This is a genomic window from Vibrio sp. vnigr-6D03, from assembly GCF_002835515.1.
In the GTDB taxonomy this organism is placed as follows: Bacteria; Pseudomonadota; Gammaproteobacteria; order Enterobacterales; family Vibrionaceae; genus Vibrio; species Vibrio penaeicida.
Genome location: NZ_PIZL01000022.1, coordinates 1 through 57671, shown reverse-complemented (window position 1 = coordinate 57671; position 57671 = coordinate 1). Strand labels below are relative to the sequence as shown.

At 42.0% G+C, this 57671-nt stretch carries 50 protein-coding genes, 2 tRNA genes and 2 pseudogenes; 26 read left to right on the top strand and 28 right to left on the bottom strand.

The genetic code is table 11. The features are described 5' to 3' along the window. Positions 1-61 precede the first annotated feature (61 nt). Together CW749_RS18800 and CW749_RS18795 are read right to left on the bottom strand one after the other, a co-directional pair. Positions 62-2098, bottom strand: coding sequence for a HAMP domain-containing sensor histidine kinase (locus CW749_RS18800; RefSeq protein WP_237322500.1), 2037 nt, complete (start codon positions 2096-2098; stop codon positions 62-64). Continuing rightward, positions 2088-3575, bottom strand: a complete 1488-nt coding sequence (locus tag CW749_RS18795; protein ID WP_180958443.1) for a sigma-54 dependent transcriptional regulator — start codon at positions 3573-3575, stop codon at positions 2088-2090. The genes CW749_RS18800 and CW749_RS18795 overlap by 11 nt, the downstream gene beginning before the upstream one ends. A 318-nt stretch (positions 3576-3893) precedes the next feature. On the opposite strand from CW749_RS18795, the pseudogene CW749_RS18790 reads away from it, so the two are divergent. From CW749_RS18790 to CW749_RS18765, 6 genes and pseudogenes are all read left to right on the top strand, one after another. Beyond that, positions 3894-4712: pseudogene (locus CW749_RS18790) on the top strand (substrate-binding domain-containing protein); the annotation flags it as partial. 71 nt (positions 4713-4783) lie between these two features. After that, a complete protein-coding gene (locus CW749_RS18785) occupies positions 4784-5482 on the top strand; it encodes an ABC transporter permease (RefSeq protein WP_101113808.1) in 699 nt (232 codons plus the stop codon). 11 nt (positions 5483-5493) lie between these two features. Continuing rightward, the gene (locus CW749_RS18780; protein WP_101113807.1) at positions 5494-6198 is read left to right on the top strand and encodes an energy-coupling factor ABC transporter ATP-binding protein; all 705 of its coding nucleotides are present in this window, start codon (positions 5494-5496) and stop codon (positions 6196-6198) included. Beyond that, complete coding sequence (gene mobA / locus CW749_RS18775) at positions 6176-6760, top strand: molybdenum cofactor guanylyltransferase MobA (RefSeq protein ID WP_101113806.1); 585 nt, start codon at positions 6176-6178, stop codon at positions 6758-6760. The genes CW749_RS18780 and mobA overlap by 23 nt, the downstream gene beginning before the upstream one ends. Then, a complete protein-coding gene (locus tag CW749_RS18770) occupies positions 6757-8571 on the top strand; it encodes a bifunctional molybdopterin-guanine dinucleotide biosynthesis adaptor protein MobB/molybdopterin molybdotransferase MoeA (protein WP_101113805.1) in 1815 nt (604 codons plus the stop codon). Before mobA ends, CW749_RS18770 begins: the two co-directional genes overlap by 4 nt. 91 nt (positions 8572-8662) lie before the next feature. Beyond that, the gene (locus CW749_RS18765) at positions 8663-8929 is read left to right on the top strand and encodes a DUF2960 domain-containing protein (RefSeq protein ID WP_101113804.1); all 267 of its coding nucleotides are present in this window, start codon (positions 8663-8665) and stop codon (positions 8927-8929) included. A gap of 129 nt (positions 8930-9058) precedes the next feature. Here the strand turns inward: CW749_RS18765 and nagK are convergent, their stop codons facing one another. Next, positions 9059-9967 (bottom strand): N-acetylglucosamine kinase, encoded by a 909-nt coding sequence (nagK, locus tag CW749_RS18760; RefSeq protein ID WP_101113902.1) that lies wholly within the window; start codon positions 9965-9967, stop codon positions 9059-9061. Positions 9968-10132: 165 nt separating this feature from the next. Beyond that, positions 10133-10951: a tRNA-uridine aminocarboxypropyltransferase gene (locus CW749_RS18755; protein WP_101113901.1), complete on the bottom strand. Its 819-nt coding sequence runs from the start codon at positions 10949-10951 to the stop codon at positions 10133-10135. Positions 10952-11062: 111 nt separating this feature from the next. On the opposite strand from CW749_RS18755, the gene CW749_RS18750 reads away from it, so the two are divergent. Beyond that, a complete protein-coding gene (locus CW749_RS18750) occupies positions 11063-11851 on the top strand; it encodes a sterol desaturase family protein (RefSeq protein ID WP_101113803.1) in 789 nt (262 codons plus the stop codon). Positions 11852-12143: 292 nt separating this feature from the next. Here the strand turns inward: CW749_RS18750 and CW749_RS18745 are convergent, their stop codons facing one another. Continuing rightward, positions 12144-14177, bottom strand: a complete 2034-nt coding sequence (locus CW749_RS18745) for a methyl-accepting chemotaxis protein (protein WP_101113802.1) — start codon at positions 14175-14177, stop codon at positions 12144-12146. 108 nt (positions 14178-14285) lie between these two features. Here CW749_RS18745 and CW749_RS18740 point away from each other — a divergent pair, with 108 nt between their 5' ends. Then, positions 14286-14774, top strand: a complete 489-nt coding sequence (locus CW749_RS18740; RefSeq protein ID WP_101113801.1) for an NlpC/P60 family protein — start codon at positions 14286-14288, stop codon at positions 14772-14774. A gap of 121 nt (positions 14775-14895) precedes the next feature. Here the strand turns inward: CW749_RS18740 and CW749_RS18735 are convergent, their stop codons facing one another. The 3 genes from CW749_RS18735 to CW749_RS18725 form a co-directional block, all read right to left on the bottom strand. After that, positions 14896-15240, bottom strand: a complete 345-nt coding sequence (locus CW749_RS18735) for a DUF3802 family protein (protein WP_101113800.1) — start codon at positions 15238-15240, stop codon at positions 14896-14898. 139 nt (positions 15241-15379) lie between these two features. Next, complete coding sequence (locus tag CW749_RS18730; RefSeq protein WP_101113799.1) at positions 15380-16336, bottom strand: diguanylate cyclase; 957 nt, start codon at positions 16334-16336, stop codon at positions 15380-15382. Further along, a complete protein-coding gene (locus tag CW749_RS18725) occupies positions 16336-17298 on the bottom strand; it encodes a response regulator (protein WP_101113798.1) in 963 nt (320 codons plus the stop codon). Before CW749_RS18725 ends, CW749_RS18730 begins: the two co-directional genes overlap by 1 nt. Positions 17299-17556: 258 nt before the next feature. Between CW749_RS18725 and CW749_RS18720 the strand changes: the two genes are divergently transcribed. Further along, the gene (locus CW749_RS18720; protein WP_101113797.1) at positions 17557-18417 is read left to right on the top strand and encodes a fructosamine kinase family protein; all 861 of its coding nucleotides are present in this window, start codon (positions 17557-17559) and stop codon (positions 18415-18417) included. A gap of 375 nt (positions 18418-18792) precedes the next feature. Further along, positions 18793-18996, top strand: coding sequence for a CPXCG motif-containing cysteine-rich protein (locus CW749_RS18715; protein WP_101113796.1), 204 nt, complete (start codon positions 18793-18795; stop codon positions 18994-18996). A 115-nt stretch (positions 18997-19111) separates the two neighbouring features. Here the strand turns inward: CW749_RS18715 and CW749_RS18710 are convergent, their stop codons facing one another. Beyond that, the gene (locus CW749_RS18710; protein ID WP_101113795.1) at positions 19112-19720 is read right to left on the bottom strand and encodes a riboflavin synthase subunit alpha; all 609 of its coding nucleotides are present in this window, start codon (positions 19718-19720) and stop codon (positions 19112-19114) included. 102 nt (positions 19721-19822) lie between these two features. On the opposite strand from CW749_RS18710, the gene CW749_RS18705 reads away from it, so the two are divergent. Then, positions 19823-21193, top strand: a complete 1371-nt coding sequence (locus CW749_RS18705) for an MATE family efflux transporter (RefSeq protein ID WP_101113794.1) — start codon at positions 19823-19825, stop codon at positions 21191-21193. Between the two features lie 122 nt (positions 21194-21315). Beyond that, positions 21316-22329, top strand: coding sequence for a DUF3080 domain-containing protein (locus CW749_RS18700; protein WP_101113793.1), 1014 nt, complete (start codon positions 21316-21318; stop codon positions 22327-22329). 14 nt (positions 22330-22343) lie between these two features. Here the strand turns inward: CW749_RS18700 and CW749_RS18695 are convergent, their stop codons facing one another. Then, positions 22344-23186, bottom strand: coding sequence for a DNA ligase (locus CW749_RS18695; protein WP_101113792.1), 843 nt, complete (start codon positions 23184-23186; stop codon positions 22344-22346). Positions 23187-23460: 274 nt separating this feature from the next. On the opposite strand from CW749_RS18695, the gene CW749_RS18690 reads away from it, so the two are divergent. Both CW749_RS18690 and CW749_RS18685 read left to right on the top strand, forming a co-directional pair. Further along, positions 23461-25263, top strand: a complete 1803-nt coding sequence (locus CW749_RS18690) for a hypothetical protein (RefSeq protein WP_145997865.1) — start codon at positions 23461-23463, stop codon at positions 25261-25263. 213 nt (positions 25264-25476) lie between these two features. Continuing rightward, complete coding sequence (locus CW749_RS18685; protein WP_101113790.1) at positions 25477-25716, top strand: RNA recognition motif containing protein; 240 nt, start codon at positions 25477-25479, stop codon at positions 25714-25716. An 84-nt stretch (positions 25717-25800) separates the two neighbouring features. On the opposite strand, the gene CW749_RS18680 is transcribed toward CW749_RS18685, so the two are convergent. The 3 genes from CW749_RS18680 to CW749_RS18670 form a co-directional block, all read right to left on the bottom strand. Next, the gene (locus tag CW749_RS18680; RefSeq protein ID WP_101113789.1) at positions 25801-26169 is read right to left on the bottom strand and encodes a hypothetical protein; all 369 of its coding nucleotides are present in this window, start codon (positions 26167-26169) and stop codon (positions 25801-25803) included. Between the two features lie 211 nt (positions 26170-26380). Then, positions 26381-26457 (bottom strand) — tRNA-Val (locus tag CW749_RS18675). Positions 26458-26510: 53 nt separating this feature from the next. Next, positions 26511-26587: transfer RNA gene (locus CW749_RS18670), tRNA-Val, on the bottom strand. A gap of 322 nt (positions 26588-26909) precedes the next feature. Between CW749_RS18670 and CW749_RS18665 the strand changes: the two genes are divergently transcribed. Together CW749_RS18665 and CW749_RS18660 are read left to right on the top strand one after the other, a co-directional pair. Then, positions 26910-29243, top strand: coding sequence for a GGDEF domain-containing phosphodiesterase (locus tag CW749_RS18665; protein ID WP_101113788.1), 2334 nt, complete (start codon positions 26910-26912; stop codon positions 29241-29243). After that, positions 29230-30243 carry a GGDEF domain-containing protein gene (locus CW749_RS18660; protein WP_101113787.1) on the top strand — a complete coding sequence of 338 codons (1014 nt, stop codon included), beginning with the start codon at positions 29230-29232 and terminating at the stop codon, positions 30241-30243. The genes CW749_RS18665 and CW749_RS18660 overlap by 14 nt, the downstream gene beginning before the upstream one ends. 102 nt (positions 30244-30345) lie before the next feature. On the opposite strand, the gene hppD is transcribed toward CW749_RS18660, so the two are convergent. Together hppD and CW749_RS18650 are read right to left on the bottom strand one after the other, a co-directional pair. Next, positions 30346-31419 (bottom strand): 4-hydroxyphenylpyruvate dioxygenase, encoded by a 1074-nt coding sequence (hppD, locus tag CW749_RS18655; protein ID WP_101113786.1) that lies wholly within the window; start codon positions 31417-31419, stop codon positions 30346-30348. A gap of 238 nt (positions 31420-31657) precedes the next feature. Continuing rightward, entirely contained in the window at positions 31658-32326 is a 669-nt protein-coding gene (locus tag CW749_RS18650) for an SH3 domain-containing protein (protein WP_101113785.1), read from the bottom strand. A gap of 232 nt (positions 32327-32558) precedes the next feature. Between CW749_RS18650 and CW749_RS18645 the strand changes: the two genes are divergently transcribed. Next, positions 32559-33665 carry a M20/M25/M40 family metallo-hydrolase gene (locus CW749_RS18645; RefSeq protein ID WP_101113784.1) on the top strand — a complete coding sequence of 369 codons (1107 nt, stop codon included), beginning with the start codon at positions 32559-32561 and terminating at the stop codon, positions 33663-33665. A gap of 132 nt (positions 33666-33797) precedes the next feature. On the opposite strand, the gene CW749_RS18640 is transcribed toward CW749_RS18645, so the two are convergent. After that, positions 33798-34169 carry an ATP-binding protein gene (locus CW749_RS18640; RefSeq protein ID WP_201797018.1) on the bottom strand — a complete coding sequence of 124 codons (372 nt, stop codon included), beginning with the start codon at positions 34167-34169 and terminating at the stop codon, positions 33798-33800. 165 nt (positions 34170-34334) lie between these two features. Next, positions 34335-36311, bottom strand: coding sequence for a diguanylate cyclase (locus tag CW749_RS18635; protein WP_101113782.1), 1977 nt, complete (start codon positions 36309-36311; stop codon positions 34335-34337). A gap of 455 nt (positions 36312-36766) precedes the next feature. Here CW749_RS18635 and CW749_RS18630 point away from each other — a divergent pair, with 455 nt between their 5' ends. Further along, positions 36767-37597 (top strand): DUF481 domain-containing protein, encoded by an 831-nt coding sequence (locus CW749_RS18630; RefSeq protein ID WP_101113781.1) that lies wholly within the window; start codon positions 36767-36769, stop codon positions 37595-37597. Between the two features lie 350 nt (positions 37598-37947). Here CW749_RS18630 and CW749_RS18625 read toward each other — a convergent pair whose 3' ends face one another. From CW749_RS18625 to CW749_RS18615, 3 genes are read right to left on the bottom strand one after another with little or no spacing between them, the layout of a single operon-like run. Beyond that, positions 37948-38310 carry a hypothetical protein gene (locus CW749_RS18625; protein ID WP_101113780.1) on the bottom strand — a complete coding sequence of 121 codons (363 nt, stop codon included), beginning with the start codon at positions 38308-38310 and terminating at the stop codon, positions 37948-37950. A gap of 54 nt (positions 38311-38364) precedes the next feature. Continuing rightward, the gene (locus CW749_RS18620) at positions 38365-39099 is read right to left on the bottom strand and encodes an MBL fold metallo-hydrolase (RefSeq protein WP_101113779.1); all 735 of its coding nucleotides are present in this window, start codon (positions 39097-39099) and stop codon (positions 38365-38367) included. Continuing rightward, positions 39077-39706, bottom strand: a complete 630-nt coding sequence (locus CW749_RS18615) for a chemotaxis protein (protein ID WP_101113778.1) — start codon at positions 39704-39706, stop codon at positions 39077-39079. Before CW749_RS18615 ends, CW749_RS18620 begins: the two co-directional genes overlap by 23 nt. 194 nt (positions 39707-39900) lie before the next feature. On the opposite strand from CW749_RS18615, the gene CW749_RS18610 reads away from it, so the two are divergent. After that, entirely contained in the window at positions 39901-40776 is an 876-nt protein-coding gene (locus tag CW749_RS18610) for a glycerol kinase (protein WP_101113777.1), read from the top strand. A gap of 50 nt (positions 40777-40826) precedes the next feature. Here the strand turns inward: CW749_RS18610 and CW749_RS18605 are convergent, their stop codons facing one another. Next, entirely contained in the window at positions 40827-41483 is a 657-nt protein-coding gene (locus tag CW749_RS18605) for a DUF2726 domain-containing protein (RefSeq protein WP_101113776.1), read from the bottom strand. A gap of 149 nt (positions 41484-41632) precedes the next feature. Between CW749_RS18605 and CW749_RS18600 the strand changes: the two genes are divergently transcribed. Then, positions 41633-42079: a prepilin peptidase gene (locus CW749_RS18600; protein WP_101113775.1), complete on the top strand. Its 447-nt coding sequence runs from the start codon at positions 41633-41635 to the stop codon at positions 42077-42079. A gap of 162 nt (positions 42080-42241) precedes the next feature. Here CW749_RS18600 and CW749_RS18595 read toward each other — a convergent pair whose 3' ends face one another. The 3 genes from CW749_RS18595 to CW749_RS18585 all read right to left on the bottom strand — a co-directional run bounded on the left by CW749_RS18595 (position 42242) and on the right by CW749_RS18585 (position 44725). Then, positions 42242-42970: an ABC transporter substrate-binding protein gene (locus tag CW749_RS18595; RefSeq protein WP_180958448.1), complete on the bottom strand. Its 729-nt coding sequence runs from the start codon at positions 42968-42970 to the stop codon at positions 42242-42244. Positions 42971-43024: 54 nt separating this feature from the next. After that, positions 43025-43825 carry a hypothetical protein gene (locus CW749_RS18590; protein ID WP_101113774.1) on the bottom strand — a complete coding sequence of 267 codons (801 nt, stop codon included), beginning with the start codon at positions 43823-43825 and terminating at the stop codon, positions 43025-43027. A 90-nt stretch (positions 43826-43915) separates the two neighbouring features. Next, a complete protein-coding gene (locus CW749_RS18585; protein ID WP_101113773.1) occupies positions 43916-44725 on the bottom strand; it encodes an EAL domain-containing protein in 810 nt (269 codons plus the stop codon). 469 nt (positions 44726-45194) lie between these two features. Here CW749_RS18585 and CW749_RS18580 point away from each other — a divergent pair, with 469 nt between their 5' ends. The 3 genes from CW749_RS18580 (at position 45195) to CW749_RS18570 (ending at position 49012) form a co-directional block, all read left to right on the top strand. Next, positions 45195-46160 (top strand): PhnD/SsuA/transferrin family substrate-binding protein, encoded by a 966-nt coding sequence (locus CW749_RS18580; protein ID WP_101113772.1) that lies wholly within the window; start codon positions 45195-45197, stop codon positions 46158-46160. Continuing rightward, on the top strand, positions 46157-48310 hold the full coding sequence (locus CW749_RS18575) for an EAL domain-containing protein (protein WP_101113771.1): 2154 nt from the start codon (positions 46157-46159) through the stop codon (positions 48308-48310). The genes CW749_RS18580 and CW749_RS18575 overlap by 4 nt, the downstream gene beginning before the upstream one ends. 192 nt (positions 48311-48502) lie before the next feature. Beyond that, a complete protein-coding gene (locus tag CW749_RS18570; protein ID WP_101113770.1) occupies positions 48503-49012 on the top strand; it encodes a DUF6795 domain-containing protein in 510 nt (169 codons plus the stop codon). A gap of 27 nt (positions 49013-49039) precedes the next feature. Here the strand turns inward: CW749_RS18570 and CW749_RS18565 are convergent, their stop codons facing one another. Beyond that, positions 49040-50596, bottom strand: coding sequence for a PAS domain-containing methyl-accepting chemotaxis protein (locus CW749_RS18565; protein ID WP_101113769.1), 1557 nt, complete (start codon positions 50594-50596; stop codon positions 49040-49042). A gap of 627 nt (positions 50597-51223) precedes the next feature. On the opposite strand from CW749_RS18565, the gene CW749_RS18560 reads away from it, so the two are divergent. Then, positions 51224-53194: an EAL domain-containing protein gene (locus tag CW749_RS18560; protein WP_101113768.1), complete on the top strand. Its 1971-nt coding sequence runs from the start codon at positions 51224-51226 to the stop codon at positions 53192-53194. A gap of 451 nt (positions 53195-53645) precedes the next feature. Next, on the top strand, positions 53646-54530 hold the full coding sequence (locus CW749_RS18555; RefSeq protein WP_101113767.1) for an AEC family transporter: 885 nt from the start codon (positions 53646-53648) through the stop codon (positions 54528-54530). Here CW749_RS18555 and rlmF read toward each other — a convergent pair. The 3 genes and pseudogenes from rlmF to CW749_RS18545 form a co-directional block, all read right to left on the bottom strand. After that, complete coding sequence (gene rlmF / locus CW749_RS18550; RefSeq protein ID WP_180958442.1) at positions 54522-55526, bottom strand: 23S rRNA (adenine(1618)-N(6))-methyltransferase RlmF; 1005 nt, start codon at positions 55524-55526, stop codon at positions 54522-54524. The two genes, CW749_RS18555 and rlmF, sit on opposite strands and share 9 nt — an antisense overlap. Positions 55527-55625: 99 nt before the next feature. Further along, positions 55626-56114: pseudogene (locus CW749_RS28240) on the bottom strand (M48 family metallopeptidase); the annotation flags it as partial. Between the two features lie 229 nt (positions 56115-56343). Continuing rightward, positions 56344-56958 carry a glutathione S-transferase gene (locus tag CW749_RS18545; protein WP_101113766.1) on the bottom strand — a complete coding sequence of 205 codons (615 nt, stop codon included), beginning with the start codon at positions 56956-56958 and terminating at the stop codon, positions 56344-56346. 125 nt (positions 56959-57083) lie between these two features. On the opposite strand from CW749_RS18545, the gene CW749_RS18540 reads away from it, so the two are divergent. Then, positions 57084-57671: a TetR/AcrR family transcriptional regulator gene (locus CW749_RS18540; RefSeq protein WP_101113765.1), complete on the top strand. Its 588-nt coding sequence runs from the start codon at positions 57084-57086 to the stop codon at positions 57669-57671.

Below are 57671 nucleotides of genomic sequence, written 5' to 3'. Positions count from 1 at the left end.
TAATTGGGCTCTAGAGCGTCAATCTTCGCTTGGTTAGGTGCAATGCTTGTTCAGTTAGAATCTAATTCATAACAACTAAATCAACGGCATTCGATTTCAACGGTAAGTAAATTGAAAATTGACTCCCTAAACCCACTTTAGACGTCACTTTTATTTCCCCGCCCGTTTGGCTTAAGATACTTTGCGAAACCGACAAACCAAGCCCAGTGCCATCGCGTTTTGTTGTATAAAAAGGGTCAAAGATACGTTTTATCTGCTCATCTGGGATACCACATCCTTGGTCTACGACATGAACGATTGCGCCTTTTGACTCTTCATCGTCATCCATCCAGTCTTCAGTGCGAATGGTGAGCACCCCTTCTCCGCTCATGGCATGAATGGCGTTCATTTCTAAGTTGACTAAAATTTGCAGCAAGTGGTGGCGATTTACTTCAACAACGGACTTGGCGTTGAGCTCTGTGACAAATTGAACGTCCCGCTTTTTAGCGCCTGTTTTGACTAAAGTGAGGCTCTCTTCCACGATAGGGTTAACGTGTTGCCAAGTGACTTCGTCTTGAACACCACCTTGGCGACTGTATTGCAGCAAACTGCGCGTGATGTTTCGGATGCGATCTATTTGGTCAAGGATGGTTTGAATTTCTTCTTCTATCGAGCCGGCCTTATCGCCAAGAGCAAACTTAAGAAGCTCAACATTCCCTAAGATGACCGCTGTTGGGTTGTTGATCTCATGCGCGATGCCCGCGGTAAGCTCCCCTAGCGCGGCAAGCTTTTCATTCACCACAAGCTTATCGCGAGTCTGATTGAGTAATTGGATGTGCAGTTCGAGTTGTTCCGTTTTTTCTCGCAATTTCGCCGTACGGTTTTGTACTTTTCCTTCGAGCTGATCAGCGGCCTGGCGAATTTCGGCATTTCGTTGCGCCAACAAATCGAGCATGTTGTCGAATTGCCGTGCCAGTTGGGTTAACTCGTGTTCATCATCCAAGCCTAGTTGGCCAATTCGCTTGTCTCGCCCTGCTTGGACGGATTTAACAACATGGTGAATCCGCTCGATTGGGTGAAACAAATCACGAGAGCCACGATAAACAATCATGCCTGAAATCAATAACAAAGCGAGAATAGTTAAGCTGATTTCACCGAGGTTGGTAATGTAAATTTTAATGAGAGGCCAAATGAGATAACCGGTATACAGCATCCCAATAACATCGTTGTATTGGTTATAAATGGGTTGATAAGCGGTTATGTACCAATCGTCATACACGTAGGCACGATCTATCCAGTTTTCTCCCCTTTCCAAAACAGCCTGTTTCACTTGAAGCGAAACCGTTGTGCCAATCGCTCTTCCTTTGTGGGCTTGGCTATCTAGCGGTACGTTGGTACTTATGCGTAAATCGTCCATAAACAGGGTTACGGTTCCGATTTGTGGCTGCAATTCAGTTGGTTTGGCGTAAATTAAGTCGCGAATCTGATCAACTAAACCAGTGCTGTTATTAAGCAGTAACCCGCCATCTAAGTAACCCAATACGTGTTGGTCTTCATCTCGTACTGGTAATACGCTACGGCTGATTAAACCGCGAGATTCGACGCCGTTTCCATTCAGCAATGGGATCTCCGCTCGAACAGCCAAATCGTCGTCGTACTCGTTCATTTGTTGAGTATTGAACACTTCAAAAAACGACGCTTTTTGTGCAAGCAGTTGATGGTTCGTCGCTTTGTCTATCGGCACCCAGCGTAGAAAATCGAGCTGATACTTGTTCTTTTGGGATCCGACCCATTCCTCAAGTTCTAACGCATCTCTGTAAACCGACATCAAACGAACTTGAAATGGGTATGAGTTGGATAAGGATTTAACACTTTGGAACTGACGTTCCTGAAGAATTTGAATGCTATTGTCTGCTACGGAGAGTTTTTCAGACACATTAACCAAGGCGTTTTGCCACGTATAATGCGTTGACCAATAGAAAGTGATGCCCACCAACGCGAGTAGTGTGAGTAGGATGGGCGCAGACGTTAAGAACAGCAACCGATAGCGCACCATCGATTTGAGTCGCAAGCGCCATAAGGTAAAAACGTTAGACGTTCCAGATTTGTTATTCCGCATCGTCTGATCCTTCTAATTCCCACTCTTTGTATTTTCTCTCTAACGTTTTCCTTGCAACGCCCAATTGACGTGAGGCAGCCGATTTATTTCCGTCATGATGGGAAACCACCTGTTTGATGTGACGCTTTTCGACTTCTTTTAAACTCCATTCATTGGGATAACCTAATATCTCGTCACTTCGGTAATCCGGTAGACTTGGTAACGCAGTTTCTAGTGACGTTGTCACATTTATGCTTGCTTGAGCGGGCTGCGAGTAGTCTGCGTTGAGCTCTCGCCAATGATGGGCAGGAGGTTTTCCGAGCAAAATGCAGCGCTCCATTAAGTTTTTTAATTCCCGAATATTACCTGGCCAATCGTAGTCGTGCATTGCCAGTATGTCTTCATGTGCCCATTTTGGTTCCGGCATACCTAACTCTTTGGCTAACGTTTTGGTAAAGAAAGGCACCAAATCGATTAAGTCTGTTTTTCTTTCTCTTAAAGGCGGCACGTCTATTTTTAAAACGTTTAGCCGATAATAGAGATCTTTTCGAAATGTCCCAGCATCCACTTCATCCTTTAAATTTCTATTGGTTGCTGCGACAACACGGACATCAACGCTGATTTCTTTTTCACTGCCGACAGGTCGAATGGTTCGTTGCTCTAACACACGTAAAAGTGAAGACTGCATGGCAATGGGCATTTCCCCAATTTCATCCAAAAACAGTGTGCCTCCACTGGCAACTCTGAATAGCCCTTCCCGGCTTTTCTTTGCTCCTGTAAACGCCCCTGCTGTATGACCAAACAATTCGCTTTCCAGAAGCTCTGGGGCAATAGCTCCGCAGTTGATAGGGACAAATGGCCCCGTTCGGCCACTGGCAAAATGAACACCACGCGCTACCAGTTCTTTCCCTGTTCCCGATTCCCCTTCCACTAATATGGACGCCCGAGATGGTGCAAACTGCCCCATTAACTGTTTGAGTGATTTGGTTTTTTCCGAATGACCAATCATTTCGCTGCTAATTAGGCGCTTAACATCTCGCGTTAATGCGTGGTGAAGCCGCTGCGATAAACGCTTATCCATACAGCGTTGAACGGATTGCAGCATTTGATCGAGATTAAATGGCTTGAGTATAAAATCGGTCGCGCCTAGTTTTAATGCACTGATGGCGGTTTCCAAATCGGCATACCCTGTCATGAAGATGACGTCACAGCGGCGGTCTTCGTCGTTAAAAGCTTCTGTCCATTCGATCCCAGATCGACCCGGTAAATTGATGTCCAAGATGATTAGATCGTAGTGGTTTTCTTGCCGCAATTTTTCCGCTTCTTCAATGCTGCCTTGGCAGTCCACTTTAGAAAACCACTTACCCAGTGCTTTCTTCAGTATCGTTTGCATTCCCACTTCATCATCTACCACCAAAACCGAGAACGCTTGATATTTTCCGACATGATTTGGGTTGGCATCTTTGTTCTGCATGAATGGATCCTGGGATACTGACATATATGGCTCATCTTTGGGTTCGGAAAAACTGGGACAGAGTGTACCAATCGAGATCAATTGGAAAACTAAGTATGTGCGACATTTTGTCCTAGCTCAAATTTTTCGGGTGCGGCGCGGTCACAAAACTGATGACTTACCTCACAAAAATAAGGGTTTTTGGCTCAAACCAACTTGGCACTGGGATTGCACTGTCTATTGGGTATCGGTTTATCGCGTCTATACGCCAAGGCTATCGATTCTTTGCCTTCGGCTTCGCTCAGTATAGAGCGGTCGATACAAACCAATGCATTCAAAAACTAAAATAAATGGAATTAAGTAATGAATTACACTGCGACTGCCCTCGCCGTTTCAGCGACTATTTTTGCAACAACTGTCAGTTCTCATGCATTTGCCGACCAAACAAAGCCTCATGTTCGCTTGGCCACAACAACCAGCACTTATCATTCTGGTCTTTTGGACTACCTACTTCCTGAATTTGAAAAAGATACCGGATACAAAGTGAATGTCATCGCCGCTGGGACGGGTAAGTCACTGCGAATGGGGCAAAATGGCGATGTCGACTTAGTGATGACACACGCCCCAAAAGCTGAAGCAAATTTTGTTGAAAAAGGTTACGGCATTTTACCTAGAGCCCTAATGTATAACGATTTTGTTGTCGTAGGGCCGAAAGATGATCCTGCACAGGTTTATGGTGGAGACGACGTAGCCAAAGCGTTCAAGAAAATCGCGAACACCGAATCAATGTTTGTTTCGCGTGGCGATGATTCTGGAACGCACAAAAAAGAACTCAACCTGTGGGCGCAGAGCTCGATAGAGCCGAATTTTGGCGGCTACCGATCCGTGGGGCAAGGAATGGGACCAACTTTGAATATGGCTTCTGAGATGCAAGGCTATACTTTAACGGATCGCGGTACGTGGTTGGCGTATCAAAATAAAGTTGAACTGGGTATAGCGATTGAAGGAGATAAACGCTTGTTCAACCCGTATCAAGTGATTCTTGTGAACCCAAAACGCTACCCAGACATTAATTATCAAGGCGCTAAGGTATTCAGCGATTGGTTGGTAAATAAAAAAGGACAAACACTCATCAATAATTTTAAGCGACAAGGCAAACAACTTTTTGTTGCAAATGCTAAGTCCGTTGCGAATGCCAAGACAGTTGCCAATACACAAGCAGTTGTGAAGAACAAGGCGGAGAGCAAGTAACCATGTCGCTTTGGCAAACCACTCTAGAAGCACTTCAACTGCTGATCAGCTTTGATCCACAATTATGGACGATTGTGACGGTTTCATTCAGTGTGTCGCTTTCTGCTTTGATGTTGGTTTTGGTCCCTTCTCTGCTGTTTGCTTTCATCCTCGCTTATTGTGACTTTCCAGGGCGTTGGTTGATTTTGTCTTTAGTAAATACGCTTCAGGCAGTGCCAACCGTAGTTATTGGTCTGCTTCTTTACATGATGTTATCACGAGCTGGACCACTGGGTGATTGGCAAATGCTGTTTACGCAAAAAGCCATGATTTTCGGGCAGATGCTGATTTGTTTCCCCATTTTAGTCTCGATGATGCATGGTGCATTACAAGCCAGTGACCGTCGGGCTTTGGAAACGTCCTTAACGTTAGGTGTTTCCATTCCTCACGTTACGTTTACTTTGCTATGGGAAAACCGGTTCCCGTTGATCGCCGCAACCATTACAGCATTTTCAAGAATCATTACGGAAGTCGGCTGCTCCATGATGGTCGGCGGAAATATTATGGGGGTCACGCGCAATATCCCCACCGCAATAGCAATGGAAAGCCAAAAAGGTGCGTTTGCTCAAGGCGTTGCTTTGGGTATTGTACTGCTTTGTTTGGCGCTGCTATTAAACTTCTCTCTTTCCTCAGTGCGTGGGAAAGGGTATTTGCGGACATAGGAGGCACACGGATGACGCTTAAACTGTCTGCTCGCAATCTCTCAATGAGATTTAAAGATCGAGTACTGTTTTACATTCCTGAACTCAAAATTGGACCCAATGAAGCGGTTTATCTTCAGGGAGATAATGGTGTAGGGAAAACCACGCTACTTAAGATCATGGCGGGCTTAATTGAGCCAACCAGCGGAGATATCGATTTCCCCTTACCTTCCCTGTTAAAAAGAATGTTGGGCGCGCGAACTCGCTCCGATATCATTTATTTGCATCAGTCACCCTATCTGTTTGATGGCTCTGTGTTTCAAAATGTTGCGTATGGCGTAAAATACACATCAGAGAGCAAACAAGAAAAACGCAATAAAGTCATTAAAGCCTTGAGAATGGTTGGGCTGGAAACGCTCGCGGATGAGCATGTCTCTTTACTCTCCGGTGGAGAAAGACAACGTGTCGCGATGGCAAGAGCGTGGATTCTTAACCCATCGATTTTGTTAATGGATGAGCCAAGTGCCAGTCTGGATCAAGAATCGATTGAGCGATTGGTGTTAATGTCAAAAGACTTATTAAGTCGAGGTGCCAGTTTGGTGATCACCAGTCACCAAAGTAATTCGTTAACTCGGCTATGCCAAAAGCAGTGGTGTATTGAAGATAAGTCTTTGACAGAAAAACCACTATTACAATTAATACAAGAGAAACAATATGCAATTTCCAACGCCAATTAGTTGGGTTATTTTAGCTGGCGGTAAAGCAACACGTATGGGCGGGCAAGACAAAGGATTAATTACCCTAAATGGTCGCCCTTTGATTGAACATGTTCATTCCATTTTAAGTGCTCAAACGCACGATTTGTTGATCAATGCCAATCGCAACATTGAGGCCTATCATGAATATGCACCAGTTGTTGGTGATGAATTTCAAGATTTCCCCGGTCCCCTTGGTGGTATTCACACGGGTTTAAAACACGCGAATTGTGATTGGGTTGGCTTTGTACCTTGCGACAGCCCATGTATATCATCCGATCTGGTCGCACGTTTTCAAAATGCCATTCAAGCTGATTCTGATATTTTAGTCGCGCACGATGGCGATCATTTACAACCTGTGTTCACCCTTTTCCATAAGCGCGTCTTGCCTAAGCTTGAAGCATTTCTAAAACGTGGCGATCGTAAAATCATTCTTCTTTATCAGGAGTGTGTGACACATCGAGTCGATTTCTCTGATGCTGCACAATGCTTTATCAACCTGAATACGCCTGAAGAGCTGGAACAATTTGGTACCGTACTATGACAAAAAAACTCCCTACTTCATTACCAGTTCTCGGCTTTGCAGCGTACAGCGGTACAGGAAAAACGACCCTGCTTGAAGCGCTTCTACCGAAATTGACTGAAAAAGGGTTGCGGATCGGGGTTCTGAAACACGCTCACCATAACTTCGATGTCGATAAACCCGGGAAAGACAGCTACCGATTGCGCAAAGCTGGAGCAAGTCAAATGCTGATAAGCTCGCGCTACCGCCATGCTTTGATGATAGAGACTCCAGAAAATGAAGCCAATTTTGAGTATTTAATTTCTAGGTTTGATGATACTCAGCTCGATTTGATATTGGTTGAAGGATGTAAAAACATCGCTTTCCCTAAAATTGAATTAAACCGAGAAGAAGTAGGAAAACCTTGGCTTCACCCAAGCGATGAAAACATCATCGCGATTGCAGCGGACAGATCTGTTGGTGCGCGCCTCCCTCAAATGAACATCAATGATCTCGATGCCATTGCGAGCTTCGTGGTGGATTATGCGAATGGCAAGGTAGATGTGAAAGACGTACATGCAGCTCAACCATCATGCTCCTCCGCGCCATCAGAAGCATCAAGTTGCTGCGACATTGTGTCGCCTGCTTTCTTATCAGTAGAACAAGGGCGTGACGCCATTTTATCTGCGGTGACGCCCATTTCAGACACAACCCACATTCATGTTGAAAAGTCGTTTGGAAATGTACTTGCACAAGCAGTGTCTTCTCCTATCAATGTTCCGGCATACACCAATTCGGCTATGGACGGTTATGCGATTCGCAGCGAAGACATTGGGAACAAGGCATTTAAAGTCGTTGCTGAAGTCATGGCTGGCAATGCCTACACACAGCCGTTACAAGAAGGCGAAGCGGTAAAGATCATGACGGGAGCACCTACTCCCCAGAGCGCTGATACCGTTATCATGCGTGAACAAGCCAATCAAAAAGGTGACATTGTCACATTCTCCACTTCTAATATTAAGGCGGAGCAAAACGTACGCCAAGCGGGTGAAGATTTGTCTGAAGGACAGCAAGTATTTGAAGCAGGAAAACGCATTGGCTCGGCTGAAATGGGAATGATAGCGTCACTCGGTATTGACCGTTGCCACGTCATACGCCCTGTTCGTGTTGCCCTTTTCTCTACTGGCGATGAAGTTCAAGCGCCGGGAAACCAATTGAAAGACAATTGCATCTACGATTCCAACCGCTACACATTGAAAGGGCTTCTAGAGCAACTAGGTTGCGAAGTGATGGACCTAGGCATTTTAGAAGACGACCAACAGGTCATCATGCAAGCTTTGAAAGATGCTGGGGAAACTGCCGATGCCATCATTACATCGGGTGGTGTATCGGTTGGCGATGCGGATTACATAAAGCTCGCTCTAGACGCGCTTGGTCAGATCGATTTTTGGCGTATCAGCATGCGACCGGGTCGCCCTCTCGCATTCGGAAAAATTTCTGATAAACCTTTCTTCGGATTACCCGGCAACCCCGTTGCTGTTATGGTTTCGTTTATTAATTTTGTGGAGCCTGCCATTCGTAAACTCCAAGGAGAGAAGAATTGGACGCCGCTAAAAGTGCCGGCCATTGCCAGTGAAAACTTGCGATCTCGCCAAGGAAGAACAGAATTCAGCCGTGGAATTTACAATGTAAACTCAAATGGGCAATTAGAGGTAAAAACCACAGGCAAGCAAGGTTCAGGGATACTCCGCTCCATGAGTGAAGCCAATTGCTTGATAGAAATTACGCCAGAAGTCGACACAGTAAAAGCAGGCGAAAGCGTCACCATTATTCCATTGCAAGGTCGAGTCTAGGAGATATCAATAAAAAGGGTTTGGCATCGCTCTACCCAATTGATAGAGTGTGCCCAAATTATTCAGGTTAAACCCTAGCAGGCAGAAATTTATGGCTCGTACCATTATTTATACCTATAAAGACGAAGAAAAAACGCTTCTATTTTCTTACGAGAAATTTCGTTCAATTCATGAAGCCGTCGCGGACGCAGAAGGTATCGACATTTCCAACTATTTGAAAATGGAACAACAAGTTGAAGCCGTGTCCGACACGAAAGCAGTGCGTGATTACCGAGATAACCATTTTAGAAAGCTTGGTTTTGGCAAGATCACACTGGCACAGAAAGAAAACCTAGGTGTTGGTAAAAAGAAAAGTTAAAACCTGCTTCCTCGTTGAGAAAATACATCGTTTTAAACAAAAAAGTGAGCTTCTAAAATTAGAAGCTCACTTTTTTCATTTAACCTAAGCAGCACTGCCATTCAGTACTTTTGAAGTATAGCGCTGAGATTATTTAATGTTCAAAAATGCTGCGCCGCGTACGCCACCAGAATCGCCGTGTTTCGCTTTGATGATCTTTGGTGGTTTCGCAACAGAAAGTAGATATTTAGGTATGCGCTTTGGCATCTCTTCATAAATCAGTTCAAAGTTCGACAGCCCCCCCCCCAATGCAACAACATTAGGATCAAAAGATGTGAACAAGTTGCCAAGACAGATCGCCAACAACTCCATGAAGCGCTCTACATGTTCAACCGCTTTGGCTTCGCCTTCAGCGTGAAGTTTGATCAATTCAACCGCTTTAATTCGCTCGCCGTAGTAGTGCTCGTAGAGTTGTTCGAAACCACGACCAGACAAGTAATTATCTAAGCAGCCTTTCTTATCGCAACCACAACCAAACAAAGGCGCATTTTCACCCAGATGGAACCAAGCATCGATCGGCAGGCGTGCATGCCCTACCTCACCCGCTACGTGATTGCGACCAGAGAACACTTTACCATCGAACACAAAACCGCCACCAAAGCCAGTACCGAGAATCAAGCCCATAACGGCAGGCTCATCTTTCAACTCATCGTCCCAAGCTTCCGACAATGCAAAGCAGTTTGCATCGTTGTCGATTTTCACTTTACGGCCAATTTTCGCTTCCAGATCTTTACGTAGAGGCTTTCCTTTTGCCGCAGGAACGTTTGTTGTTAGGACTGTTCCGTCATCGGCGTCTTCCATTCCTGGAATGCCGATACCAATGGTGCCTTCTACGCCCAGTTCAGCATCATATTTGGCAACCAGACCCGCTATGGTTTCAACCAACTTTTCATAGTCGTCACCTGGAGTAGGTACACGTTCTGTTGCTTTACGATCTAACTTCTCATTAAACGCGCCAAATTCAATTTTGGTGCCACCGACATCAAAGCCGTAGTACATGTTTCTCTCCTGAATCCCAAAAATCAATGCATGCTCAATGTAAGCAGAAATTGCCCAACGGACAGTACGATCTGATGAAAAGAGCATAAAATTATCTAGCTACGCATTATCCATAAACTGGCTGAGCAGTCCGTGATACAACACAAATTAACGTTGTCAGTAAGGCTAAGTGGTGACTCTGTGCTCAATGTTTTTAGTAAATTGAACGTATTTTGCCAGCATTGGCTTTGAAAGGTCATGTTTTAGGCGCGTTTTACTCAGAAGGTAACCTTCTTTAAAAGTATCAAACCAAAGTGAAAGCATTTGAGCGGTATTTGAGTCACCCAGCATATTGATCACCAAGCTAGCAACTTCTGCAGTCGCAAGGTGCTTTTCATTATCTGACTTTCTCATCATATAATTTGATACGGTGTCTGGATTAACAGACAAAACAGGTAAATTAACAAGGTAATCGGACTTTCTGAACATTTTTCGCGCTTCTCGCCAACTTCCGTCTAGAAATATGAGAAGAGGTTTTTTACTTGGAATACTGTTCGCATCTTTTGGTAGACCCTGTTCTTTTGGTAAGGCTTGCTCTGTAAGTTTTTCTTGCTTAACAAGGTCTTCTACTTGAATGAGCCTTGATTTTTCATCGACATAGTCTTCAGGGAAGATTATAACGGGTTGGTATTTGTTATCTTTTAGTAGAGCTAACAATGCCTGTTCAGGTTCAGTGCGTGACCATTGAAAAGCATGTGTGTCTTTAAGGATGTCCGCTATCAGCCTACCAGTGTTACTGGGCTTGAGGATTTCGTTATCTGACATGATGATCAGCGCCGAAATATCTGATTGAATATTGGGCTGGTGTGAACAAATACAGTGCTTCTCTGTTACTTGGCAGAATTGACACCGTACAACTTTAGAACCGCGAGCATTAAAGGGTTTGGTCGCTCTGTCGAGCCGAGATTGATATAGGCTGTGAACCTGATGTATGCGCATGGTAATAGTGTCAGTAATACAGGAAATTTGGCAGATTATACCCAAACAGTATCAAGATGCTAGATTCCGTAAGTGACCGGAACTCGGGATAAGTAAGAAATACAAAGGTAGGAATGAATGGAAGATCCAGCGATTATTCGGTTGAGCTTTTTTATTGGCGGATTGATACTTTTTGCTTGTTGGGAGTATTACGCACCTAGAAAATCGCTGACTCAAAGTAAGTTAACCCGTTGGGGAAACAATTTGGGGTTAGTTGGGCTCAACAGTATCTGCTTAGCGGTTATTATGCCGATCGTAGCGTTTGATAGCGCCTTGCAAGCACAGCAATTTGGATTCGGACTATTCCATTTCTTCGAGGTTCCGGCGCTAGCCAACATTCTTCTTTCTGTGTTAATTCTTGATTTTGCAATCTATGTTCAGCATGTAATGTTCCATCGACTGCCTTTTTTATGGCGACTTCATCGAATGCATCATGCCGACCAAGATATTGATGTGACGACGGGTAGCCGATTTCATCCTATTGAGATCATTTTGTCCATGTGGATTAAAATTGCGCTTGTGCTCGCTTTAGGAGTGTCTCCCATTGCCATTGTTGTATTTGAAATTATTCTCAACGTGAGCGCGATGTTCAATCACAGTAACGGAAAACTCCCCCTTAAATTGGATTTTTGGTTACGAAAGTTCCTTGTTACTCCTGACATGCACCGTGTTCACCACTCGGTAGAAGTGAAAGAAACCCATTCTAATTTTGGCTTTTTCTTGTCCATATGGGACCAATGGTTGGGCACTTACAGAGATCAGCCGAAAAAAGGACACGATGAAGTAGAAATTGGGCTTCCTCTATTCAGGAAACCCAAGGAACAACAATTATGGAAAATGCTGACTCAACCGTTTAGGCATGATTAAGTATACCCAAGTGACCTCAAGGTGCAGGATTCATAGCCTCATATTCTGTTTCAATTCAAGGACAAGAACGCAGCGAAATGACGAGTCCTTTCCGAGTTCTTAGACGATGAAGTGGAGCAGAATATGGGCTCCCAAGGGCGAGTTTAACTGGCTTTCATACTGCGTTGTCGATTCTTAATTTAGAACCACTAGATCTACAAATCGATGCCTTGCCTGAAAGCCAGTTCCTCATTCTTTGGTAGGGAAGCCGCTGAACCTAGCATCTTGAGGTTACTTGGGTATATAACAAAAGCTACGCGAAATCATACTTGTGCAACATGGCTTGTTGGTGACCACCGATGTCCGCCACTTGTTCTGAACTCTTGATCATGGAGTCTAATTGAATTGTGGTGTTTTCCCCGAGTTCGGAAATAGATTGAATGTTGTTGTTCACATTCGTCGTTGAGCGCTCTTGCTGTTCGGTAGCAACTGATATTTGTTCGACACGCAGTTTTATCGCCTCGACTGACATCTCGATTTTGCTGAATGTTTCCTTAACATCCATGCTCGATTTCATTGCCTGAGACATTTCTTTTCGGCTTTCAATAACAGCATCTTTTGAGTCTGCAGCAGCTTGTTGTAATGCTGCCATCATCTCTCGAATATTCGTTGTTTGATGACTTGTATCGCTTGCCAGTTTTCTTACTTCATCGGCAACAACTGCAAAACCTCTTCCCTGCTCTCCCGCTCGTGCTGCCTCTATTGCGGCATTCAACGCGAGTAAATTGGTGTTCTCTGCGATCCCACTGATTAAATCGACCAGCTCGGTAATCTCTCGAACTTTTCCATCTAATTTAGCCATGGATTCTTCATTTATTGTTAACGAACTATCTAGAGTCGCCAATCGATGTGCGTTTTCTTCAATGACTTTCCCGCCTTGAATGGAGTCTGAAGCTGCGATCCTCGATTCTTCGTACGATTCAGAAGCAACCTTAGCAATTTCGCGTATCGCACCTTGTAGTTCACACACGGTGGACACCATTTCATTAAGAGAGTGGTTCTGTTTATCCAAGCTCGCCTTCGTTTCTTCAGCGGCAGAGTGGCTGACTCCAGCGGTTTGGTATAGGGTTTCGCAGTTTGTCGTCACCATTTTTAACGAGTCTCCCGTTGACTCGATAACTTTGTTAAGTTGCGACGCTATTACGTGCATTTCAGCAGGACCAACGCTCTGAACAGACAAGTTGAATTTGTGCTCCGTTAATAAGTTAAGTGAACGCGTTATATTTCGGACCCCTTTGTTTATCCAACGCCTTAGAACAAAACCCGTTATGACGATGACCAGAACCAAAACAGACCCTGTAAGCATGAGCACGAGTTGTACATACTCCATAGTGCGTTCTACTTCTGTTTGGCTTCTTTTGATGAGCGCTCGCGCGGTTGTGGAAATTTTAGCTAGCATTTCTATCGTTTGGTCAGCGCTGTGTGTAACGTCTTTAATCCAACGCTTTTGGCTTTCTACTTTTTCTCGTTTAATCAGAATTTGCTGTAGTACCCCCGATTCTGCAAACCCTTCTTTCACCATTTCATAGGGTGCAGCCAAACTCGCAAATTCTTTTATGTCTGGGTACCATTCGGCGAAATCTTCGTACGCCAGATTAATTCCAGCGATTCGATTCTTCATCTCTTGGTATTCCGATGTCGCTTTCTCTAGATCCTCTGCCATCATCATCACGAGGAACGTGCTTTCCATAGAGCTCGCGCTGGCGATAAAGCGATTAGCTGCGTCTGATGCCTCTGGGTTATCTTGAATTAAGAAAGACGATACCCGGTTCATTTCAGGGCCAATTGAACTGACTCCATAACGAAATGTTGGGATAAGGTCATTTAAGGTAACTTGAATAGCAAAGATATCTCGCTGAACATTAAGCACTTGAATAGAATTTTGCCTCAATGACTCAACAGAGTGGATGAGTTGCTCTTTCTGATGATCGGAAACCACGCCTCCAAAGGCATCGGAAAGGTTAAATAAGGAATCGAGCTCCTCCTGACTTTTTATCGTAAGAGCATCCAGTTTCGCGACTGCGGAGCTAAGCTCACTCTCATTTTCGCTTTGCATTCCTTGATTTAAGCGTTTAACTTGAGTCAGTATCGTTTGAGTAAGCTCTGCATTATTTATAGCTAGTGGTAGTGCTTGCTCGGATAGCTGGCTAAATTCTGAACCTACAGTATCAATGCCACGTTGGCTGATACTTGAAAGAGAAACTACCATGAAAGTAGTAACGGCTAATACAGCCACAATGGCTTGTATTAGTGAAATTGAAATCCGGTTCGATTTGGTATTTCGCATATGAGCGTTCAGGTAGAACTGTCCTTAGTGGTCTTTATGCGAAAGAGTTTATGGCTCACTTATGACAGCCATATTTCAAAATAAATATAATTAACAATAAGAACGAGTATGTGTTTTAAAAGAATTATTTCGACAAAACTTCTGATGGTAAGTGTGTTCTTGGTGGGTTGTTCAGCGCCACAACCTGATTTTTCAACTGATGCTTATGAGCCAAATAGTAAGCAAAATACTGCCACTCAACGAGCGCTAAGCGATGTGTATGTAAGGTGGGAAGGCGTACCCTATCGATTTGGTGGTAATGATCGCTATGGCATAGATTGCAGCGCGTTTACCAAAGTCGCTTTCAATGAGGCTTTTGCTATGTCGCTACCAAGAACGACAGAAAGCCAAAGCAAAGTTGGAAAACAAGTTTCTTATAAGGACGCCAAACCCGGTGATCTCGTTTTTTTCAAAACAGCGTACAAGCAGCGTCACGTTGGCGTGTACATGGGTAATAAAGCATTTATGCATGCTTCTACATCGAAGGGAGTCATTATCTCGCGCTTAGATAACCCTTATTGGGCTAACGCTTTTTGGCATTTTCGAAGAGTAAATTAGTTATCGATGAGTTTGATTCAAAAAAAGAAAAGGGGTTGGTCAAAGACCAGCCCCTTTTTGGTAAACAACTACAAACATTTGTTCGTGTAAGCTTGCTTTGTTTGTGTCGTTGTTATCAAACCTAATCGTATATTGCTACAGCGGTATCAAACAGGTTTTTAACAAGTGCGATATATTCATCTAAAAAGCCAATTTGCTCGTTTGTGGCTTTCTTGTTCCACGCGCCGGCAAGTACTTCACCCAAATCGTCAACAACAGCGTCCGCTTCTTTTAGGAGTTTAAAACGCACGCTTGAATGCAATTCAGGATTTTGTTCAAAGATAGCCATAATGTTGGTCGCAATGAGATCGGTCACGACATCCTCGATACTCTCATCACCAGTATCACCTTCGACTTTGGCAAAAATGTCTAGGTTCATTGTTAAATGCTCAATAAGAGCAAGGTAGCCATCAGTTTCTACAACCACTATTCGTCTCCACCGTGTTGGTGTCTTATTGCTTCTCTCTAAATTCTAAGACATATCTAACGAATTTGATATATCAACAAGGCCAAATGACCAACAAATAACACGCTTATTTGATCTCGTTACGATTAATCAAACCCTGTTATGTGTGGATTGTAGACTTGTTTCGCCCGCTTTGTTTTGAGCTATACAGTGCTTTATCGGCAGATTCTAACCAAGCTAAGTAATTTTCCATTTCGGAACTAAACTCACTGATTCCAAGGCTTACTGTAAAAGTTATGTCACCTTGGTCTGTAGGAACGAGAGTTTCCTCAATACGTTTTCTGAGCCTTTCAGAAAAATAGTAGGCTTGATCAGAATTAGTATTAGGTAACAACACTGTAAACTCTTCGCCGCCATATCGACCACAGCAATCGGCTTGCCTAGCTGTTTTCTTCAGCAGATGTGCTGTTTGCCTAATGACGCTATCACCAGAACTGTGTCCGTAGGTGTCATTGACCTTCTTAAAGTGGTCAATATCGAAGATGACTAACGATGCTGGAGTGTTTAAGGTTTGACACTGAATAAATTGCTCACTAAGACACTGCTCCCAGTGCGCTCGGTTGTACAATCCAGTGAGGCCATCTGTCCGGCTGAGGTGGCTCAGTTTTTGGTTGGTTTCTCGTAAATGCAGTTTCTTTTTTGCTATATCAGAAACGTCGTGAATCATGAGACAAATGTGTGTGACTTCTCCTGTTAACGCCTTAAGAGGTGTAATGACGACGTTTTGGTACATCACAGACAAGCCATTTGATACAGGAGAAAAGTTATTGAATTCGAATAGGTAAGGTCTGTCTTCCCAGCTAGAGAACCCTCGCATTTTTAGCTTTACCGAAGCTTCGATCTTCGACTTTAACCATTCAGAAGGAAGTTGTGGAAAGAGATCAAACAGGTTATTTCCCATAATAATGTCAGCGGTGATACCACTGTAAGATTGCATGAAGCTATTCCACGTACACACATTGTAATGTCTGTCGAGAACCACCAGCCCTGAATCCATGTTATCCATCACTTGCAATGCCCAGTGAAAATCTGAGATATCAAGCGTTATATCTGACATTACATCGTCTCCAGAATGCGTTTAATTTTGCCAACTGATCGTGAATCAATAAGGAAAAGCACTTCACATTCAAAGTTAATGGATTCGGCAAAATACGTGTACTCAATGGTAAATAGCTCGCCCATTCCACCGACGTTGAGTGAATTAATTTCTTGATGAAAATGATCGATAACCGCGGGTTGACGCAACGCAAACTGTGTACACATCTGCTCACCAAGCGAAACAAGATAAGACGCGACCAATAAATTGGCGATGTTGATGACCACTTCATTATAAGAGGATTCTTTAACTTGAAACCCAAGGCTTTGCCCCATTTCCTCTATCTGATTCCCTCGCATACAAACGAGAGCTTCACCATGTATCCCCCCGCCTACAAAACGTTGGGCAACCGCAATTGCCCCTTCTCTATGCAGTACGTCTTCTAATGTCATGGCAAGTTCACCAGAGCTTAATAAGCCGACATTAGGTATTGGGATATGGATAAATTCACCCAGATGATCTGAAATGATCGCTGCACCTCGACCTAAAGAGATATTGGTAAGCTCTTTGAACTTTGTCATTGGATCAAGTTTAGGAAGAGGATCAGAGGAAGCGCTTTGTGAATACGTCAATCCAATGATTGGAAACAAGGGTCTGGCGATTTCAGGATTGAGAGGTTTTTCTATAAATTCATAAGCGCCAAGGTTTCGACAACGCTCTTTTGCAGCCTGCTGAACGTCACCTGAAACAACGATAACTTTTGTTGGGTAATTATTTACTGGGAGAGCGGAAAGTACTTCGTAACCATCCAGAACTGGCATCGTAAGATCCAGAAACATAACGTCGATGTTCTGCACTCTCAGTATGTCCAGAGCTTCCTGACCGTCACCAGCAAACAGTATTTGTTGGTGCTCAGAGTTCGCGATACAACGAGCTACAGACTTTCTCGCCAGAGCCGAATCGTCACAGATAAGTACTTTCATAACAAACGCATGGGATTATTTTCCTGAATCAACATCACACTATAATGTATTGATTTTACAAACCTATGCTTTAGTTTAGTTTTTGTGCTCAAAATCGGAGTTGCTTCACATCTGCTAATGAAAAGAAGATCTTGATCAGATCATCTGATCTTATCGCCATCAGCGTATCGGCTATATGTGGCATATATAACAGTAACAACAAAAAGTTATGGGCTACTATTGGTGTGAGGCTATTCAACTTATTAATAGGGACCGGATATGTGGCAATCCATAGCGCAGCAACTTTCTGAAGTACTCGTTTTTGATTACAAGATTTCCGAAAAAGTCCATTTAAAAGGCGGTGACATTAGCCAGAGCTATATGATTAGCGATGGTGAGCAACGTTATTTTATTAAAGTTAACGATCGATCTTTCCTGCCTCGATTTGAATTGGAATCGGAAGGTCTTACCGCACTAAAACAATCTGACACACTGTTTTTGCCAGAAGTCGTTCACGTTGGTCATTGCAAAGATCATGCGTTTCTTATCCTTAACTATATCCCTTGCAAACCTCTGGAAAGTGCTAAAGCAAGTTATCGGTTTGGTTTACAGCTTGCTAAACACCATAGTTGGGGGGATCAACGTGAGTTCGGCTTTGATGCAGACAACTACGTTGGTGCAACGTTACAGCCAAATTCCTGGCATAAAAACTGGGCTCGATTCTTCTCTGAGCAACGTATTGGTTGGCAACTTCAATTAATGCAGGAAAAAGGCGTGGAATTTGGGCAATCAGACGAGATTGTTGCCGCCGTATATGAACGCCTTGCGGCGCATCACCCTACTCCCTCATTACTCCATGGTGACTTGTGGAGTGGAAACATATCGAATACGCCTGTCGGTCCAATGCTATACGATCCTGCGCCTTATTGGGGAGATTCCGAATGCGACATCGCTATGACGGAGCTCTTCGGTGGATTTATGTCGGACTTTTACCAAGGATACGAAAGCTTAAGACCACTCGACTCAGGTTATCAGTCGCGAAGGGACGTTTATAATCTTTACCACATTTTGAACCATTGCAATCTGTTTGGTGGGAGTTATCTAGATGACGCCCAAAATATCGTAGACAGCTTACGCTAAGAAAATTCGTACGGTTAAAGGCTCAAGATATATCTATAAGGTATTGGAATTTAGAGCACCAAATTGATTGTTCTGGTGAGTCTTTAACGCTCCTTTTATTTCGATACATAATTAATATTTCAAATTATTACGTGCTCGATTTTATATAAAATGGCGAATAATTCGTCTATTTCGTCCACGTTCTTACAAACTTTTACTCTTTACTTTTCAGCTCAGATGCATTTTTCTGACCGCCAACACGTGATCCAAGTCATTTTTCTTTGAAAATTTGCACTTAAGCATGTTTCATACTTAATTCAATTCGATTAGTAAGGCGAAGAGCTAGTATGAATAAGAATTCATCAGGGGATTCTACGTGATGTAAGGAAGGGTGTTATGAAAAATTACACAGAGAAAAGTGTAAAGTGTCCACATTGTGGATACACAATAGGCATTACCTTGGACTCATCAAATGGCAGCCAAGATTTTTACGACGACTGCCCAGCTTGTTGCCATGCAATTCATTTGAATATGTTTGTCGACGAGCAGCATGATAAGGTGCAGTTAACCGTCGATGCGGATGACGAACAAATATTTTAAATTCATAAGTTTAAGACTGTTTTTCAACGTTTCAATCGTATCAAAACCCAAAAGCGCACTGAATACAATTCAGTGCGCTTTTTCAATAATCATCATTAAATCAATGTATTACTAGCTAACTTCGATTTGCTAGCACTCTTTCTACGGTATCGACAATGGCTTGCGTTTGTGGGTCAAACTCTATATTAACCAGCTCGCCAATTGTGCGACTTCCGAAAAGAGTACGCGTGAGTGTTTCGGGAATAAGGTGGACACAGAATGTGTTACCTCTCACGCTGCCAATAGTGAGTGAACAGCCGTCGATACCAATGTAGCCTTTTTCTAGTACGTAACGCATTTGATCAGGCTCTAGCTCAAACCAAATGGTTCGATTGTTTTCGGAGCTTTCAATATCAGAAATTTTAGCGACGGTCGAAATGTGCCCAGACATAGAATGCCCGCCAATTTCGTCCCCAAACTTAGCAGCTCTCTCAACATTTATGCTGTCGCCCGCTTGGCATGCCCCTAAATTAGTTAGCTTCAAAGTAGCTTGCATTAAATCAAACCACACATGGCTGCCTTCTACTCTTGTTACGGTTAAACAGCAGCCGTTATGCGCCACTGACGCACCAATTTGTAGGTTTTCACCCAAACTGCCATTCAGCTCAACAATGTGAGTTTGGAATTCCTTTTTCTTTTCTATTGATATGATCTTCGCTGTACCTTGTACAATCCCAGTAAACATATGGCTCTCTTTTCTATACTCAACAAAGTTATTGGTATCTTACGATCAATTCTTTATTATGCGCCACTCTATCCCGATTTATATGCAGTATCGGAGTAATCTGTGCATCGTTATCAAAAAGAAGCCTCTCAATTAATTAAGTTAGCCACTCCTGTTCTCATTGCGTCCGTTGCCCAGACTGGCATGGGATTTGTCGACACAGTAATGGCTGGTGGTGTCAGCCCAACAGACATGGCTGCAGTTGCTATCGCGACGAGCGTCTGGCTACCCTCTATCTTGTTTGGGATTGGTCTTCTCATGGCACTCGTGCCCGTAGTAGCACAATTAAATGGCTCCAGTCGTCAAGTGAAGATCCCTTTTGAGATTCAGCAAGGGATCTATTTATCCTTACTGCTGTCGATCCCTATTGTTGGCGTGCTTTTTCAAACTCAGCAAATTCTTGATTGGATGCAAGTTGAAGCGCTCATGGCTGAGAAAGCAAACGGGTACATGTACGCCGTCATGCTCGCAGTACCGGCGTTTTTGTTATTTCAAACACTGCGTAGCCTTACTGATGGTTTGTCTTTAACAAAACCTGCAATGGTTATCGGATTTATTGGTTTGCTGCTTAACATTCCACTTAACTGGATATTTGTATACGGTAAGTTTGGCGCACCTGCGTTAGGCGGTGTTGGCTGTGGTGTTGCTACGACCATTGTGTACTGGATCATGTTCGGCATGATGTATTTTTATGTCGCGAACGCAAAGAAACTTCGTCATATCAATCTTTTTGGCGCGTTTCATCCTCCACAATGGAAAGCGCAACTTCGCTTGTTTAAATTAGGTTTGCCTGTCGCGGCAGCTTTGTTCTTCGAAGTGACTCTGTTTGCGGTGGTTGCATTATTAATAGCGCCACTTGGGCCGACAACCGTTGCTTCCCATCAAGTCGCCATCAACTTTTCTACCCTAGTGTTTATGCTCCCCATGAGCATCGGTGCGGCAGTAAGTATTCGTGTTGGACACAAACTTGGAGAAGAGAGTACAGAAGGCGCTAAGATTGCGTCTCGCGTCGGTATTATTGTGGGCTTAATCACTGCGTGTTGCACAGCATTGATGACTATTGTTTTCAGAGAGCAAATTTCTCTGTTATACACCGACAATCGAGAAGTGGTCTCTGTTGCAAGTGCCCTTTTGGTATATGCTGCGATTTATCAGTGTACGGATTCAATCCAAGTTATAGCCGCTGGAGCATTACGTGGCTACAAAGACATGAAAGCCATTTTTAACCGAACGTTCATCGCGTACTGGGTGCTTGGGTTACCCGCGGGATACATTTTAGGCATGACGGATTGGGTTACTGAGCCTATGGGCGCAACGGGTTTCTGGGTAGGTTTCATCATTGGGTTGAGCTCCGCTGCCATCATGCTCGGTCGTCGTCTTCATTGGATGCACAAGCAACCCGACAATGTTCAATTGGTGTTTTCGTCGCGTTAGAACACCAAAAGCAAACAATGAAAACAATGCCCAGATATTCTGGGCATTGTTGTTTTTATTGATGTATCTTTGCGTTTAGCACGTATTAAAGGTGCGTCTTACCAAGTTTACTCGAGGGAAATATGTCGTCGCGCGCACTGGCTATCGTTTGTGTAACAATGCTTTCAGGGTGTACCGATCCTGTACTTTCCATGTATGACGATTACATAGGTCGCATTGCCCGAGTTCAGGATGCTTCCTCTCTAAGCGCACCGGATACTATTTATATAAGTTTGCCAGACAAAAAGCTTCTCCAAACCCCCATTCCACGCATTTCCATTGGGCTTCTTGAATCTTATGAATTAAGGCGATGCGGACTTTTTGAACTGATAGCTGAACGGAACTCATCACTGGGCAAAGTTCAAGACGAGTTTCATTTGTTTGATTACGAAACGCGATTTATTACTGGCGTAGACAAATGCTTAAATCACCCAGATATATCTGAAGAGGTTCAGCGTAAGCTCAGCATCGCTCACACAGAAAAGAAGCGACATTATCCGCTACACCTGCAACATGTTATTACTCAAAGTGACGCTTGGCGTACTCAGCTCAGTGGCAATGAATGGTTGCCTATTGAAGGGGCTTTCGGGTTAACGGAGCTAGATCTGGCACTTAAACCGTTTTACCAGATTACATTGCAATTGTCCGATAACTCAAAAGACGAAGAGTATAATACAGTAAACGATCAATTAGTTACGCCGTCACAGAAAGTAATAGAAACGACTAATGTCATAGGCGCTCTGAGTTTTAGCTTAGTTAATAGTACCTTGTGGCTCAATCAAGCAACACAACAACTTAATCAGTTCGATGGAAACATTCGCTGTGGAGAGAAACGGGATAACACTCAGTTCACGTATATGAAAAATGTATTTCAAAGTCAGTATGTCGAGAAAATTCAACCTTATTTATCAAGGCTAGATAAAACATACAGGAAACTGAATGTCGAGCTGGCGGTCATTCTGCAAAAAACCAATGAAAGCCACCCAAGTTTTTACGAAATAGAGCAACATCATAAGGGGTTCAAATCAGCGATACTGAGTCATGTTAAATACTGGCAAGGGCTGTTCGCTAGGTGCGGAGGCGCGCCAGGATCTTAACTCGATCGTTTTAGTTACTCTACTCTTTCACGCAAGAAGCGAGCAAATCGCGGTTTTCCAGATTCTGTACGTCCGTTGAAGCGGTAAGTGATCGTCGCACCAATGGGCAGTGGTTGTTTTCTCATTGAATCTTTTAGCCCACTTCCAATATAAAACTCTTTACCGTTGGCACAACGCACCAGATACGAGCCCAGCATTCCGTGGTACTTTCCTTCTCCCGGTTTGTATCCAATGATTGTCGCTTCCGCATCTTCGTGTTTTTTTAGCTTGAGTAAATCGTCTGAACGCCCTGCTCGATAGCTTCTGCTCACCTTTCGAAGCATTAAACCTTCGCCATAATTGTCATCGACTCTGTCGAGCATTTTCATTAGCTGAGAATGGTTAGAGGCAGAAATGTGCTCTACATATTGAATATGGTGTCGATCGACGGTTTTTACCCAATTTTTTATGTCGTAATAACGCTTCGCATAGTCACCCGCTGAGTGAGGCAAATCGAAAATCATAAATTGGATGTTTTTCCATGCGATGTCAGATGGGGTTTTGTCCATAACTGTTTGCTGAACAACATGAAACATACCTCTTCCCGCCCACAACTCGCCCTCCATTTTCAAAGAAGGGAGCCCTTCGGTGAACCAAGCAGGTGCGTGGATCTTAGTCCCCTTCCGAGTGTAAAGTGATGTGCCATCCCAGACAGCGCGAATGCCATCCAGTTTTTCTGATACCCAGTACTCATCTAGATTGATTTCCGACGAATACTCATTGGCAAGTAACAACGCGGGTTCTGCTGGTCTTTGTGCTATCGCCGATGCACCCGAGACTGCAGCCAAAATGACGCACGCTAAAATCCTTTTTCTCATTTCTTCCCCTTATATAACCCACTTGAATTCAGTCACTTGAATAAATTGGATTAGTCAGGGTATTTGTATCAAATTGCTCACTATTATCGCGACGTGTTCATCCGGTATATGCGAGCCGATCACTTCAATACCTTACGATGGATGTAAACAGTTGCAAAAAGTTCAGAGAAAAATCACTTTTTCTCTTCGAGGTGCCATTTGTCATCAATGCGTAATGGTATTGTCGAATCCGTCTTATACTCAAACCACCTCAAGATACTAGGTTCAGAGAGCATTGCTTGATTTTCAGGCAAGGCACCAATTTGCAGATCTAGTGGTTCTAAATCAAGAGAAGCAATCAGACGGAACTTACCGGTATTATTTTTTACGTGACGGTATTAAGAAAGAAATCGTCCCAGCTCTAATGAGTCAGTACCTAGCAGCCTTTCGAGCGGAATTTCAGCCGCCTAGTAATACATCTGAATATTTTTCGTGGGTAAATGCTGTAAAAAATTACTCGTTTGATTTACTTCCTTCAAACGCTACTGAACAGCCTAACCCTTCTCCAGTTCCACCAACTCAAGTTGTCACTGCCTCCACCGGATTGAAAGTTGGACCAGCAACGGAAGGGCTTAATACAACGTTGGATAATTTTGATGTTAATCTCCGTTTAGAATCGGTCACAACCATATTGGATCTTATCGTGCTTTCTGAGCAACTTGGTACGAACGTCAACATTTACTCTCATATAGAAAGCAATCCAAAAAAGGATCAACTGCTTACAGATGGTATTCAAAAGCTTCAAGCGGAAACTGGGCGTGATTACTCTCGTTTCTACACAATAATTGAAACAGATAATGGTCCGAATAGCTCATGGGTTGAAGATGCTCGCATCATGAGCCGCGATGGTAAAACTGTCTATATCCCTGCGGATATTTCCAGAAAGGCTTCCTACGACGCACAAAGGTTTATAAAAGCTTATTTGCCTAAAACCAACACAAACTTTGGTCTTGAGGGAAATACTAAACGTGACGTTGGGCTAACTGTTGATCAAGGCGGACAACATAACCGCACAATCAAAAACCTTGTGAGCACTCAAAGCCCTATCACTATTTATCGAGGAAACAGCTACATTGAAGGCGGTAACCTGCTTTCTGGCACCATGCAAAAGGGAAATCCGTATGCTGTAGTTGGTACAGATTCAGTCGTGTTAACAGCTCAACATATGAGCGAGAAATACCTTAATTCGCCTGAACTAGCACCCTCGTTCTCTCCAGAGAGTATCGCAGCAAGAATAGCGAAACTGGCGATTGATGAACGGGATCCTTCATTTCAATACACACTAGGAAAACTAACTAAAATTCACAATAACCTAGGCGACCAAGCACTGCGTACTATGGCTCGAGAAATGTTGGCGAAAGAAGATCTCGCTAAAGACATCATTGCCGAAGACATCGGGTTAGTTCGAAGTGCAGTAGCGTTTGTTCCTCAGCCAGGTTTCCATTTAGATATGAAAATGCGACCTTTAGAAAATGGAGACATTTTGGTCAATGATGAAGCCGAAAATCAAAAGCTCTTGTCGCAAGCGCTTAGATTCGCAGCAACAGACGTAGAACGTAGCCAACTTAACGACATGTTGGAACAATCTCGTATCAAGCAAGAAAGTGCCAAACATTACACGCCGTTAATTAAGGCTGAGTTAAGGAAAATTGGGCTTAACCCCATCTCCTCTCCAGGCGTATTCGAAGGTAAGTCAGCTGTACAACCGGGCGGAATTGCAAACTTCATGAACAGTGTCCTTGTTGAAAGTAACGGACAGAAACTTTACCTGACAAACCACGCAAGAAACTCTGCGCTACGTAAAGCGTTCCAGGAACACATGAGCGTGCTAGGTTTTGAAACTAAGTTTTTAGGCGACAGCACGCCAATGATCGCGCAAAACCCACTAATGTTGTTTGGGTACGCACAATATCTAGCTGGTAAGAACTTAGGAACTCAAAAGGAAATGGAAAACGTAATAAAAAATATGACCGAAGCTGAATTCAACTTGGCTGTGCGTTCTGGTGGGTTAGATTGTTTAGAGGTTCACTACCCATAACTTCTTATCACCAGTATTAGAATCGAAATACACCACTGCAAGGCTTTGCAACATGCAAAGCCTTTTAAGCGTACATATTTAAGAAACATACTTTTGACCTGTGCCAACAAACTCTGCCATCCAGCTTTTTGCAAGTACCGTAAAAATCATTCCTTGGTTTTAGTCAAATTAGCTGCGACAATCCACGCGTAATCAATACACCAACGGATACTTATGAAACTTTTAGTTCGCAACCTCGCTCGCTCCACTTCTGAACACGACATTCGAGTTCTATTTTCTACTCATGGCGCTGTCGCGGAATGTAATCTCGTATTAGATCAAGAAACGGGAAACTCAAAGGGTTTTGCGTTTGTTGAGATGCCGAACGATGACGAAGCAAAAGCAGCAATCAATGCGCTAAATATGACAAGCGTTGATAAGAATAAGATTCGCGTTAAGCGATCAGAAAGCTAGAATATCAAATCAAAAGCCAACCATACTTTTCGTTGGCTTTTGGTTATCTGAATGACCCCTTCAATCTTATTCCCCTTGGCTAACTTAGGTTCCAAGCAATGCAAACACACTAATCGCAAAAAAAACAATCCAAGATAAATGACGCCCTTTTGAACCAAACAATGCAATCAAAAAGTGGATAAAGAACGTCAGCGCAATAATTTGCCCAATCACTTCCTTCGAGAATGTCGGCTGAACTGTTACCAGCAAAATAGCAGCAAACCCTAACCACGCGATCGATGTAAGGTGCCACGCAAAGCGAAGCGTTTTTTTAGTAAATTCATCGCTCCCCAATACTTTAGGAAGATCGTCTCGCCTAAATAGACGAATTAAAATGTATCGCTCCCCTAGATATGAATGCGCAATGGCAACCATTACCAACAAAAAAGCGCCAAGATAAATAAGTGTCTCCATCAAGCCCTCAACTTACTCTGTTCGTACCAAATCGACCTTTCGTTGCTGTACGTTAGCACCATCGGTATAAATTCAGATTAATAATTTCAATACAGCTAATGCTCACAGCCATTCTGATGTGGTCAGTCGCAAGTAAAGCAGAGAAAAGCGAATGTGATGGTCAAATTTCAGGCACAAAAAAGCCCGCTTTAAAAGTGGGCTTTTTTTAATTTGGTGGGTCCGGGCGAACTCGAATCGCCGACCCCCGCCATGTCAAGGCGGTACTCTAACCAACTGAGCTACGGACCCAAATTTTATCTTTCATAAAAATGGTTTTAAAACCCTAATTATGAAACAAGGAATGGTGCGTCCGAGTGAACTCGAATCACCGACCCCCGCCATGTCAAGGCGGTACTCTAACCAACTGAGCTACGGACGCATTCCCTTGGAACGAGGAGGATATTACCCATTGCAGCTCAGGGGTGCAAGTGGAAATTTTAGGTTTTTGAACTGGTTGGCGTCTTTGTCATCAGGTTGGTTACAAAATGATCCAGCCAATGCACCAATTCGGCATTTGTTCTACTCAAAATAAAGTGCATTCCAGCTTGAGTTATCAATGAAAAGACAGTGGTTAAAATGTAAGGCTTAGCATGTTGCTACCAAACTGACCAAAACAAGCTGTTTGTATAACAGGCTTTCCCAATTGAGCGACTGTTCTCTCTATAATCCTGCCGCAACGTTGTTTTTCAGGATGTATAGTGATGCCTACTCTTTTGATCTCGTTATTTTTTACAATATGTACGCTATCTGTATTTTCTCAATTTAATCTTGAACATCAGAATGTTGTACATAAGAAGGCTGGATTTGGAAGCTTAGCGACTGATCAAGCATTTCCAATGAGTAATGACCAATGGGAACCAAAAGGTCAATGTACTCCGAACAGTGTTGAAAGTTGCTGGTTTAGGCTAGATGTTTTGAAGTACGAGCAAGATCTTTACTCTATGTACCTAGTAAACAAAACACTTTCTCAAGGCACCATTTATTACTTATCCCAAAATACAATGGTTGAGCACCATGAGTTCGACAATATGCGCTCAATCAGTTTGGATAAACACTTTGTTTATGATCAGATATATCTAAAAGCGCCTGAAGGTCAGTTCAGCATTTTTAACGCGCTGATGATTAAAAATGATGACTTGTTTGATCAATTGATAGCCAGAGACACTTTCGTTGTTGCCCTTATGACGGCATTTGCCGTTCTCTGCCTTTTTTACGCACGATTTAAATGGTATGAAAGCAAGTTATCGTCGGTTGCATGCCTCGTCTATATGGTGACATTCACCACCTTTTGCTTTTATGGCTTTGGCTTTTTACCGTTAAGCAATATCAATGAGATTGGGATCTCGAACAGTCAATGGCTTCACAATGACTTACTCTACGCCTGCTACATCATTTCAATTTTTTCATTTCATTTAACCATTTACTGTAAGGAAACGGGAAAGATTGGCGTAAAGTATGCCACGGTTATTGGCTCGGTTATCGCAACACAGATTCTGGTACTGAATATTTTCCAAGCCAGTGAACTCAATCTGTTCATTAACATGTTGGCTGGTGTTCTGGTTTTCTACCATCTGATTTCACACAAAGATACTCGCTACAAGCCCTTCATTATCAGTATGTACGCTGTTTGCTTTAGCATTTCACTTCTGATCGCTATCGCCACCTACCGTAATACCGATGTTACGAAATATCTGTTTCTCATTCAGACAATGTATTACCTGTTTCATGTACTGATAATCGTGCTTTGTATATATGAATTGGCTGATATGCGTGTTGTTAACTTCAATGATTATTCAGCACGTAAAGGGAGCAAAAACATAGATCCGCTAACTGGTCTACTGGATGCAAAAATTCTTGAAAATAAGGGACACCTACCCTCAAGAAAATTTATATATTTTATCGACATAAAAAACATCGACACAATTAACCGTCGTCAGGGACGAGCGTTTGGTAATCACGTTTTAATCAAGTTATCACGTGAACTAAAGCAGATCGCGTTAATGAATGCTGGGGATTTGTATAGAGTAAAGTCTTCGAGCTTTCTGCTGATAACAGACACATCGTCATCTAAAAACCTTATAAGCCTGTTTGACGATAATCTAAATTATTCAACTGAAACAAAGATAGACATTTGTTTTGGGCGTTATGAGGCAAAATCCGCTGACTCTTATAAAGACTGTTTATTCAAAGTACAGTTTTGTTGTAATAATGCCTGTGATTCCAATGTGCTATATAAAGATTGGAACGAAGAAGATCATTTTATGATCTACTGCTTACCAGAACGGAAAAACGATGCAATAGCCCTTATCCAATCACCTAGCCTTAAATGTTACGCGCAACACATCTTTCCCATAAAAGAACATAGCAATAGACAAAAATTCGAAACCTTGTGTCGACTTCAATACGGCACCCACTGTCCACGCGTTATAACTGCACCTCAATTATTGAAGGTGGTGCATTTTCACAGTATTGAATCGGTTTTAGACACAGCAATGCTAATGAAAGCGGCTGACGTTCTCACTAAATTTAAAGAGGTCGAATTGTCCGTTAACATTACGCCTAGTTCTCTTCTGGAAACCGATATCCTTACATACTTACACTCCCTGCCCCATGACGTGCGCACAAGGTTGTGCTTAGAGCTGACGGAGCAAGCATTCTATTCCATGGATGATGATTTCTCTTCAGCGTTACAAAACCTCAGAACAACAGGGGTAAAGATAGCATTGGACGATTTCGGTTCGGGGTTTTCTAGCTACGCCACACTTTCAAAAGAGGTTTTTGATTTCATTAAGATTGACGGCTCATTAGTCCAAAACGTTGAGCAGTCAAAGTTTAAACAAAAGATGATCGCATCCATTGTTGAACTGGCCGAGCTTAACGGTTCTCGAATTGTGGCTGAATTTATCGAAACGGAGACAGAGCGTTCCATTCTAAAACGATTGGGGGTGCAGTTCGGACAGGGATACCTCATTCATAAGCCTCAGCCTATTGAATTTGCGTTAGAAAACGGAGAATACGCCGATGAGTCAGCATAAAGACATCGAAAACTTTCGTGAACGAGTTTTCATTCGGTTATCGATGGTTTTAGGAATGCTTTGCATCCCTTTAGCCATTCTAAATTACGTTTTGAAAGATTACGCGCTCGCCACGTTTCAGGCGACATACAGCATTATCGCTCTTATTACGCGATTTTCGTTCGACGTCTCACCAAACAAAAAGAACATCATTCGCGCCCATACACTCATGTTTAGTGTGGTGATTCTCTACGCGGTTGTTACAAAACCGGTAGAAGAAGGTGTTTTTCAATGGTCCATATGTTTACCGCCTATCTACTACTTCCTACTAGGTAAAAAAGAAGGCAGTTTCAGCTCTTGTTTCTACTTGGTGATAACGATTGCAGCGCTGCTTTTCCATTGGGATAACACACTAAGCATTACCATGGTTAACTTTGTTTTTGCTTATGCCCTTGCGGCATCCATTTGTTTTACCTACGAATGCAAACGAAACACTCACCAAGTCCATTGGGAGAAATTGGCTCACTTTGACTTTTTAACGGGTGCGTTAAACCGTCGGGCGTTGGATTGCTACATGATAGGTAATAAGAAAACCAAGACACCGGCCCCCGCGATAGTTTGCTTTGATATCGACAATTTCAAACACATTAATGACAATTTCGGACACGATGGAGGCGATAAGGTTTTGATTGATATTACTAAACGTCTACAACGGTTTTGCGGTACGGAATCGGTATACCGTATAGGAGGTGAAGAATTTGTGATTACGCTTTCAAAAGAGCTAGTAGACTATTCTGGCTCGGTGAAAACGGCGGTCGAATCCATAATGCGTTGCATTTCTGTTAATCCGATTCTGCATAACCATGAGCATATATACACAACGGTAAGTGGCGGTGTCGTTACGTCACAATCTTATGATACCCAAATGTGGGCAGAGCTGGATGAAAACCTTTACTTGGCAAAAAACGAAGGAAAGAGTCGTATTTATAAAGATAAGTCACTCTTTTGCCATTTTAAGTGAGGACAAAAAAAGCTGCCTATTGAGGCAGCTTTGACGTAGTGCAATGTGACTATTGCTTTTGCTCTCTTAATTGTTGAGAGCTTGAATATATTTTTAAAAGAATTAGGCGTTTTGAAGAACACCGCGTCTGATTTGGTCTTCTTCTATCGATTCAAACAGCGCTTTAAAGTTGCCCTCTCCAAACCCTTCATTACCTTTGCGTTGAATGATTTCGAAGAACACTGGACCAATAACGGTTTGTGTGAATATTTGAAGGAGGATGCCATCTTTCAATGGAGCGCCATCAATAAGAACTTGCAGTTCTTTAAGGCGATTCACGTCTTCTCCATGCCCTTCTACGCGTTGATCAATTTTTTCATAATACGTATCAGGCGTAGGCATGAAATCCATACCGCGATCACGAAGAGTCTTCACGGTTTCGTAAATATCGTCTGTCGTCAGAGCAATATGCTGAATCCCCTCGCCGTTGTACTCTTTTAGAAACTCTTCGATTTGCGACTTGTCATCAGAGGATTCATTGATTGGAATACGAATTTTGCCACAAGGTGCTGTCATTGCACGACTAACAAGCCCTGTTAGCTTGCCTTCAATGTCAAAATAACGGATCTCTCGAAAATTTCCGATGCGCTCATAAAAACCAGACCACACGTCCATATTTCCTTGATGCACATTGTGGGTTAGATGATCGATAACATTGAGCCCAACATCTTTTGCTTTTAAGCGCTCATCTGCATCTTCATAAAAAGTAAAATCAACATCATAAATTTCATTTGTGCCATAGCGGTCTACAAAATATAAGATGCTTTCACCAATACCATAAATACCTGGGATGCTTAGTTCCATTGGTCCGATTTCAGTTACGTATTTTTCACCGCCATTTTCTAGAGCGTGAGCAAGTGCTTTTGCCGCATCCTGAACTCTAAAGGCCATACCACAAACCGATGGTCCATGCTCTTCCGCAAACTTTTCTGCTTGGCTGTTAGGCTGGCCATTTACGATAAAGTTGATGTCACCTTGGCGATATAGCCACGCTTCTTTGGAGCGGTGTTTCGCTATTTCCGCAAAACCAAGTGAAGAAAACAAAGATTTTAAATCGTTAATGCCTTTTTCATTTGCTGCTGTGTATTCAACAAATTCAAATCCGTCGGTGCCAAGTGGGTTGTATGAAGTATTCACTGCCCTTTTCCTCCATGAGCTGAGTATTCGCTGAATCGCGAAGTTATTAACAACATGGATGAAAAAGTGCTAGTTGAAAATAGATGTTAACAAAATGATAAAATCATTAAATAAAATCGCGAGTGTACAACAATATTTACACTTGAAGGAGACGGGCTAGATTTAGCTTAAAAACAAACAAATAGAATACATTTTAGGTCGTAAATTAAAGTGGTCACACCCTAAATTCTCGTTACATCTAGTTAACATTCAACAGTTCACCATTTTCTGCATCCAGATAAATTTTGTGCTCTCTTTCTATGCCACCGCAATAGGTGTAATACACATCACGTGGGCGATAATCTACCGACTTTAGCCATCCACCAATCTCTTTGAAATCGTTATTCGTACATATTCCATCGTTTATAAGAAGTTGCGATACCGAAAGAAACAAATCTCGGTGATTCAAAAAATTGTCGGACCCTTTAATCGCAATTTCCAAGCGACCAGAGCGAACTTCCGCTAGATTTTCTGGGACAGAAGAGGAGAGAAATTGTTCAGAAACCCATTGAGCGAATTCACCATCACCATACTTATGATATTCAGAAATTCGAGCCCAACCTTGATTCGACTCTAAAACCTCCACTTTATCGCCTATGTCCAGTACACGAGAAATCGGCGCGTTTGTGCCTGGTTCCCGTCTAACATTTAAACTACTCGACGAAACGTAATATTCACCAAGTTCGATTGTGGCAAGGTTCTCTTTGCTTTCAAGATCCATAATGGCACCATCGGGATCGGGTTCTTGCTCAGCCATTGTTGTTTCTGTGTTCGCTGCCATCATGGCTTGAGGCATCATGACAAAATAGTAGTATGCCCCACCGCCACCTAGACCCAGTAAAACCAATAACAACAACAGTTTTTTCATTTTTTCTATCCTTTCACTACTTCTTTAAAGAATAGCAGCGTTTGTTTGATATTTACTATCGAGACCAACTTTGATCTAAGGCATCCTTATAATAATGAGATTTAATGTAATGTTCTGATTTAAACGTGACTTTGGAAGGCGAACGGTTATTTTGCGAAAAGACCGAAAGAAGACACGCTAACAACACCAAATCACTCATCCAATTCCACTCTTATCCATATACAGAGGTCTCATGCCACAAGTGAACCAACAAAGACTTGTCGAACATTTCATGTCATTAGTAAAAATTGATAGTGAATCTAGAAACGAAAAACAAATGGCGGAAACCGTTTCTGAACAACTCGGTCAATTGGGATTTGAAGTTAGAAAGCAACCCGTTACCGAAGATATCTCTAACGGATTCAATGTTTATGGGAAACTAAAAGGAACACTCGATGGCAGTGTTCTTGTGAGTTCACATCTAGATACCGTTACCCCTGGTAATGGAATTGTACCTATCGAAGAGAATGGCGTCATAAGAAGCGCGGGAGACACGATCTTAGGTGGGGATGATAAATCTGGAATCGCTGCATTATTTGAAGCGGTTCGAACACTTCAAGAAAGTGCACTCCCTCATCAAACTATCGAAGTCGCTTTTACCGTTCATGAAGAAGGTGGGCTTCATGGTTCAAGGCAGTTCGAACTTGATAGTGTCGAGTCTGATTACGCCATCGTTTTAGATTCTGGTGGTCCCATTGGCACCATCATTACGACGGCACCCGGTCAGCAAAATTTAAAAGTAACCATTAAAGGAAAACCCGCACATGCTGGGCTAGCACCAGAAGAAGGGATTAATGCAATGGTGGTCGCTTCAGAAGCCATAGCTAACATGACATTATCTCGCATTGATTTTGAAACGACAGCAAATATTGGCGTCGTCTCTGGAGGTCAAGCAACGAACATTGTAATGCCTGAGATCTACATCGAGGCTGAAGCAAGATCACTTGATGATGTAAAGCTCGCTAAACAAGTTAAGCACATGGAAGACACCTTTAAGCAAGTTGCAGAGAAGCACGGTGCTTCAGTGAACATCGAGTCTACTCGCGCTTACAACTCATACAAAATAAGCGCCGATGATGAACATGTCTCTTCTATTAAGGCAAGCTTTGAGTCAGTTGGTATTGCAGCAGCCACAAAATCTACCGGCGGCGGCAGTGATGCTAACATTTTTAATAGCAGAGGTTTAAAGACCGTAAACCTATCGACTGGTATGGCGAAAGTTCACACTACTGAAGAGTTTATTAAAGTCGAAGACATGGTTGATATCACGCGCTTTCTGGTTAAACACTTATCGTCGTAATATTCTGACTATTAGGTAATTCAATACCTACCGCGCCAAAGCAACACTTACTCTACAACGGCACTTCTACAGTGCTGTTGTGTTGTAGACGTATGATTTTTTGAAGTATGTATTTAGCCTTAACGAATACCGTTAATCCTGCCATTTGAATTTCATTTTTTTAATGGTGTTTTTTGGCACATCATGTATCGAGATGAAGTTTCCGGTACAAACAACCACTTCAACATCCACATTGAAATGCGTTGCCATTTCCAAGTAGGGTTCCATTTCCCAGTGCTCTACAAACGTATTAGAAACAACAACGTCCTGACCGTTTTTTAGCAAATGCTCAGTTTGACCTTGGCACCATCTGTGGGCTTGATGGAGTTTGTGGGGGTTAAATTGATAAGTGCCGTGCTTATTTACAAAATACATATCCGCTTCGACATGGTGGATAGATAAAGATTTTGCGTAAGTTGATTTCCCAGAACCAGGTAAACCACGAACTAAAACTAATCGAGGCACAGAAATCCTAATACACGTTAAGAGTTGATAATGATATCTCTGTAAGGTCAGAAGCAGAGAACAAATTTCATTTGGGGATTTTACTGCCCAAAATAGAAATCCTCAATAGGTAACAAAGCGATCTCAATGATTGAGCCAAGAGGCTTACGGCGTTTTATCTGCGAGTTATTGAGAGTACACGCGGTCACGACCCGACATCTTTCCTTTATAGAGTAAATCATCGGCACGAAGCATGAGCGTATCTATTGAGTCTCTGTTTTCAATAGCTTCAACTAAACCGATGGTAATCGTAATTGAGGTTTCATCTCCTTCATGGTGAATCACGGTGGTACTTACTTTTTGCCGAATATCCTCCGCCAGTTGGACAGCACCGATGATATCTGTATCAGGTAAGATGACACTGAATTCTTCTCCTCCAACTCGCGCGAGTACATCATTGTGACGAAGCCGGCTTTTCATAATGGATACAACTTGCCTTAGTACTTCATCCCCAAACAAATGACCGAAATTGTCATTCACTTCCTTGAATTCATCAAAATCGATCATCATCAGGCAAAATGAACGCCCACTTCGACAAAATCGCTCAAACTCCGCATCTAGCCTCTCTATGTAAAAGCGACGGTTATAAGCTCCGGTTAATGGGTCAGTTATGGCTTGTTCGCGAAGCTGAAGCTCTAGGATTTTCTGTTCGGTAATATCACGGATGGTCCCAATTAACGTATTGGTTCCTATTTGAAAATCGGCCATTTCATGAACCCAAATGAAGGTTCCACTGGAGTGCTTGATCATGTGCTGAACATCGTACTTACCGCTTATCTGAGCGGCTTTTTCACTTTCATTTACACGACGCTGATGTTCCTCTGCAATCAAGCTTTTGAAAAAGGAAAGGCTTGGGTGCACTTGGCCTCGCTCATAACCAAGAATGGTATAAACCATGTCCGACCAATACACGTCACCCGTGTCTAGGTTGCACTCCCAATGCCCTAATCTACCAATTTGATGCGCGGTTTTAAGCCTGTGCTGGCTACTTTGTAATTTGATTTCAAGTTCTTTCTGCGACGTGATATCGGAAATGGATCCAATATAGCCATTCGTTTTAAAAACCGGGCTTTTGAATTTTCTAATGGAATCCAATAGCCAGATGTCGTGTCCATCTTTGTGCCGAAATCGATACTGACGTTTGAGAATCTCCCGAGTACTCGATTTTTGCCATTCAACAAAAAGGTCACTTTCTGTTTTGCACACACTTAAAGGAAGCTGTTTTCCCCAAAAACCCCTTGAATTCACGATTTCAGATTTTTTATACCCTGTCATTTCTTCTACGTCTTTGGATATAAATTCAATGTTCTTCAGTGGGTCGTCTTGGCATCGATAAATAACATTGGGGCTGACGTCTATCATGGCGTCAAGTTCGGTGTTCATAGAGGCTAGATTTTGGGTCATCGTTTTACTAGTCGTGACATCAATATGCGTGCCCACTACCCACTCTGGGTCTCCATGTTCATTACGCGTCATTAACTTTCCGAAATCTCTAACCCAGATTTCTCGACCATTTTTGTGGGTCATACGAACTTCACATTCATAATAAGGAAGTTCACCGGAAAAATGACGCATGAGTACTTTCTCTGATTCTACTAAATCATCTTCATTGCAATGCGCTATCCACGTATCAATACTGATGGGCATTAATTCTTCTAATTCATACCCAATGATTTGCGCCCATCTTTCGTTAAATACGACCTCTCCAGTTTGTACGTTCCACTCCCATGTTCCTGCTCGAGAGCCCTCAAGCATGGTTCGAAACTTAAATACGTCAGACGATTCCTGATAGTTGGATTGATCACCTATTTGAGCAAACCTTACCTGCCACAAGGTGTCTTTCCCTACTTGAATAACGTCAATTCTACCTTCGCTTGTCCCTTCCGAGCTCTCAACCATGACTCGTCCATCCCGAAGAAAGCTTTCTACTGTTAGGTGAGTGGGATGGATGTCTTGACCAGATAAAAGCCATGTAATTTTAAGATTGGAGTCGGCAATAGATTCTAGAGTTGGACTTAACAGCCCACTTAGCTCCAATTGCTCGTTTTTCCCTAAGATGTTCAGCTCACTGTCGAAAATAACGGTGTATTCACTGTACGGCATGCCCTACCTCGCGAAGGTATTTTGTTTTACATCTAGCAATATAACCTACCCTGTTATACCAAACATTTAACAAAAAATTTGTTGGAATTGGTTTGTGTCTGCACATTCTCCCCTTTGGGAAGCTGTTCTTCTATCCATATCATCGCCAAAGAACTCGGAAACAAGTCGTCACTCAGCTGCGTTCTCTTTATCAAATTGAAACAGAATTTAAGGCTATTAACCCTTTATCTTGCGGTTGCTTTGGGTATAAATGTAGACCGTCTGTGAAGTATTCCCATTAAACTCATGGACCTACCTCAGATTTATTCCAAAACAGAGAAGCTAAACACAATTTCTAATTAAAGATGGAAATATATTTACAAATTTCATGGATAAAATCGGGCGCGTAATATTGTTTATGCAGCTCATTGCTGTTATTTCTATGTTGTTTTGATTTAACCAAGGAATGGATACCTGTGAACACAAACAAAAAATGGTTGGCAACTGGGTTAAGTGCATTGTTTTGTTCGACTGCACAAGCAGGAAATGTGAGTGTGACTGCCGGCGGTTTTTACTCTAGCGCAGATACTTCGATGGGAGCCTACTCCCCCAATCTGAGCAAAAGTTTTGATCTTGATTTTGAGTCTGACTTGCGTCTTAAGGAGCGGGAAATACTTCCTTACCTTCAAATTGAATATGCATTTAACTCAAAACACAGTGTTTATTTAGATTGGAGAAGCCTCCATCGAAACTCATCCGTTTCTGCCGCTCGCTCTTTTGCCGTTTCAATTGACGACAAATTGTATGAAGCAGAAGTTGGCGCAACAGTTCAATCTACTCTGAATATCGATTTGGCACGGCTTGGTTATTCGTATTCTTTCTTTGAAAGCGATAAATGGGATCTAGACGTAACGGCAGGCATCCATATTATGCAGCTACAAATCGGTATTGGCGGTGAGCTATACCTGCAAGGTGGAAATACCAATAATGTACTTGGTCTCGGAAATTATGCTTTTACTGACGTAACGGCACCTTTACCCGATATTGGGCTAGAGGCCGAGTATTCAATAAATGACGATTGGAAAGCCATTTCGCATGCTCAGTTTTTCTACATAGAATTCGATGGCATTAAAGGGCTTCTGGTTGATGCCAATTTAGGTCTTCAATACAGTTTCAGTGATAGCTGGCATGCCGCTGCTACTTATAGCTACTATGAAGTGAATGTAGATTATGGTGCGGATTTGGCTGATTTGAATGTCAACTTTCAATTTTACGGACCGATGCTCACATTAGAATATCAATTCTAATTATTATACTCAGGCTACCTCAAGGTGCAGGATTCAGAGCTCTATCTTCTGTTTCAATTCAAGCCTCTCTATTTCAAAATCAGGAACGCAGTGGAATGACGAGTCCTTTCCAAGTTCTTTAACGATGAAATGGGACAGAAGATAAGCTCCCAAGGGCGAGTTTGCTTGGTTTTCATGCTGCGTTACCGACTCTTGATTTAGAACCCTAGATCTTCAAATCGGTGTCTTGCCTGAAAATCAAGCAATTCTTGCTGAACCTAGCATCTTGAGGTAGCCTGAGTATACAATGAAAAACCCAGGTGCTAATGCCTGGGTTATTCTTTGACTAATACTAACTTGCCCTAACTGGGCTAACTGGCGACCGCTATCCGACCCACCAACATGTCATGAATGTATTGCTCTATAAAATCATCCAGCGCTTCTAGCTTTGAACCAACAACCCAAAAGCTTTCATATTCAGCAACCAGGAACTCATGCCCTTTAGTTGTTAACTGATAATCTGAGAGAGCGGTACTATCAGATGTTTCTTTCCTTTCAATAATCCCAGCTTCAATTAAGTCTTCAAAGCGAATACCAAAATCTAGGCAAAAATCGAAAAGTGGCTTACTTCCTCGTTTTAGTTGCTTGTTCTTCCACAGATCACGCTTTTCAAAAAAGCACGCTGAAATGTTCACCTGTTCGATGTCGATTGTTTCTACGTTAGATACAGACATAATATGTGTTAAAACCTGATAATGAGTTATGTCATACCCGAAGTAGAAATGTGGCTATTTTATTGCAACACCTACATCGAGCTTACCCAGCCATATGAGGAAACGTTTTACGTCGTCTCCTTTGAATATACCGCCATGCTGAGGGCAAAGCATATCAATCTCTAGCTTACTGACCTTCTCTATCCATGCAGTCTTAGCTCTATTTGAGGGCATCCACCTTTGGTGAAAATACTCCATTTTTGGTATATGAGCATCAAAATCTTGTACAAACATGGGGGCATCTATAGCATCCAATGCTGCACCAATGTCTCCTGACATTAATATTTTAGCTTGTGGATCGTAAACTGAGAAATTTCCAGACGAATGCATGTAATGTGCGGGTATAAATTGGATCTCCATTCCAGAAATATTGAGATTACGCCCCTCATCAGGAATTGGTGCATATTCCACTTTTTCCATACCAAAATGGCGAATAAAGCCTTCCCAAAGCCAGGGAGAGTGTAACTTGGCTTTAGTTAGTGCCTGATCCCACAAGCCTAAAGAAGAAATAATATCTGGGTCTTGGTGTGATGCAAAAAGATGAGTAATGTTTTCTATCGGAACTTCCTTTACAACGCAGCCCAGCATGGCTGAAAAGAGTTCAATGCCTCCCGGATCAAGCAGTATGGCTTCATCTCGGTTAGTTATCATGTACTGATTGGTGTCCACGATACCATCTGGTTTCTCTGGATCACGACCAAAAACAACCCAACGATGTGAACCTTGATTAAAGAGAACTTTTGCTTGCATAAACTACCCTAGTCAGTTCGGAAAATAGATTTAAGGATTGAAGGACATGGCTTTGAATGGAATCGGCAGACTGCGACACGCTAGTCGCAATACTATTCAATTGGTCTTGGTATACTTCACCAGCTTGTGATGCTTCTACACTGAGCATGGTAGAAATAATTTGCGCTGTTCTTAGTTCACTGTGTAACACCCTCAACATGTCATTTAACCCTTTAGCTTCACGTTTAAATTCAGCCATGAGCTCACTGTGATGTGTATGCGTTACAGCAATGGCAGGTTCCAAGCTATAGATAAATTGTGCATTCGTTGCGGTTTTATAGACGTCTTCAAATTTGATTAACGCCGATGCCGCGCGCGTTTCTGCCGTTGCGATCCGGCTTAACTTTTGCGCTTTCTTATTGATGACTTTAGATGACTGAAGTGTGGTTCGAACCAATTCATCGATGGAGTCAGTAATAGGTCTAAACCCGGCGGCACTTACTCCAGCTCTTAGCGCTAACGCCCTTGCGTTACTCGCTATTAGCAAAAGCCGTTTCGCAATAACCATGCCTTTATTGAGCTCCGCTGCTACTTCCGCGGCAATAACAAAAACGCGTTTTTCGGACATATTTCTTCTTATATAAGCCAACCTTAATATTAATATAGTTCAATATTGCTCATTACATACAACGTTAGTGTGGTTATTCAATCCACTGAGTTCTTTTTCTTGAATTGAAACAGAATATGGGGCTCTGAATCCGGCATCTTGATGTCACTGGGTATACAATAGGCGAACTTTCATGAACATCCCGATAAACAGAAATGATTTCAACCAGTAAACTCGCTGAAAAATTGAATATTAAAGCAGGTGCTTTGTTTCAAGCGCTAGAGAAATACGAATTCGTCTTCAAAGAAGAAGAGCATTGGACGTTAACAGAAATAGGCTGGGCTCAAGGTGGGCGCTATAAAGAGTCAAAGCAATACGGGCGTTACATTGTTTGGCCTCAGGACTTATATGTTCCTTTATACGACTCAAAAGAAGACAAACTGACCGCAGCCCAAGTGGGTGAACGACTTAAGTTAACTTCCCAGCAATCGAATCAACTGCTTGGTGAGTTGGGGTGGATTCTCAAATCTGATGGAGGCTGGGTAGCAAGTACATTGGGTAGAAGAATGGGCGCTGAGCAAAGGCATAACAAAGCTTCTAACATTGATTACGTTGTTTGGGATAAAAGTATCATCGTGAATACGCGGTTACTCTCTTCTGCAGAAGAATTATTAGGGTGCCACGTTAGCCAACGATCCACAGATAAATCTTACTCTAATTTCCGACAAAAATTTGAAGCCAAATTTCATTGTGCAGATGGTCACTACGTGCGAACAACCGAGGAAATGCATTTAGATAACTGGTTGTATCTCACTGGTATTACACATGCATACGCCCGAATGTTACCGATCGATATCGACGTTCAATCTTCATTCTACTTACCTAGAGTAAACCTCTATTTAGAAATACACCCGAATAAAACGGATACAGAATTGGAATCCGAATTTGAGCTTAAAATCCAAACATACAAACGTTATGGTCTTGCTGTTGTGAGCATCTCTGCCGAAGACTTAGAAAACTTGGATAAATCTATGCCGGCACTCTTTGCCAGTAATGGAGTGACAATGTCACAAGTGAAAGGTAAAAAATAACCCGAGTTTGAGAATCTTCAACTCGGGTTACGCTTTTATCGCCCTAGGGTTTAGGACCAATTAATTTCTTCAATAAAATCTTCTGTATGTCGACAATTTGGATAACGGCTGCATGCATAGTACCGTTTTCCCTTGTGCGGACCTTGCATCCCCACTTTCACTACCATTGGAGACTGGCATTCCTTACAAAATCGAACCTCGGGTTCGATATCGATAGTGTCGACATATTCAGCTAGTACCTTTCTCAATCTTCCTACTTGATAGGCGTACTTTTCGTTAGCACCGATTAAAGGAATGCCCGACGTTTTACAAACGTGCATTAGTAACTTTTCTCTTTCCGCCTTGGTCTTGTTCAGCTCTTTGCCGTTATCAAACTCAATAATGCACAATACTTCGAGTGTACCAGGACGGCAGACCACAAAGTCTAGGTGCTTTCTCGCAATACGATTAAATGCCGCTAACCACTTTTTCTTATCTTTATTTGGTGCAGGCATCAATACGTCTGCCATGTGTACTTTTGCAAACACCAAGGCGCGATTATCAACTGCGGTGATCAGTGCGTTATAAAATGCCACCTCAGGACCGCTCATTAAGTTTCCAACCTTCTTATAAGGATAGGTGATCGGTGCATAGCGTTTCGCAAAGTATTTTTGATAGACAAGAAATACTGTTACCAAGACAAAGAGCAAAATTGCAACGCTCTGCATATTTAATCCTTTTAGCTAATCTAGTTTGTCGTTATACCCACTAACACGATCTGATTATACCCGAGTCATAGCAAGTCGCTAGGAAGGATTGGGGTTTTGCGGTTGTTTTTGCTGTACTTTGTTACTCGAGTATTTATATACTCCACCGCATGAACACAGAATTTATCTTTCAATTTGTACTTTTTTTGGGGCTTTTATCAACGGGGTTAGCGATATGCTTCTCGGATGCCCGTCACAGAATCATCCCCAACAAGTACGTCCTCATCATCGCGGCAATATCCATCACGTTAGCATTAATTAATGGGTTTATTCTTAAGTCATCACCCTATGCGGCTTTGGTTTTCATTGTAGGGTTTATCGCCACAATCATAGGTATTTGGGGTGGTGGTGACACTAAGCTTCTAACGGCTTTTACACTCGGTATTAAGCCAGAATTTCTCACCCTTGCCCTTATCTTGATGTGCTTGCTCGGAGGGTTACAAATCGTCGTCATGTTAATTAGATACAGGAGTTTTCAGGCAATTAGAGAAAAAGGCATAGCCTATGGTATTCCGATAGTACTGAGTTTTACTTTTTTTGCGTTCGTAAGCTTATAGGCACTTCGCTCGAAAAAAACGACCTTTGGCTTTACCTTCTGAGAAGCCTCAAATTAAAAAGAGAAGGAAAGCGTTAAAGCGCTCTTCCTTCTCTTTTATTACGAAATCAAATAATAGTCTGCGATTAGCAATAAGTTTGTTGTACAACGTTACCGAATACGATCAGTCGGTTTCGAAATGCAAACTCATGTATGTCGCCATTATCTTGTCGACATCGATTTTTGTCAGCCCCTGATTAAAGATGTCTAACCATTTTTCACCTTGCTCACCTCGGTTAAACGCAATGTACAAATGTTTGTTCACCAGGGGCTTTTTATTCATTTGCACTTTGTCTTTCACTTTCGAAACATTCTCATCATGCAGCTTTAGGAACTTCAAAACATTTTCATCAATGACTGCAACATCTAATCGATCATCAGCCACTTTGAGTACATTCTGTTTATCAGTGAGAACAGAAACAGCCGACAATTGACCGCTTTGTATCATGTCGTCAAATTCAATGGTATTTCGGTACCCATTTACAACGCCTATCTTATAAGGAACCAAATCTGTCAAAGCACGCCATTTAATTGGATCGTCTTTCTGTTCAACAAACCCGAGCATGCCGCTTCCCATAGTGTCGGAAAACAGCAACTTATTGGTTCTAAAATAGTAAGCAGGGAAATAGCCGGCGTACCGCTCGTTATTTTTTGCAAGGGATACCGCTCGGTTCCAAGGATAAAACTCAACTTCAAGCTGGTGCCCCATGGCGGCAAAAGCAGCTCGAGCGACAGCCACACTGGCACCTTGCTCGGCAAGATTCTCTCCCGTATAGGGAGGCCAATACAATGATGTTAGCCGTACAGTGTCGGCCACTGTATAGCATGACAAAACTGAGGCAGCACTAAACATGCAGCCCAGCCAAAGCCTTTTAAATTTTAGGTTCATTTTTCTAGCAACTAACTTTTATGGTGAGGTCAAATCAATAATCGTTCGACCTTCGGGTTTTATAATTTTTAAGGTGTTTTTCCAATGCTTATCTATAAGCCTCTGCATTAAACCACTGTCTTTTGCATGGTTCAATGCCCTTTCGATAAGCACTTGATGTTCTAACGACAATTCACTCATGTAGAACACCATACTGCGATCATACTTTAGAATCAGGCTCTCTTCGATGTCTAATTGATGTTGAGCTTCAGCTTCTGCAACAACCTCGTGCATGCCTCTGGGGAAGTAGTTTACCCCGCCATCTACACTGAGCATTTCGTACAATTGTCTCCATTCACCATCTTTAACATGGTAAGAAAGCTTGTTAGCATTCCAAACATCAATATCGTACCAATTTGCCCCTAAACCTGCGACAAAACCCAGCTTACGAAACTCTTCAAGAGTCGATATTTCATTGTATCGAGCTTGAGCGCCTTTCGGGATAAGTAACACTCTCTGTCCAATCATGCCTTCAGTGAGTGGAACATCGATTATGTGGTATTTAGCATCACGTTCTGGCGTTTTAACTAACCAATACATAGAGAGCTGGTTTTTATTCAGCATATGCACGGCACGTTTCTGAGGTGTATGTCTAGAAGGTGTGACAATATTGAGTTGTACTCCTTGCGCTTTTAATGATTCTACTAAAAGCTCATGAAAGTAGGATTGACCATTATCACTAAATGCTGGCAACGTCAGAGTGACTTTGTTGACAGCCATTGAGTTGGTTGAAACACTGCATGAAAATAAGATGCTTACCACCCAGTGAAAACGGTTCATTCTACCTTCCTTATTCAATCCCTTATTGTTTACTATATACCTTAATAAGCTCTATGCTTACTTGCTGGACACTTTTAGAGCCTAAAATTATTAAGGTTGAGTGCTTTTCAGCTTTATTGCAGGATCTTGTGGCGAAAGTGGCGCAGGCTTTCCAAGGTAGAACCCTTGAAACATGTCAATGTCAAGATGAGCCAGCTTATCTAGTTGTTCTTTCGTCTCTAACCCCTCAAGTATGACTTGCGCACCAATGCTTTTTGCTAACTCAATCGAATCAACTAGGTCTAGATCATCGCGATTAATAAAGTTATCGAGCAAAGATTTATCCAGTTTGATGATGGAAGGAAGCAAGATTTTTGCCCGAGAAGCATTCGAAGCACATTGCCCAAAGTCATCCATCGCAACGGTAATTCCGTATTCACTTAATACTTTTGCCCCATTAAGAATCTCTTGTATGTTTCCTTCATCAAACTCCATGATTTCATAAACCAGCTGAGATGGGTGCAGAGAGAACATTTGCAAAAAACTCAATAGGATTTGAATAGACTTCGCATCATGTGACAACACCTGAAAAACGAGCGGTGAGGCATTGATAAAGATTTTTTTATCGCTTTTCCCTGATTGAGCAAAGTTTCTAAGATGAATACTGGCACATAGAAGTGAGGTATTAATGATATCGATGAAGCTCAGTGAAGGGTCTCTGAAGAAAAGATCCGGTCTTATAATATTTGAAGTTTCATCTTTGATTCGCACCAACCCCTCATAACCAAACACATTACCATCTGTTGTTTTAATAGGCTGAAATACACTAGAAAAGGTATAACCTTGGTATACAGCACATAGAAATCCGTCTTCGTTCCTAAACAAATGTTTCTGAAAGTCTTCGGGATTAGAAAGGTACATGCAATCAGTCCAATAGATAGGGTTTAGTATCAAAACATTATGCGTCTGCGTTTTTGCAAAATCAAATACCCAAATCTCAATTTTGGATACGATAACTCTTTGTTTTCCTTATTTTGGGGTTAAATTAGTATTTCGTCAGGCTTGGTCAAAAACAGGCATGGCTTCGACAAAGATATGACTATCAAATTCGCATAACCTCATTAATCCCATTTAACACCACACTCTATCGTTTAATTTATAAATAGTCAGAGATTCTCATTTTTAAAAGTAAAGTTTTAGGTAAATCAAATCTATTAATGAGCCGTTTAGAAAACATTATGATTACTTAAACGTAATAGAAACATCTTGCAATACTTTATTGCTCAATTTTTGTTAACTTACTTCCATTTATTATTTACAGAAAATGTCGTTATCCCTATCCTTTCAGATTAGTTTCCCCATCTAATTTTCGATATTGAGCTCTGTCATTATGAAAAAACCTATGACTTCTTTTTTAGCTTCAAAAGCACTACTCGTGCTAGCGAGTTTAATCTCAATGCCCGTGCTCTCTGTAGAAAATAGAGATATCAAACTGAATAATAAACCTTTTATTGTTGGTGCCGTGTCTGAAAAAGTTAAATCTCGGATTAAATGGAGTCTTCCATTAGCTGACTACCTTGCAAATTCCTTAAAGGAATATGGCTATACACATGGGGAAGTTGTCGTTGTACCAACACTAGAAGAAATGTCTCAACAGCTTAAGAATGGGCATGTTCATCTCGTACCAGCAACGGTTTACAGCGCGCTAATTTATGAAAATAGAATAGATGCAAATATACTTGTAAGACGTTGGAAAAAAGGTAGATCAACCTATCACTCTATAATATTTGGTAGAAATGATGAGCAAAATCTAAATTTCAGTGAGCTTAATGGGAAAACAATTCTTTTTGAAAAACCAAGTTCAAACAGTTCATTCTTTATACCTGCTGTAGCACTTATTGGTCAGGGATATGAATTGCAGTACCTTGAGAGCCATGCTGAGAAGCCAGATCCAGACAAAATTGGGTACATGTTTATGAATCAACAGCTTAAACAATCCAATGAAATAAACATATCGTCTTGGGTTTACCAGCAACGTGCCGACCTTGGTGCTTTTAGTGACAGAAACTGGAATTCAACAGAAGATCTTCCAAATAGAATTAAACAATCCGTCGAAATTGTATATGAATCATCCCTTTATCCTCGAGACCTTATGATATCGTCACCTTCTTTATCAACAGAAGTGAATTTAGCGATTAAAAATACATTAAAGACAATGCATTTGGACACCAGTGCTAAAACAACGCTTTTGCGGTTTCAGAAAACGTCACAATTCGATGAGTTAAACCAAGAAATGTTAGATGTCATTGATGAAGCTCGCCGGCACCTTCCTAAAATTGAAGCATTGCAAAAATGAGTCGTTTTTCTTCGATAAGGCTTAGCACAAGATACATTATCGCGACTGCGAGTATTATCGCTGCGCTCTCTATTAGCCACTTTGTGCTTCAGCAAAAATTATATACCCAGCACACAGAGAGTATTATCGAAGAACTCAATAACCATACTCGCACGAGTTTGAGTCAGCAGCTTGAACTTAGGGGCAAGTCCATTGCTCACTATCTTGCGGAGCATCTGTTTGATCCGCTGTATAATTTTAATTTAGAAGCAACCTACTTAGCCATTCAACCTGCAATTTCGCAGCAAGAAGTGAAGAAAGTTCATGTCATTGATCAAAATGGCAAAATCTTCCATGACGGTACGGAATCAATGCTTCTTTTTGGTGCTACACCACCCAATGAATCGTCGATAAAACTGTCCATCGAAAAGAATACCGCTTTCATTAAACAAACTAATTCTGAACTAATCTACATTCAGCCGATATCCCAGTCAGGTGTGTCAATGGGGGCTGTCTATATAGAATTAAGTTTGGACAAGTTACTCACCGATATTTCCGCGAACCAAGTTGTCATTGGCGATGTGTATGAAAAGAATATACACAGCTTATATCGAAGCCATTTTTGGGTTACGACAGTCAGTTTCATTGTAAGCCTTTTTCTTGCTGCGTTAATGGCTCGGTCACTTACTCAACCCATTAGAAAGCTCACTGCTCATATACAAGAAACAGGTCAAGGGAACTTTCGTTCGATGCCAGCGCTGCGTCGTTCTGATGAAATAGGGAAACTTGTGACCGCCTATAATGACATGGGTATGCGTATCGAAAAGCATACCGAAGACATCCGTTTCATGGCCTATCACGATGCCTTAACAGGGTTACCTAATCGTTCTTGCTTTATTAAGCATGTGAACCAACTTATCACATCTGAAAGTCATGACAATATTGATCTTTTCTTTATAGATTTGGATGAGTTCAAGCAAGTCAACGACCATTTTGGTCATGCGTCTGGCGACCATTTACTCGAAATCGTTTCATCTCGACTAGCCCGTGAAGTGGGGTTCAGCTTTGTAGAGCCCACATCGAATATGGTTGCTCGTCTTGGTGGTGATGAATTCCTAATTTGTTGCACAGGCTTGAGTGGTGAACAACGTGAGCATATGGCTAATAATATTCTGGATACTTTGCAAAAAGGAATATTAATTGAAAGCGACTCCATTGTCGCTGGAGGAAGTATTGGACTCGCTTCTTTCCCTCAACACGGGCTCGATGCAGATACATTAATTAAAAATGCCGATATAGCGATGTATCACGCAAAAGATCGGGGTAAAAATACATACAGTTTGTTCACTCATGCCATGAACAAGAAAATTGAACAAAGGATAGACATAGAACAAGAGCTAAGAAAAGCTCTGACCGATCCAAGTCAATTTGAGCTGTGGTATCAACCCAAAATCGACATGAACTCGGGGAAAATCATTGGTGCTGAAGCGTTGGTGCGCTGGCGCCACCCTACTCGCGGTATCATTATGCCCGATCAGTTCATCCCAATAGCAGAAAATACGGATATGATTTTGCCTTTGGGCTCACATTTGATCGACCTCGCCTGTAATCAAATAGTGAAGTGGGAAGACAACCAAATTACTCCCGACTTTTACCTAACAATAAATCTGTCTGCAAAACAACTTTACAGGCAAGACATTGGGGCGATTTTGGCAAAAAGCATGATGAAGGCAGGATGCAAGCCAAACCAACTTCAGCTCGAAGTAACAGAGAGTCAGCTATTGCATGATATTGATGCAGCAAGAGATATCATTCGAGGCCTAAGAGAGCATGGTATTCAAGTTCTCCTAGATGACTTTGGAACAGGTTACGCTTCGCTGAGTTATTTACAGAAACTCCAATTTGATGGCGTGAAAATCGATCGATCATTTGTGTCCAACATGCACACCAATGCAAACAACCGCTCGTTAGTGAAAGCCATTGTGTCGATGGCACGCAGTTTAGGTATGAAAACCGTAGCCGAAGGCATAGAGACTCAAGAGCAAGCAGAGTATATAAAAAAAATCAATTGCGATATTGGGCAAGGGTTTTATTACTCAAAAGCTCTCCCTCCATCAGAGTTCACTCAAGAGTGGTTACTTCCATCTTTGGACTCCAGTGAACAAAGTTAAGCTTGTGCAGGCAACTAACTGCATTGCTATTAACGCTATTGCGGTTGCTTGCACGTAGCTAAACCACCACCTACATGGCGAGGATTTGGTATAATGGGTGTAATAATCGCGCCATATTGTCTTTTGATATTTTTCACAATGAGTTTTGAACGTTAACGTATTCATATCATTTTTGTTAATCAATGCGTCTCTATGTTCAAAAGGCTTTTGGTGATCTGTCTGGTCCCGTATTCAAACTTGATACTCAGCGATACGCTTTCCCTTTCTGAAAACCCGAATAAACTTGCACCCCCAGCGTCTGGAAATATCTTTCTAGAAGGTAAACCGTTATCAGGAATTACCGTAATCAGGGAAGTCCAAACGTTAGGAAAGATTGTCGATATTGTAAAAACCGATGAAAACGGTGCCTTTTATTTTCGTCCTTTTCACTACGATTTTCTGATACCGACTAAAGATGGAAATACGCTCAAGGCCATTATTACCATTACAGCAGAAAAAGGTAATAGCAAAAAAGCACTCTGGTCTTCAGAACACACTGGCATTAACTACCTACCCTTTATGAAACCAGCCATGTCCACGATGACGTGTGATTTTAACAATGGTGTCAGCCAAATAGAGTTTCAATCGCACTTTGAACAAGCAAAACGTACGCGAGTTAAGAGTATTTGCCAGTTCCAAAACAACAAAAGCCCTACTATGTAGGGCTTTGAACAAAATTCTAGGGTTCGTTTATAGTCTACGGAATTGCTTAACCAATTGTCCTTGGGAGCTTAGATTGCTTACAAGACCTTCACATTCATCGCGTGTATCGCTCGCCAGTATGTTTGTCGCAGAGCACACTTCACTGATTGACTGCACACTTGAATTCATGTCTTCCGTCACTCTCGCCATTTCCTCTACCGCCGTAGCAATTTGGCTGTTTCTATCCGAAATATCTGAAACCTGTCCCATCAACGTATCAAGTTTGTTTCCTGATACTTCTGCGCTTTCAACACACTGTTTAGATAACCCATTACCTTCTTGCATAGCATTAACGGCGCTTTGGGTACTGGTTTGAATTTGGGTAATAACCGACTGAATTTCTTCTGTCGACTCGTGGCTTCGTTGAGCCAAGGTTCGTACTTCATCTGCAACGACTGCAAAACCACGACCTTGTTCACCTGCACGCGCGGCCTCAATAGCTGCGTTTAACGCAAGTAAGTTAGTTTGCTCTGCAATGCCTTGAATAACTGTTAGCACATCTCCGATGGTTTTTCCGTGTGCTTCAAGCTCGCTAAACAGACCTGAAGCTTCATCTAACTGAGCGGACAACTGATGGATTGCGCCTTTAGTTTGGCTAACGGCCTCTAACCCTTCAGATGCCGCCGTACTGGCATTCGTGGTTGCTTCACTGGCGCTTTGCGCGTTTTCAGCAATTTCGTTCGCAGTCGCGTGCATCTGGTTAACAGCGGCGGCGACTTGCTCGGTCTCTGCCGTTTGTCCTTCTAAATTGGACGCAGTTGTATCGCAGTTATTGGATGAGGATTGCGCTGCTTCTCCGATCTGTTCGTTCGAATCCTGAATCCGTCCTACCACAGCATTCAGTTCTGACTGTCTCATTTTGAGAGCCAGTTGTATTTCAGAAATGTCATCAATATGGTCGGTATACACCAGCTCCATCAATGGGTTATCGAATACTTTTCTCGACTCTGTACTGAGTGCTTCTAATCGTCTTGATACTTGGTATACCGCAATAATGGACAGCAATAGTAATGCCCATACTCCAACACCAGGCATGAAAGTGTCGGCAACAGCAGAGATAATGGCTGCCGGCACGAATAGCATAGCAGCGCGCTGCCACAGCCTTGTTCGTGGCAGCTTCAGTTTAAACGGTGTTTTACCATTACGAATTTGCGCGTAGACTTTCTCTGCGTTGTCCACGTGTTTTCTATCGGGACAAAGACGAACAGATTGGTATTCAACGACTTGACCATTTTCTTTGATTGGAGATGCAAATGCGTCCACCCAATAATGATCACCGTTACTGCATCGATTTTTAACGAGTCCCATCCATGACTTACCAGCTTTCAAGTGGTCCCACATATCTCTAAAAGCTTCTGGGGGCATGTCTGGGTGCCTCACCATATTATGCGGTTCGCCAACCATTTCATCTAACGAATACCCTGCCACTTCACAAAATTCTTTACTGGCGTACTTGATGTGACTGCTTGTTGATGTCACTGATAACAAATTGTAGCTCTTGGGGTACGTTACTTCTTTCTGTGTTACGGGTTGATTTACACGCATATAAACCTCAGTTTTAAGTCATACTTTCCAATCGAAACGTTCAATAACGCTTTGTTTAGCAAAATCTAATTTCATTATTATTAATAGCTCTAGTATTTCTATAGACGCAAAGTTAATTAAACTCAAATTACCGCATGGCTATTTTTTAAAAATCAGTTTAATTTAGCTCGATTCACTCAAATAGAAGCCAATTAAACTCCTTATTTAAGTAAGGGAATTAATATTAAGCATCTCTAATTAATAAGATTAAAAAGTAAACAGCCAGAATCTCTCTTTACTAAAAATCTCCCTCTAAAAACCCAAGCTCGGCACGAAACGTTAAAATATTCGTCACTTCTAAACTTCCTCTAGAACTCTTACACACACTTACAATTCATGCATGCCAACATCCCGTGTAACCAAAGAAATAAAATAGAATTATGTTTCCATGATCGCAGGTTGACCAAAATTAAAGTCTAAACATTATATTTTATAAAAATATCACTCTGACAAACCTCACTTTAATCGCTTAAGAGAGAAACCTTTCACAGATATGCGACCAGTTGTTTATGGAACATTTATTCGAATGCGTACAATATTAAAAAATGTTTCTAAAACGTTTCGTGATAATGGCAAAAGGCGTCTAGTATGCGAGCATATGAAGCTTTCGAATTACTTCATAACCCAATTTGGATTTTTGACCTCGACAGTAAACAAGTTGTATGGGCTAACAAACCGGCACTTCTTCTTTGGGAAAGCAAATCTTTACAAGAACTTGTTGATCGAGATTTGCGCGCTTCAATGTCGAAGGCTGTCGAAGCAACACTAGAGCAATACCGGAAGAAATTTCAAAACAACGAAAAGATTCGTACATGGTGGAGCTTCACTCCAAAACACAAGCTTAAGTGTGCTTTATGCGTATTTTCCGGTATTGAAATCGAGCCAGACCGTACAGCCATGTTGGTAGAAGTTGTTGCGGAGCAAAATAGCTTAAAGCGCGATATCGCCTTTTCCGGTGGCGGACGTCTATCCTTGCTTTTTGATGACAAAGGCGAACTGATCAGTGCGAATGAAGCCTTTCGGCTCACTTTTAATTCTAACTTCCAAAGCTTAGGGGATTTCCTTTCTAGTCAATCTAGAGCAAAGCAGTGGATTCGAACTGCATCTTCAAAGCAAGAATTAAAAGATGAAATCTCTTTTAATTTAGATGGAAAGCCTCATCACTTCGAAATTTCAGCGCAATGGTTGGCCGATAACAATCAGCTTTTACTTAATCTAACTGATATCACCGAAAAAAAGCAGCGTTTGGAAGAAGCGCGGTTCAATGCTCATCACGATTATCTCACTGGTCTTTTTAACCGCCGAGGTATGTTGGATGTTATCTCCGAATATGTGATTCAAAAAGTCCCATTCGTTCTTGCCTTCCTTGATCTAGATGGCTTTAAGCTAGTTAATGACACCTATGGTCATGGCGTTGGTGATGAACTTTTAAAATCAGTCACGAGAAGGCTTAAAGAGATTGTCGACCCATCTTGCTCATTGGGTCGATTTGGTGGAGATGAGTTTGTTGTTCTTTTTCCTGAACAAAGCAAACATCAAGTAGATAATAAACTTCATCAAATTATACAAATGGCGAGTATCGACTACTCTATCCCAAATATAGGTGAACTCTCGATCACCTCAAGCATCGGAGCTAGCCATTTCCCGACAGATTGTCAAAACGTTGAAGAGCTGATCAAGCAAGCTGGTATGGCGATGCATTATGCTAAAAGTGAAGGTCGAAATAGGTTTGAACTGTTTTCGTCTGAACTCTCCTACTCTTTAAATCGAAAAGTACTCATCAGAAACCGTTTGACTAAAGCATTCGATAAGCGCGCATTTAAGTTGGTCTTTCAGCCAATAGTACAAACTGAAAATACAAAAATTAAAGGGGTTGAAGTACTTCTGCGTTGGGATGACAGCGAGTTGGGCTCTGTCCACCCAGAAGAATTCATTCCTATTGCAGAAGAAACAGGGCAAATCGTTGAGATAGCAAATTGGGTATTCGATGAGGTAGGAAGAACACTCTCAAAATGGAAGCCCTCTCTTCCTGAAGAATTCATTGTGAGTATCAATGTTTCGCAAATTCAGCTTAATTCTTCTTTGCATACCAGGCTCAAAGCCTTACTTCATCAATATGGTTTATCAGGAAAGAATTTAGCGCTAGAGATTGCTGAACCTTCTATGGCGCTTAAACATGCCGATTGCGTAAAGTGGCTAGAAAATATCAAAGAGTTAGGCGTCAATATTTTCCTCGATAATTTTGGGACAGGTTACTCCTCTCTTGCGTCATTAGATTTACTTCCTATAGATGCAATTAAACTCGACAAGCGCTTTACAAGCCATAAAAACGACCTAGACCAAGAGGAAATTACAAATAAGACTGTCCTCAAAGCCTCGGCAACTTTATGTAATGCCTTGAAGTTAGACCTTATTGCTGTGGGAGTCGAAACAGATGAACAAAAACAGCTTCTTTCTCAACTAGGCTGTCGCTATATCCAAGGCTACTTAGTGAGTAAGCCACTAAGCAAAACCACTGTAGAGCAACGATTTCTAAATGTTATTGATGCGGAGGCTTAATTATCCTATGCGGGCATTAGCCCTTAGTCTAAGGGGGCGATAAGCCTTTGCTGCTATAACTCTTACGTGCCGAATGAAATGAAAAGAAAACTACCTGTTTCCTTAGACTTATGTCTAACAATTCGCTCAACAAGACATTGATTTAGATCATGAATCTTCACCAACCAATTGGGATAAAGTAGCCACCAGTCCCACACGTTGTGTGTAGGTTTCCTAAAACACCAGTAGGTGTTTATTTTTTAAGCTCAGGTCTATGCGGGCTCCTGAGCTTTCTTTTTTCCCCTTATCTTCTCTCTTCTCTCTTCTCTCTTCTCTCTTCTCTCAAGCATAAATTTCAACGAGATAAGAAATAAGAGTCAAAGAGCATTCTCTGCAAATACTTATACCCAAACGCCTTCTGTGTTAACTTGCTTATTCCTTTCGAAATCACGTCAAACTGAAAAGGACAGCAATGTTTGAGCAGGTCGTCAGTATAATATTTCCGGTATTTGCACTTGTTTTAGTAGGGTTTATCGTCGCGAAATGGCAGAAGCCCGATTTCAAGCCTATTAACCGCATAAACATGGATGTGTTTACACCCGCACTCGTTTTTTCATCGCTTTCTGCGATGCCTTTGGACGAGCAACAATTTCCCTTAATTGGTGCGGCACTGATCGCGATATTGGTTCCCGGTATTCTCATGGTTCCAATATGCAAATTGGCTGGTTTGAATTTCAAAGCTTGGGCGCCACCGCATATGTTTAGAAATAGCGGTAATCTTGCCATTCCTTTATTCACTTACACTTTTGGTGACACAGCTTTAGCACCCGCGGTTTTGCTGTTTGTTATGTCGGCGTGCACACACATCAGCGTTGGATTGGCATTATTGAGTAATGGAAACCCGTTCAAACAGGTTATTAAGATGCCTGTCTTTCTGGCTGCCGCTCTCGCGATGCTCGTGAACCTTGCAGACATTCAGGTTTGGCAGCCTTTTTACAACGCCACCACTTTGCTTGGGCAGGCTGCTATTCCTGTTATGCTACTGTCGCTAGGGTCTCAAATGTGCTTCATGCGTTTATCAGGATTAAGAGCTGGAATCATTTGTACGCTTCAATCACTGGGAACAGGAGCCATTGCTCTTCTATTGATTTATTGGCTTGTACCGTTACCCACTATGCAACTTCAAATGATGGTGCTTTTTAGCATGCTCCCACCTGCCGTCATGAACTACCTGTTTGCAGAGCGATTTGATGTGGAACCTAGAAACGTAGCGTCGATGGTATTGTTCGCAAACTTTTTCAGTTTGATTACTCTACCGTTGCTTCTTATGTTTGCTCTATCTATTGGTTCACCCTAAGGTGAACCATTGAGCCTGTTGTTGTTCGGTATGGTACGTCCAAGCAACAAAACGAGTAATCTTTTGCCCGTGAGTCATTTCTATAATCCTCACTTCAAAAGCACCGAGTTTTTCTAACGTTTTTCTTAACGACCTTACGTTTTCTTTTTTGGACACTAGCGTCGTAAACCACAGGCATTGGCGAGCGAACTTTTTACTTTCGTAAGCCATGTTTTTAATAAACAAAACTTCTCCACCTGGACACCATAGCTCGGCTTTTTGACCGCCGAAATTGAGCTTAGAGTGAACCTCTTTCTTTGTAGCACCTCGCTTTTTACGATTCTCTGCCAAGTTTTTTAGCTTCCTCTCACTGCCTTTATTCGCTTCTTCTAGCGATTTATGAAATGGAGGGTTGCACATGGTGAAATCGATACGCTCTTTGACATCAATGATGTTTTCAAAGTATTTCTTAGGGTCTTTCTGTAATTTAACTGAAAGTTTCCCTTTCAAAATGGCGTTATTTTTAGCGATATTTTTAACGTTAGAAATGGATATAGGGTCTATATCGCTCGCGCGCATTGCCCAGTTGTATTGGCTTATAGCCACAATGGGATAGACAGCATTTGCTCCAGTTCCGATATCTAGCCCATTAATTTGATAGCTTTTCGTCTTATCAGTAAACAAATCGGCAATGTGATGAAGATAATCCGCTCTTCCAGGAAGCGGTGGACAAAGAAATCCGTCAGGTATGCTCCAATTTGTGACACTGTAATGGTGAGCAAGTAACGCCCTGTTTAACATGATGACGGCTTTGTCATCGGAAAAATTGATGGATAAGTCACCCTTTATGTTTTTGATAACATAGGGTTTCAATTCAGGAAGGGTTTTAACAAGCGCAGAGAAGTTATATTTACCTTTGTGCGAGTTACGTTTGTGTAAAGCACCAAAGCGCTTCTTTACAACCTTTGTCTCTGAGGTGCTATTTGTGTTTGATGTTTTATTAAGTTTTGAAGACACAAATTAACCTTTTTTATTTGTTTGAGATTTTTGGTGAAGCAGTTCTTGAGCTGTAAGCTCTTGCTGATTGAGTTCTTGCTGATTGAGACCTTGATGAGTTAGCTCTTGGTGAATGAGATACAAACGCGCATCAAGTTCTAGCTGATGATATTCCGGTTCCATGTGGCAACATAACTGATAGAAAGCCTTATTGTGCTCTTTCTCTTTTATATGAGCCAACTCATGCACCACCAGCATTCTCAAAAATGGCTCTGGAGACTGCCGAAATAGACTGGCAATTCGAATTTCATTTTTTGATTTAATTTTGCCGCCGTGCACTTTAGATACATAGGTATGAAGACCGAGCGCATTGTTCACCATATGGATCTTTTTGTCATAAACCACCTTTCTCAAAGGCGACGACTTTTTGAGATACCTATTTTTAAATTCCATTGTGTATTCAAAAAGCACTTTGTCGGACGTAATGGAATGATTGCTCGGGTAGCGTTGCTTCAACCATACACCAAGCTTTCCTTGCTGAATAAGTTGCTCTACTTGATCGAGAATAGGCTCTGGATAACCTTGGATATAGCGAAGGTGCGTACTCATAATCTCCTTTACCATGCATTTTAATTTCTAAGGAATTGTCGACGTAAATTTGAGTGCGCGACATTTTATACTTTTAGCAACACTTACCCAAGCAAGAAGTTAACAGATGCGCTTCCATAGATAAGCTCTTACAGATAATCTCCCATATAAACAGGATTCACTACAAATAAAAACCCCAGCCAAAGTGCTGAGGTTACTTCTATAATACACCGAATTGGTGTTATTGAATCTACACCTGAAATGAAGGGCGAGAAGATATTTTATCGAACCATGACTTAATAGACGGATATTCATCAAATACATCCAGCTCTAAGCCATTCGCTGCAAAGCTAATAAAAATGTGCCCTGTGATGTCTACGATTGTAAAGCGGCCACCCGCAATGTAATCCGATTCACTGAGGCGTTTCTCAAGCTTGGGTAGAAAACTGGCTACGCGGCTTTTCGACTCTGCACCCCATACTTCTACGCACGTTTCGCGATCGCTATATATCCCGGTTAGGTTTCTGAATGCTTGAAAGCCTGTGTATAGCCCTTCGAATTCGACCACTCGGTGCCACATCTCGATTTGAGCTTCTTCTAGGGCATCTTTTCCAAAAAGTGCAAACTCATTGTCGTTAACGCCATCTAAATAGCGGCAGATAGCCACACTTTCACTAATAAAGTCACCAGAATCGAGCTCCAGTAATGGCACCTTTTCGTTTAAAGATTTCGCTAAATATTCTGGTGTTAGGTTATCACCAGCTTTGACATTAAGTTGCTGCTTTTCGATATCAACTCCCAATTCTTTCAGAAAGATAGAAACACGACGGCTACTCGGTGTCATGGCAGTTTCATAAAGTTTCATTTTTATCACCTTAAATTGCTAAACGTTCGTTTAGATATAAACTACATAATATCTAAACGATCGGTCAAGTATTAATTTTCTATTTTAAAGATGTTATACTCACCGGATGCACAGTGAGAGTAACCATGCCTAGAAAGAGTAATTTTGATAAACAAGAAAAACTGATCGATGCTATGAACCTTTTTTGGCAAAAAGGGTATGCAAATACCTCGATTGCAGATTTAGTCGAGACGCTTGGTATTAATCGCTTCAGTCTTTACAACACCTATGGTGACAAACAAGCACTGTATTACTCAGCTCTTGATTTTTATCTCCAGAACATTTCGTTTCCTTCAATGAAGAATCTCATTGAAGACGATGCAGACCTTGTAACTATAGAAGAATTTTTAACGCGCTTTGCTCGAATTCAGAAAGATCAGAAAAGCGGATGCTTCATGCAAAACGCCCTGATGGAGCATGGCGGTAATGACAATACGGTGAAAAACCGAGGTGAAGGTGTTTTTGATTTACTTCTTAGTAATTTCAAACGTGCGCTAGAAAACGCCAAATTGAAGCACCAAATTGCTGAAAGCTGTAACACAGAAGCACTTGCTTCGCTTTTACTCACACAAGTTCAGGGAGTGAGGGTTTTGGGCAAAGCAAGAGCGTATGCAGAGTTAGAGCAAGCTGTTGATGCACTCTTTGTTCTTATAAAATGTATTAGTTCCGACTAG

Coding starts and splice junctions, on each gene's coding strand:
- CW749_RS18725 (WP_101113798.1), bottom strand. CDS start 17,298: ATGAAAGTACTTATCTGTGACGATTCGGCTCTGGCGAGAAAGTCTGTA.
- CW749_RS18560 (WP_101113768.1), top strand. CDS start 51,224: ATGCGAGCATATGAAGCTTTCGAATTACTTCATAACCCAATTTGGATT.
- CW749_RS18715 (WP_101113796.1), top strand. CDS start 18,793: ATGAAAAATTACACAGAGAAAAGTGTAAAGTGTCCACATTGTGGATAC.
- CW749_RS18600 (WP_101113775.1), top strand. CDS start 41,633: ATGAACACAGAATTTATCTTTCAATTTGTACTTTTTTTGGGGCTTTTA.
- CW749_RS18645 (WP_101113784.1), top strand. CDS start 32,559: ATGCCACAAGTGAACCAACAAAGACTTGTCGAACATTTCATGTCATTA.
- CW749_RS18750 (WP_101113803.1), top strand. CDS start 11,063: ATGGAAGATCCAGCGATTATTCGGTTGAGCTTTTTTATTGGCGGATTG.
- CW749_RS18585 (WP_101113773.1), bottom strand. CDS start 44,725: ATGTACCTTTCTAATCCCGAAGACTTTCAGAAACATTTGTTTAGGAAC.
- CW749_RS18695 (WP_101113792.1), bottom strand. CDS start 23,186: ATGAGAAAAAGGATTTTAGCGTGCGTCATTTTGGCTGCAGTCTCGGGT.
- CW749_RS18565 (WP_101113769.1), bottom strand. CDS start 50,596: ATGCGTGTAAATCAACCCGTAACACAGAAAGAAGTAACGTACCCCAAG.
- CW749_RS18590 (WP_101113774.1), bottom strand. CDS start 43,825: ATGAACCGTTTTCACTGGGTGGTAAGCATCTTATTTTCATGCAGTGTT.
- CW749_RS18615 (WP_101113778.1), bottom strand. CDS start 39,706: ATGTCCGAAAAACGCGTTTTTGTTATTGCCGCGGAAGTAGCAGCGGAG.
- CW749_RS18625 (WP_101113780.1), bottom strand. CDS start 38,310: ATGTCTGTATCTAACGTAGAAACAATCGACATCGAACAGGTGAACATT.
- CW749_RS18800 (WP_237322500.1), bottom strand. CDS start 2,098: ATGCGGAATAACAAATCTGGAACGTCTAACGTTTTTACCTTATGGCGC.
- CW749_RS18555 (WP_101113767.1), top strand. CDS start 53,646: ATGTTTGAGCAGGTCGTCAGTATAATATTTCCGGTATTTGCACTTGTT.
- CW749_RS18710 (WP_101113795.1), bottom strand. CDS start 19,720: ATGTTTACTGGGATTGTACAAGGTACAGCGAAGATCATATCAATAGAA.
- CW749_RS18740 (WP_101113801.1), top strand. CDS start 14,286: ATGTGTTTTAAAAGAATTATTTCGACAAAACTTCTGATGGTAAGTGTG.
- CW749_RS18540 (WP_101113765.1), top strand. CDS start 57,084: ATGCCTAGAAAGAGTAATTTTGATAAACAAGAAAAACTGATCGATGCT.
- CW749_RS18660 (WP_101113787.1), top strand. CDS start 29,230: ATGAGTCAGCATAAAGACATCGAAAACTTTCGTGAACGAGTTTTCATT.
- CW749_RS18665 (WP_101113788.1), top strand. CDS start 26,910: ATGCCTACTCTTTTGATCTCGTTATTTTTTACAATATGTACGCTATCT.
- CW749_RS18745 (WP_101113802.1), bottom strand. CDS start 14,177: ATGCGAAATACCAAATCGAACCGGATTTCAATTTCACTAATACAAGCC.
- CW749_RS18650 (WP_101113785.1), bottom strand. CDS start 32,326: ATGAAAAAACTGTTGTTGTTATTGGTTTTACTGGGTCTAGGTGGCGGT.
- CW749_RS18570 (WP_101113770.1), top strand. CDS start 48,503: ATGTTCAAAAGGCTTTTGGTGATCTGTCTGGTCCCGTATTCAAACTTG.
- CW749_RS18580 (WP_101113772.1), top strand. CDS start 45,195: ATGAAAAAACCTATGACTTCTTTTTTAGCTTCAAAAGCACTACTCGTG.
- CW749_RS18680 (WP_101113789.1), bottom strand. CDS start 26,169: ATGGAGACACTTATTTATCTTGGCGCTTTTTTGTTGGTAATGGTTGCC.
- CW749_RS18700 (WP_101113793.1), top strand. CDS start 21,316: ATGTCGTCGCGCGCACTGGCTATCGTTTGTGTAACAATGCTTTCAGGG.
- CW749_RS18575 (WP_101113771.1), top strand. CDS start 46,157: ATGAGTCGTTTTTCTTCGATAAGGCTTAGCACAAGATACATTATCGCG.
- CW749_RS18770 (WP_101113805.1), top strand. CDS start 6,757: ATGACAAAAAAACTCCCTACTTCATTACCAGTTCTCGGCTTTGCAGCG.
- CW749_RS18595 (WP_180958448.1), bottom strand. CDS start 42,970: ATGTTTAGTGCTGCCTCAGTTTTGTCATGCTATACAGTGGCCGACACT.
- CW749_RS18730 (WP_101113799.1), bottom strand. CDS start 16,336: ATGTCAGATATAACGCTTGATATCTCAGATTTTCACTGGGCATTGCAA.
- mobA (WP_101113806.1), top strand. CDS start 6,176: ATGCAATTTCCAACGCCAATTAGTTGGGTTATTTTAGCTGGCGGTAAA.
- CW749_RS18720 (WP_101113797.1), top strand. CDS start 17,557: ATGTGGCAATCCATAGCGCAGCAACTTTCTGAAGTACTCGTTTTTGAT.
- CW749_RS18795 (WP_180958443.1), bottom strand. CDS start 3,575: ATGTCAGTATCCCAGGATCCATTCATGCAGAACAAAGATGCCAACCCA.
- CW749_RS18605 (WP_101113776.1), bottom strand. CDS start 41,483: ATGCAGAGCGTTGCAATTTTGCTCTTTGTCTTGGTAACAGTATTTCTT.
- CW749_RS18780 (WP_101113807.1), top strand. CDS start 5,494: ATGACGCTTAAACTGTCTGCTCGCAATCTCTCAATGAGATTTAAAGAT.
- CW749_RS18635 (WP_101113782.1), bottom strand. CDS start 36,311: ATGCCGTACAGTGAATACACCGTTATTTTCGACAGTGAGCTGAACATC.
- CW749_RS18785 (WP_101113808.1), top strand. CDS start 4,784: ATGTCGCTTTGGCAAACCACTCTAGAAGCACTTCAACTGCTGATCAGC.
- CW749_RS18765 (WP_101113804.1), top strand. CDS start 8,663: ATGGCTCGTACCATTATTTATACCTATAAAGACGAAGAAAAAACGCTT.
- CW749_RS18620 (WP_101113779.1), bottom strand. CDS start 39,099: ATGCAAGCAAAAGTTCTCTTTAATCAAGGTTCACATCGTTGGGTTGTT.
- CW749_RS18545 (WP_101113766.1), bottom strand. CDS start 56,958: ATGAAACTTTATGAAACTGCCATGACACCGAGTAGCCGTCGTGTTTCT.
- CW749_RS18685 (WP_101113790.1), top strand. CDS start 25,477: ATGAAACTTTTAGTTCGCAACCTCGCTCGCTCCACTTCTGAACACGAC.
- CW749_RS18610 (WP_101113777.1), top strand. CDS start 39,901: ATGATTTCAACCAGTAAACTCGCTGAAAAATTGAATATTAAAGCAGGT.
- nagK (WP_101113902.1), bottom strand. CDS start 9,967: ATGTACTACGGCTTTGATGTCGGTGGCACCAAAATTGAATTTGGCGCG.